Here is a 57671-nt window from a genome sequence, read left to right as displayed (position 1 = left end):
TACCCGGACGGGCTGGACGCCCGGGACGTGGCCTGGATGTGGCGGCGGCTGCTGGTGGCGCTCGGCCTGGCCCACCGGGCGGGCCTGGTGCACGGCGCGGTGCTGCCGCCGCACGTGCTGATCGAGCCGGACGCGCACGGCGTCGTCCTGGTCGACTGGTGCTTCTCCACGGACACCGGCGGCGTCGTGCCGGCGCTGGTGCCCGACTACCAGGACTGGTACCCGCCCGAGGTCACCGATCGGCGCCCGGTCGGACCGGGCACCGACATCGCCATGGCCGTGCGCTGCATGGGCTGGCTGATGGGGCGGCACGCGCCGGCCGAGCTGCGCGCCTTCGTCAATGGCTGCCAGCAGCCCCACCTGCCCGCCCGCCCCGACGACGCCTGGCGACTGCTCGGCGAACTCGACGAGGTGCTGGAACGCCTCTACGGCCCCCGCACCTTCCGACCCTTCACCCTCAACCCCTAAGGAGGCTGCCATGGGCAGCGGAATGTGGTCCACCGACGTGTACGACGCCGCCGACCGGTACCGCCGGGCCACCGGCACCAGCGCGTTCGCCTACAGCGACAGCGGGGCCCGGAAGGTGCACCCGGCGCTTGACCCGCGCGACGCGATGCGGGAGAGCCGTGACTCCGCCGAGCACCCGCAGTCGACCCCGGTCGCCGTGCTCTTCGACGTGACCGGCTCGATGGGGCATGTGCCCCGTACGCTCCAGGCCAAGCTGCCGCAACTGCTGGGTCTGCTGCTGCGCCAGGGGTACGCCCGCGACCCGCAGATCATGTTCGGTGCGATCGGTGACGCCACCTGCGACCGGGTGCCGTTGCAGGTGGGCCAGTTCGAGTCCGACAACCGGATGGACGACGACCTCGGCCGGATCGTGCTGGAGGGCGGCGGTGGCGGCCAGATGATGGAGTCGTACGAACTCGCGCTCTACTTCATGGCCCGGCACACCGTCACCGACAGCTGGGAGAAGCGTGGCCGACGCGGCTACCTGTTCATCATCGGCGACGAACTGGCGTACTCGAAGGTGAAGTCGGCCGAGGTGAACCGGTTGATCGGCGGCGACATGCGCAAGGACATGCCGGTGCAGCAGATCGTCGACGAGGTGACCCGGCGCTGGGACACGTACTACCTGCTCCCCGCCGGCAGCCACTACGCCGGCAACCGCAAGATCCTCGACTTCTGGCGCGGATTGCTCGGCCAGAACACCCTCGAACTCGACGACCTGGACGCGGTCTGCGAGACCATCGCGCTCACCGTCGGCCTCGGCGAGCAGGCCATCGACCTCGACACCGGCCTGCGCGACCTGCACCGGGCCGGCTCGACTGCCACCGGCACCGTGTCGAAGGCGCTGGCCCGCATCGGCAACGCCGGCCGACGCACCGAGACGTCCCGGCTGCCGGCCACCGGGACCGGCCGTGGCGGAGTCGTGCGGCTGTGAACGGGCTGATGACGGGCCGGGACGGGCTGGACGGCGAACACACAGTCGTGGTCGACCTCGGGTACGGCGACGCCGGGAAGGGCACTGTCGTGGACTGGCTCTGCGCGACCCGGCCGGTGCACACCGTGGTCCGCTTCAACGGGGGCGCGCAGGCAGCGCACAACGTCGTCCTGCGCGACGGGCGGCACCACACCTTCGCCCAGTTCGGCGCGGGCACGTTCCACCCCGGCGTGTGGACGCACCTGTCCCGGCACATCGTCGTCGACCCGCTGGCACTGGCCGCCGAGGCCGACCACCTCGCCGACGTCGGGGTGCCCGACGCGCTCGACCGGTTGACCGTGGACGGGGAGGCGCTGCTGGCCACCCCGTACCACCGGGCCGCCAACCGGGCGCGGGAGTTGTCCCGGGGAGCCGACCGGCACGGCTCCTGCGGGCTGGGGGTGGGTGAGGCCGTCGCGTACGGTCTCGCCCACCCCGACGAGGCGCCCCGGGTGGCCGACTGCCGCAGCCCGAAGCGGCTACGCCGCCGGTTGACCGCGCTGCGGGACCGGCTCACCGCCGAACTCGGCCCGCTGGACGCACCGCCGGTCGACGACTGCCTGCCGGCCTTCACCGCCTTCGCCGAGCGGGTCGCGGTCGTCGACCGCTCCTGGTTGGCCGGGGCGCTGCGGGCCGGGCCGTGCGTCTTCGAGGGCGCGCAGGGGGTGCTGCTGGACGAGTGGCACGGCTTCCACCCGTACACGACGTGGAGCACCACCACCTTCGCCAACGCCGAGTCACTGCTGGCCGAGGCCGGACAGGCCGGGGCGGCGAGCCGACTCGGGGTGCTGCGGACGGTCACCACCCGACACGGGCCGGGACCGCTGGTCACCGAGGATCCGACCCTGCCGCTGACCGATCCGCACAACCCGACGAACCCGTGGCAGGGGCGCTTCCGGTTCGGTCACTTCGACGCGGTCGCGCACGCGTACGCCCTGGCGGTCGCCGGTGGGGTCGACGGCCTGGCGCTGACCCACCTGGATCTCACCGAACGCGGCCTCGACCTGCGCATCTGCCGTCGTTACGAAGGGCTGGACCGGCTGCTGCCCGGCCCGCCCGGCGATCTCGACCGGCAGGCCGCACTGACCGCCCGGCTGCTGCACGCCCGCCCGGTGTACGACGACGACTCGCCGACCGACTGGCCGCAGGCGGTCGGCGAGGCGCTCGGCGCACCCGTCGTGCTCACCTCCCACGGCCCCACCGCCACCGACAAAAACCTGCTGGCGAGGGTGTAAGGAAGGGCACCTTATTAACGCCTGGTGTAGAGGAAGGGCCCCTTCTTAACGGTCGGTGCCCCGAGCATGGAGTCATGGAAGCCGCGATCGACCTGCTCCGGCAGACCCTCACCTCGCCCTGGGTGTATCTGCTGCTGTTCGGGCTCACCACGGTCGACGCGATCTTCCCGCTGGTGCCGGCCGAGGCGGCGGTCATCACGGCCACCGTGCTCGCCACCGGCGGTGAGCCGAACCTCGCGCTGCTGCTCGTGGTGGCCGCGCTCGGCGCCGCCGCCGGCGACCACCTCTCGTACGCCGTGGGGCGCGGCGGCGGATCGCGCAGGCTCGACCACTCGCCGGTCGACAGCCGCCGCCGGGCCGGATCGGAGTGGGCCCGGCGGGCCGTGGACCGGCGCGGCGGCATGATCCTGGTTGCCGCCCGCTACGTCCCCGGCGGACGTACGGCGGTCACCCTGACCATGGGAGCGGTCCGCTACCCGCTGCGGTCGTTCCTCCTGTTCGACCTGATCGGCTCGGTCACCTGGGCCTGCTACTGTGTGCTGCTCGGTGTCTTCGGCGGGCTCGCCTTCGAACGTCACCCGCTGCACGGGATCCTGGCCGGAATCGGTCTGTCGCTCGCGATCACCCTGGGACTGGAGTTGATCCGCTGGCTCCGGCACCGCGCCCACCGTCGTGCCGCGCGCGGTGCGGACCGCGAATGTTAAAAAGGGGCCCTTCCTCTACACCAGGCGTTAATAAGGTGCCCTTCCTTACCGCTCGGGCGGATGCCAGGTGACGCCGTGCAGGAGTTGTCCCGCGCCGAGCCAGGCGACGTTCATCATCCGGGTGGCGGTCTTCTCCGGGTCGGCCTCCGGGTGGTCGGCCAGCCAGTCACCGAGCGACTCGGTAGCGCCCACCAGGGCGTACGCGACCACTTCCAGTTCGGTTTCGGCCACCTCGCGCCCTTCGGCGCGCAGTGCGTGGTCGAGCATCCCGACGACCACCTCCACGATCCTCGCCCGCATCCCGGCCAGTTCGTCGGCGAACGCCCGTTCGGCACGGGCCTGCCGGTAGAGCACCGCCCAGCCGTCGCGGTGCGCGCCGACGAAGCCGAAGAACGCCCGCAGCCCGTGCCAGAGCCGTTCGTCGGCCGGCAGGTCGGGCACGGCGGCCCCGGCGATCGCCTCCATCATCCGGGTGGCCTCCCGGTGCAGGCAGGCGATGAAGAGCTCTTCCTTGGTGCCGAGATAGGCGTAGACCATGGGTTTGGAGATCCCGGCACGCTCCGCGACCTCGTCCATGCTGGCACCGTGGTAGCCATGGCGGGAGAAGACCCGGACGGCCGCGTCGAGCATCTGTTGCTCACGGACGGCCCTGGGTAAGCGCTTGAAGGTGGGCCTGGTGGACACCTTGCCAGCATACCTACTCACACGTAAGGTTACGCCTGAGTAACCACTGCCCGAGAGGTGCTTCAATGACTGACTTCGACCCGGCCAACTTCGCAAACGTCGGCCCGAAGGAGTTCGCTCAGCTCGTCAAGTCCACGCCGGACAGCAAGCTCAACGAGGTGATGACGGGCGAACTGCGCGGAAAGATCCTCGGCGAGGTCTTCGGGCGGATGCCGCAGCTGTTCCGGGCCGACCGGGCCGGCTCGACCAACGCGGTCATCCACTGGAACATCACCGGTGCCCCCGACGGCGGCACCGACACCTACGAGGTGGTCGTCGCCGACGGTGCCTGCACGGTCAACGAAACCCCGCAGCACGACCCGCGGCTGAGCCTGACCCTGGGCCCGGTCGACTTCCTCAAGGTCGTCTCCGGCGGCGCCAACCCGGTCATGATGTTCATGACCGGCAAGCTCAAGGCAAAGGGCGACCTGGGCCTCGCTGCCAACATCGCGAACCTCTTCGACATCCCCAAGGCCTGAGATGGTCGAGTTCTCGCTCGACCTGAACGAGGAACAGCGGGATCTGCGGGACTGGGTGCACGGCTTCGCTGCCGAGGTCGTGCGCCCGGCCGCGGCCGAGTGGGACGCCCGCGAGGAGACTCCCTGGCCGCTGATCCAGGAGGCGGCGAAGGTCGGGCTGTACGGTTTCGAGTTCCTCGCCACCTGCTGGGCCGACCCGACCGGCTTGTCCCTGCCGATCGCCAGCGAAGAGCTCTTCTGGGGTGACGCCGGCATCGGCCTGAGCATCTTCGGCACCGGGCTCGCGGTCGCCGCGATCTACGGCACCGGCACCCCCGACCAGTTGGTCGAATGGGTGCCGCAGTGCTTCGGCGACGTCGACTCCCCGGCCGTCGCCGCCTTCTGTTCCAGCGAGCCGGAGGCCGGTTCGGACGTCGGCGCGATGCGCACCCGGGCCAGCTACGACGAAGCCACCGACGAGTGGGTGCTGCGCGGGCAGAAGGCGTACGCCACAAACGGCGGGATCGCCGGGGTGCACGTGGTGGTCGCCTCGGTCGACCCGGAACTGGGCTCGCGCGGCCAGGCGGCGTTCGTCGTACCGCCGGGCACCCCCGGGCTCAGCGCCACCCGCAAGCTGCGCAAGCTGGGCCTGCGGGCCTCGCACACCGCCGACGTCTTCCTCGACGACGTCCGCGTCCCGGGTCGCTGCCTGCTCGGCGGCAAGGAGGCGCTGGACGAGCGGCTGGCTCGCGCCCGCGCCGGCAAACGCGCCTCCGGCCAGGCCGCGATGCGGACCTTCGAGCTGTCCCGGCCCACCGTCGGCGCACAGGCGCTCGGCGTCGCCCGGGCCGCCTACGAGTACGCCCTCGACTACGCCAAGGACCGGGTCCAGTTCGGTCGGCCGATCATCACCAACCAGGCGGTCGCGTTCACCCTCGCGGACATGAAGATGGAGATCGACGCGGCTCGGCTGCTGGTCTGGCGCGCCTCCTGGATGGGGCGGAACAACCGGCCGTTCACCGCCGGCGAGGGCTCGATGTCGAAGCTCAAGGCCGGCGAGGTCGCCGTCTCGGTCACCGAGAAGGCCGTCCAACTGCTCGGCGGGGCCGGCTTTCTGCGTGACCACCCGGTGGAGCGGTGGTACCGGGACGCCAAGATCTACACCATCTTCGAGGGCACCTCGGAGATCCAGCGCCTGGTCATCTCCCGGGCGATCTCCGGCATGCAGATCCGCTGACAAGCCCGGTACGGCCACCGCCGCTGACCTCACGGTCGCGGCGGTGCCGCCGGTCGGCACCCCTTCGCCTGGTGCCGGCCCGCGCTGCATGCCAGCCGATGCCGCGTGCGGCGACGGGCACCGCGTGTCCGCCGATGCGACGTGGGGCGGCGGGTGCCGCGTGGCGGCCGACTGGCTTCCGATGCATGATCGAAAGGGCTTCGAGCCTTCCGGGCGAGCAACCGAAGGAGGTACGCGGTCGTGGAGCTGCCATTCGTCGTCGCCACGCTGACCCGGCGTGGCCTGCTCGCCCCGGGTCGACCGATCCGGGTCGCCTCCCAACTCAACGCGCTACGCACCTGGGGCTGGAGCCTGGCCGGTGAACTTCGCCAGGCTGCCGCCCGCGACCCCGACCGGATCGCGATCATCGACGACCAGGGCACCGAGCTGACCTACGCCGACCTGCTGGAACGCAGCCTGCGACTGGCCCGCGCGCTCCGCGCCGGCCTGGGCGTGGCGCCCGGCGACCGGATCGGCGTGTTCGGCCGCAACCATCCGGGCCTGGTCGAGACCATCGTCGCCGCCACCCTGCTCGGCGCGGACGCGGTGCTGATCAACACCGGCCTCTCCCCGGCACAGCTGACCACGGTGGCCGAGGAACAGCAGCTGCGCGTCCTGGTGCACGACGACGAGTTCGCCGAACGGCTCCTCGGGCTACCGGCCGACCTGCACCGCGTCGACGAACGGGCGCGGGAGGACCTGATCCGCACCGCCCTGCCCGGTGAACTGGACCCACCCGAACGGGACGGGCGGATCATCGTGCTGACCTCCGGCACCACCGGGACGCCGAAGGGTGCCCGTCGCCCCACCCCCACCGGGTTCGGGCCGCTTGTCGCCATCATCGACCGGATCCCACTGCACGTCCGCGACCGGGTGATGATCGCCGCGCCGGTCTTCCACACCTGGGGGTACGCGGCCCTGCAGGTCTGCCTCGCGCTGCGGGCCACCATCGTGCTGCACCGCCGCTTCGATCCGGCTGCCACGCTGGACGCCCTGGTACGACACCGCTGCCAGGCACTGTTCGCGGTGCCGGTGATGCTGCAACGCCTGATGGAGGTGCCACCGCCGGACCCCCAGCCGCCCCTGAAGATCGTGGCGGTCAGCGGATCGGCGCTGCCCGGCGGCCTGCCCCCGGCCTTCATGGACCGGTACGGCGACGTGCTCTACAACCTGTACGGCTCCACCGAGGCGTCCTGGGCCTCCATCGCCGTCCCCGCCGACCTGCGCCAGGCACCCACCACCGCCGGCCGTCCGCCGCACGGCACCCGACTGGCGATCCTCGACGAGGACGGTCGACCCGTCCCCGCCGGCCAGGTCGGCCGGGTCTTCGTCGGCAACGAGATGCTCTTCGAGGGGTACACCTCCGGGGCCGACCGGGAACGCCACGACGGCCTGCTGGACACCGGCGACCTGGGCCGACTCGACGCCGACGGTCGCCTCTTCGTCGACGGCCGAGCCGACGACATGATCGTCTCCGGCGGGGAGAACGTCTTCCCCGCCGAGGTGGAACACCTGCTCGCCCAACTCCCGCAGGTACGCGAGGCCGCCGTCGTCGGCGTACCCGACCCCGAGTACGGTCAGCGACTCGCCGCCTTCCTCGCCCTGTACCCCGGCGAGACCCTCGACGCCGACGCGGTCCGCGAATACGTCCGGCACTACCTGGCCCGGTTCTCCGTGCCCCGCGACGTCGTCTTCGTCAAGTACCTGCCCCGCAACGCCACCGGCAAGGTCCTCACCGGCGAACTACGCGACTACATCACCGGCTGACCAACCGTCATCTCTGAGAGCCGGATCCGACCGAAATTGTCGTCGATCTCACCACGGTCATCCCCTGTGCATCGCGCTAGGCGTCGTCGTCGCCCGCCAGATGCTGCTCTCCCCATTGCGACAGCGGCACAAGTGCGGCGATCAACTCTTCGCCCGCGGTAGTCAGGGTGTACGTGATCTGCACGGGCGTGCTGGGGATCACGGTACGCGCGATGAGGCCACGAGCCTGAAGCTCTTTGAGCCGGACGGTGAGTTGAGAGTCGGAGATGCCGCCGATCAGGGCACGGTATTCCTTGAATCGGCGTGCGCCGCGGACCGCCGCCATCAAGATCGATCCGGTCCAGCGGGCCCCGATGACGTCGATCGCGTTCAAAACCCGGTGGCACGCTTGCTCGCCACTCGCGAAGGGCAGAGGCTCGGTCACTTGTCGAAGCATAAGTAACCCCCAGCAGGCAAGTTGCTCGGGTACGGCAGATAGGCGCGCCACCGGACCCGCCGACTCGGCGTCGGTCACCGCGCTGCCGCCGGGCAGCATGCTCCCCCGCGACGCGCGGTGCCGATCAGGCCGAAACGCCGTCCGGCGTCAGTCCTCCGACGGGCGGAGAAACTCCAGCGTCTTCATCTCGAGGTTCCCGAACATCTGAGCATGGTAGGTCTGCAATGCGGGATTTTTCATGTGCGCGAGAAGATCTGCACCGGTTGACCAGCATTCGTAGAACGCATAGATGCCCGGCTCCTGGATGCTTGTGTGCACCGAGTACTGCCGGCACCCCTGCTCCTCCCGGGTCGCAGCAGTCATCGATTTGAGAGTCTGCCGCATATCGCTCTCGCTGCTGCCCGGCTTGAGCGCAGCCAGCGAAAAGATCGCTACAGGACTGGTCGAGGTACGTACCTCTGCCGGCACCAAGTCATCGGGATGGGTCTGATCGTTGCTGGCCATTCGGAGATCCTTTCACGGGGTTGGCGATTTTGAGGCGAGACCGAGGAATTCACGGTCCGGAGCTTCGTGATATGCATCAAAAATCGCGCAAGAGCAAGCGGAAAAGGGCGAGATTCCGAGCGGAACTCGACCGAAGGCAATTCTCCGCCGCCGCTTCAGCCCTGGCAAAGTGCTCACGAGCTACTTCGATCCTGCTAGTAACTAGTGCACCCGCCGCCGTTCGGAGGTCATGCACGAGCTGCGCGAAGGTAGCCGGTTTCGCGGTCCAGCAACCGCTTGTCGGCGGGGTTGCGAACGGTGACATCGGAGTGTCGATCGCCGCAACCCCGCCCGACACGAAGGCCGACGGGCAGTCGGTGCTCGCGTCAAGAAGGTTCGCGTCCCTTCCCGATGGCGGTGGCGATGCTGTTGACGCGGTCGGCGAGCAGGCCGAGTGCGCCGACCGCCCGGTCGACCGGGTCGTCGCCGGCACCGCCGAGAGCCCGAGTGCGTTGGAAGGCGTCCTTCACCTCGGCCCAGCGGGCCGCCTGCTCGTCGGTGAGCCGGCCACGCAACTCGGCGAGTTTGAGCAGGTTCGCCTCCGCGCCTGCGGCCAGGGTCTGCGCCTCGCCCAGGTAGTGGTCGTCGATCACCGCTTCCAACTCGTCGTCGGTGAGCACCGGTACGACCCGCTCGGCCAGCTTGTTCATGTTCCGGTACGAGCCCTGGAGCTGGAACGGCGGCTCGGTGCGGGCGTCGTCGGACTGCGCCGCCGAGGCGATGTACGCCTGGTTGTTCGCCAGCACCACCTGCTGCACCCGCAGCAGCTTGCGCAGCACCGAGACGATCTGCTCCAACTCCACCGGCGGGTACGGATGCGACAGCTGATCGGGTCGTACGCTGTCGTCGCCGCGCGCCATCCGGACCAGCAGCTCCAGGTCGGCGCGGTCCCGCCCGGCCAGCGGTGCCACCACCGAGTTGGCGGTCAGCGAGTTCTCGATGTAGCTGAGCGCGAAGACCTCCTCCCGGCCGGAGAGCACATCGCCGAGGTTCCACACGTCGGCCCGGTTGGCGAGCATGTCCGGGATCCGGAACCGCTTACCCGACTCGGTGTACGGGTTACCGGCCATGCACACCGCGAACCGCTTGCCGCGCAGGTCGTAGGTGCGGGTACGGCCGTCCCAGACGCCCTCCATCCGGCGTTGCCCGTCGCAGAGCGAGATGAACTTCTGCAACAGCTCCGGGTTGGTGTGCTGGATGTCGTCCAGGTAGAGCAGCACGTTGTTGCCCAACTCCAGGGCGAAGGAGATCTTCTCCACCTCCTGGCGGGCGGTGGCGTCGGGCGCCTCCGCCGGATCCAGCGAGGTGACCTTCGTGCCCAGGGCCGGCCCGTTGACCTTGACGAATACCAGGCCGAGTCGGCTGGCCACGTACTCCATCAGGGTGGTCTTGCCGTAACCGGGCGGGGAGATGAGCAGCAGCAGGCCGGACTGGTCGACCCGCTTGCCGTCGCCGGTCGCGCCGAGCTGCCGGGCCAGGTTGTCGCCGATCAGCGGCAGGTACACCTCGTCGAGCAGCCGGTTGCGGACGAAGGCGTTCATCACCTTCGGCCGGTACTCGTCCAGCCGCAGCCGGTCCCGCTCGGCATCCACAAGCGCGTTACGTTGCCGCTGGTAATCGCGGTATGCCGGGATCAGCTCGGTACGGAAGGCACGGGTACGCGCCAGCATCTCGTCGAGCCGGACGTCCAACGTGGAGCCCTCGATGCGCGGGTGCGCGCCGAGCAGCCCGCCGACGGTCTCCGTCATGGCGGCGGCGCTGTCGGAGCGGGGCAGCTCGGTGCCGCACAGCTCGACGGCGATCGCCTCCGGCAGGTCGTAGGAGGACAGCGTGCCGTCGTCGGTGGCGAGGAACGCGGTAAGCCACGCGTCGACCAGTTGGTACCGGCCGGACAGGTCGCCGCCGAGCGCCCGCAGGTCGTCGTCGAACTCCCGGGACGAGCGGGACTGTGCTCCGCCGAGCGCCCGCCGGAACCGCTCCAGCATGGTCTGCGCCCCGCTGCCGGTGACGAACCGCACCGGCGGCGCGGACAGCTCCTCGAACAGGTACTCCCCGGCCAGCCCGGTCCCGCCGGTCGGCACGGGCAGCCCGGTCTCCCGCAGGAACCCGTCGATCGCAGTGGCCAGTTCGACACAGAGCCGGTCGGCCGCGTCCTCGCCGTCGGGTCGACCGAACCGCTCGCGGGCCCGGGCCAGCGAGGCGGCTCGCGCCGTCCAGGCCGTCCGGGTCGCCTCGTCGGTGCCATACCGCCAGAACAGGCAGGCCGCGGCCCGGTCGGCCGGCGGGTAGCGCAGCAGCCCCGCGCCGGCGTGCAGGCGCAGCAGCACCCGCAGGATCTCGGCGGCGTCGTGGTCGTGCACGCCGCGCTCGTACCCCTCGTCATAGCGGGTCTCGGCGATCCGCCGGACCAGCTCGCGCAGATCGTCACCGTCGACCGCCGCGGTGTGCAGCGCGTCCAGGGTGAGCCCGTCGCGGCCCGCCTCGGCGGCGGACAGGATGGTGGCGGCCAGGTGCTCCGCCCGGTACACCTGCGGCGACTCGGAGACCAGCAGCTGGTCCCAGAACCGGCGGGTCTGCTGGAACTGCTCGTCGCGCACCGGCGCGCGGTAGTCGGTGCCGGTCACCGCGACGGCCATCCGGCCGTCGTGCGGCACCACCGCCACGTCGATCGGCTGGGTGTTCACCGCGAAGCGGTGCCGGCCCAGCCGGATCGTCTCGCCGCCGTCGGCGTACAGGTCGAGCCGGTCGCGCAGGCCGCGTCCGGCTTCCTGGCGGGCGGCCCGGACCCGGCCGTCCAGCTCCTCGGCCCGCACCGCGTCGCCGAGAGTACGCAGTTCCTCGACGACCGTACGCAGCTTGCCGACCATCGGATCGGCCGCGAAATAGGTGTTGATCTCGTCCAGTGAGCCGAGGGTGCCGGCCCTCCGGTGCACACTCACCATGATCCGCTCGGCCGAGGCGACAAGCCGGTCGGCCCGGCGGGCCCGGTCGTCGAGCAACGCCTGCTTGCGACTGGAGAACGCCTCGTAGATGTCGGTACGCCGGGTGGCCAACTCGGCGAGGAAGTCGTCGAACTCGCCGAACCGCGACTCCAGTTCCTCCACCCGCAGCAGCAGCCGACCGAGTTGCTCGTCGCAACGCTCGGCGGTGTCGGACGCCGCCAGCGCACCGGCCACCGCCTGCCCGAGCAGCGCGAACTCGGCGGCGAACCCGGCCCGCCCCTCCACCGCGGCCAGGTCACGGCGACGCTTGTCGAGCACCGCGCGGGCCCGGTTGACCGCGCCCAGCACCTCGCCGACCCGGCCCAGAATGGCGGTACGGACGGTCGCGTCGGCGATGTCCAGCCCACCCACCACGTCGGTGATGGTCTGCAGGCCCTCGGTACGGGCGGCAAGCTCGTCGCCGACCGTGCCGGCCTCGGCCACCGTCCCGATCTCGGCGGCTCGGGCGGCGAGCCGCTCCACCTCCTGCTGGTAGCCGGTGAACGCCTCGTCGCGGCGCAGGAACTCCACCGCCCGGCGGCCGGCCACCGCCAGTTCCTCGTCCAGCCGTCCGGCCAGCTCGTCGATCCGGGCGTGGTCGACGTAGCGCAGCTCGCGCAGCGTCTCCAGGTGCCCCCGGGCCCGACGCAGGCCACCCAGTTGGGCCACCCAGTCGTCGGCGGTCAGTGGTGCCTCACCCCGGGCCCGGCGGGCCATCGAGGCGATCTGCTCGGCGCTGGCCTCCACCTCGGCGCGGGCCCGCTCGGTGAGCGTACGAACCTTCTCGTGCTCCTCCAGCACGGCGGTGGCGGTACGCCGCAGCCCGGTCAACGGGGTGGCCAGGTCGCCGAGTTCGGACTCGCCGAGCCAGTGGTAGTGGTCGCTGATCCGGCCACAGGCGGCGATCAACGCCTCGTACACCTCGGCGGTGGCGGTGCCCTCGACCATCCGTGCCGCCGACAGCGAGTCGGAGATGCCGCGTACCAGATCGGCGTTGCCGACCCGCTCCAACGGGCCGGTGCCGGCCGGCTGCGCGGCGGCGTACGCGTCGGAGACGTACGGCGTCTGCCAGATCTGCATCGGGTGGACCCGGGTCGGCTCCTCGGAGACGGCCCGGAACACCACGAGCGTGCCGTCGTCGAACAGCGAGTACCCGTGGCACGGGATCGGTGCGGCGACCTCCTTGCGGATCGCGTTGTACGGCAGCAGCAGCGAACGCCCGTCGGCGCGGGCATGGAAGACGTAGAGCACGTCCTCGCCGTTGGGCGAGCGCACCACCCGCTCGAATTCGAGGCCGGCCACCTCGGCGTCGAAGGTCCGGGTGACACCGGTGGCGAGGTGGTAGCCGCCGGGGAAGATGATGCCGTGGTCCTCGGGCAGCCGTTGGCAGGCCACCCCGATGCCGTCGAGCCGGACCACCTCACGGGTGATCGTGTTGAAGACCAGGTGCCGCCACTGCGTCTCCTTGTACGGCCGCAGCCGCATCAGGATCAGCGTGCCGACCCGGGCCCAGTGCACGTCGGCGTCGGCGAGGCTCTGCAACGGCTCGTCCACCGGCTCGCTGTAGATGCCCTCGCCGACCTCGGTGTTGTTCTCCACCTTGACGGTCAGCGTGCCGCCCACTGTCTCGACGAAGACCTCGCCGCCGATGGAGATGTGCGGGTGCCGGCCGAGGACGTGGTCCTCGCGGGTGGTCTCGATCCACTCGAAGTCGTGGCTGGGTGGGAAGACGTGATCCCGCTCGCCCCGGCTGTCCAGGTACTCGGGCACCCCGTCGACACCGACCTGCCAGCGCAGCACCCGGATGTCCTCGGTGCGCGGCCCGGTCTGGAACACCGCCAGCAGTCGGCCGTCCACCCGGCGCAGTTGCAGCAGCCGGGCCTGCCGGTAGTAGCGGTACAGCTCGGAGAAGTCGCGGACGAACTGTGGGTGGCGCAGCAGGCCGGGCAGTTCGTCGTGGCCGGCCTCGTCGAACCGGAAGGCGTCCGTCTCACCGGCCGACTCGCGGACGAACCGGTGCAGGGAGAAGACGTCGTCGACGCTCGTCTCCGGCTTCAAGCCGATGAAGACGTTGTAGCCGAACAGCATCAGCCCGCCGACGGAGACGATGTCCCGGGGTACGCAGTTGTGCTCGGTACGGATCCGCTCGGTGCTCAGCAGCCGCAACTCGGTGCTGCCGAAGACCTCCAGCCGTCGGGCGTTGAGCGCCTCCGCCCGCCGGGCCACCTCGGCGGCCTGCGTGGCGAGCCGCCTACGCAGCACCTCGTAGCTGCCGTCGTCCAGCCCCGGGGCAGCGCCCGGCGAGCCGGTCGTCCCGTCTGCTCCGGCCGTCGGGACCGCCGCCTCCGCTTCGTCGATCAGGGGCGCCGGGCCCGGCCGGCCGCTGGACGTACGCCCAGCGGCCGAACCGGCGGTCGGCTCACTCACCGGCGCGCTGCCGGGAGCCGGTCAGGGCGGCGACCGGAGTCTCCGCCACGCCCAGGCGCTGTGCGGCCTTCAGCAGCTCCTGGAGCTTGCCCTGATCGGCGCCACCGGCGCGCATCTGCTGAGCCAGGAAGGCCGACAGGGTGAGGTTCTGCACGTCGGCGCTGTTCAGCGAGCCGATCATCCGGGTCAGGTCGTCGGTGAAGCTGGCGCTGCCGTCCAACCACGGCTTGGTCAGGCTCTGTGCCACGTCCGAGTGGGCCACGAAACCGTCCACACTCTTGCCGAACGAGATCGAGCTGAGCAGCCGGTCGAAGAAGACGCTGTCCCCGCCGACGATGTCGATGTTCGCCTTCTCCAGGCCGGTGGAGACCAGTTTGGCCTGCGCCTCGGCGACCTGCCGCTGGGTGTCCAGCCCGGCGAGGCGGACCTCCTTCTCCAGCTCCAGGCGCAGGCGGTACTCCTCGTGCTCCCGGGTGGCGTCGTCCAGCGCGGCCATCGCGGCGGCCTTCTCGGTGAGACCTTCGGCCTCGCCCTTCAGCTTCTCGCGCACCGCGTCGGCGGCGGCCAGCAGCTTCTCCCGCTCCACCGCGACCTCCGCGCGGCCGACCTTCTCGATCGCCTCGGCGCTGCGCTCCTGGACCTGCACCTCGGCCAGGCCGGCCGCGGCGGTCTCGGCCTGGATGCCCTCGGCCAGCCGGATCTTCGCCCGGGTGTCCAGCTCGGCGGCCTGCTGCCGGGCCTCGGCCAGCACCAGTTCCTCGCGGGCCTTGTGCTTGGCGGCCGCCTCGGCTGCCTCCGCCGCCTTGATGTCCTTGACCAGGTTCTCCTGCGCCTCGGCCTCGGCCTGGATGATCACTGCCTGGCGGGTCCGCTCGGCCTCCTCGACCACCCGCAGCCGCTTGATGTTCTCCTCCTGCTCGGCCACGGTCTTCTCCACCGCGATCCGCTCCCGGATCACCTCGGCGATGGCCCGCTTCTCGGCCTCGACCTCCTTGTTCTTGGCGATCGTGCTCAGCTCGGTCTCGCGGTCCCGGCCGATGACCTCCAGCATGCGGTCCTTCTCGATCCGCTCGGTCTCGATGGCGATGACCCGCTCGCGGTTCTTCTCGGCCACCGCGATCTCGCGGGCCCGGTTCTCGTGCTGGATGCCCAACTGCTCGTCGGTACGGATGTTCGCGGTCTCCGCGCGCAGCCGCTCCTCGGCGCGTACCCGGGTGATCTCGGCCTGCTCGCGAGCCCGTACGGTCTCGATCTCGCGCTGCTGCTTGGCCTCGGCGTCCGCCTGCCGTCGCTCCAGCTCAAGGATCGCTTCCTTGGCGTCGACGTTCTGGCGGGTGATCTCCTTCTCTTCGCTGCGCCGGAACTCGTTGGTCCGGACGTTCTCCTGGGTGGTCAGCTCGGTGATCTTCCGGATGCCCTGGGCGTCGAGGATGTTCGCCGGGTCGAGCTGCGACATCGGCGTCTGCTCCAGGAAGTCGATCGCCGCGTCCTCCAGGCTGTAGCCGTTGAGGTCGGTGCCGATCACCCGGATGATCTGGTCGCGGAATTCGTCACGCTTGGTGTAGAGGTCGACGAAGTCGAGCTGCTTGCCGACCGTCTTGAGCGCCTCGGAGAACTTCGCGTTGAACAGCTCCTGCAACGTCTCCCGGTCGCTGGCCCGTGCGGTGCCGATCGCCTGCGCCACCTTGATGACGTCCTCGACGGTCTTGTTGACCCGGACGAAGAAGGTGATCCGGATGTCGGCCCGGATGTTGTCGCGGCAGATCAGGCCCTCGTTGCCGGTCCGTTCGATGTCGATCGTCTTGACCGAGATGTCCATGATCTCGGCCTTGTGCAGCACGGGCATCACGACCGCACCGGTGAAGGTCACGTCGACCCGCCGGACCTTGGAGACGATCAGCGCCTTGCCCTGCTCGACCTTGCGGAACAACCGACTGACCATGAACACCACGCCGAGCGCGACGAGCAGGACGACGGCGAGGAGTACACCGATTCCAGTGGTGATGACTTCCATGGTTGGGCGCGCGGACGGTCGACGCCGACGGCAGAAGCCGCCGGGGACGCCCGCGCATCCTCCTTTCGAGACGTCTCAGGGGCAGCGTGGGACGAGCCGGCGATGGGGGCGGCTGCCCCAGAGGGCAAGTCGGGGTGATCCGCGGGCGGCGCGGCTTCACCGGGCGGGCTACGTGGCGGAATGTCTCAGCGGATCGAAGGCGGGCCCGGCGGGCATCACCCAGAAGAACTCGCCTTCGGTGTCGTAGTCGTAGATCAGTGCGGAACTGCCGGCGGTCATCTTCTCCTCGCCCGGCTGCCGGACCTGCACCACCGCCGACGAACCGTCGGGCGCGGTCACCTCGGCCTGACCGAAGTCGGCGGTGACCGTGCCGGTCCGCACGACACACAGGCGCCCGACGAAGGCATGCCTCGTGGCGTCCGACTCGGCCGGGAAGAGCCGCCCCAGCGGTATGGCCACCAACCGGGTCACCAGCCACGCGCAGAACGCGGCAGCCAGCAGGACGCCGATCGAGACGAGCACCCGGATGCCGGAACCGAAGCCCAGCCCGTCGAGGAGCGCGGTGCCGGCCAGGCTGACGAACCAGGCGACGGCGACGAGCAGGGAGAAGATGATGGCGCTGGGCACGCCGCCGAGGCCGAGGCCGGCGAGGAACGTGCCGGCCCCACCGTCGACGTCCAGGTCGTCACCCAGATCCAGCACACCGGTCAACACCAGCAGCCAGTAACCGACGACCACCACCAGCAGGAAGCTGAACAGCACGGTGGGAAAACTGAGTGCCGCGCCGAGAAAACCGGTCACCGCGTCCTCCTCCCCGTGGTCGGCAGGGGCCCGACCACGATGATCGTGACACGGTATGTCAATGCTCACTGCGGCCGATCGACCCATTGCCACCGGCCGGATCGGGCAGATCAGCCGAGATTGGCCTCAATCAGTGAGTCGATCGTCGCAGACCGTACCTCGACCTGGTCCGCGGTCACGGCCAGGAACAGGGAGCTGCCGTCTGTCCGCCATGCGGTCAGGTACGCCGTCGACGTCACCGGGTCGTCCGTCGTCAGCACCTGGGCGCCGCTCGGCACGGTGACCTCGCGTGGCGTTCCGGGCAGACCGGTGGGTGCGGTGAAGTCGAACACCGCGATCACCCGGGTCACCGGGCCGCTGCCCTCGTACGCCGCCCGGGTTCCGGTCGGCACCAGCTGCGGTTGTTGCGACTTGAGTACCGCCTCGGTGGCATCGACCGCCCCCAGGTAGGGCGGCAGTCCCCGCAGATCGGGGGCGACCGGGCCGGCGGAATCGGCCGGGCTGGCGGAGGTCGGGCCGGTCGGCGGCACCGCGCTGCGCTCGGCGACCATGACACCGACCGCCCCGATGCCGACCACGGCGGACAGGGCCAGCCCGACACCGGCGGTCTGCGCACGGCGACGCCGACGCAGACGGGCACGCACACCCGGCAGCGGGTCGGGGCCGGCCGGATAGTGGTCGGGGTCGGAGTTCCAGACCTCAAGAAGGGCCTGCTGCACGTCGCTCATCCCGCTACCTTCCGATCGGCACCGGCGTGGGTGGGCAGCCCGGCGCGGATCGCACCGAGGGCCCGATGACGCAGCGAACGGACCGTGGCCGGGCGCCGTCCGATGGCTTCGGCGATCGCCTCGTCGGTCATGTCGTCCAGATAGGACAGGACGAGCACCACCCGCTGCAGGGGAGGGAGGTCGGCAAGCATCCGGCGGAGTTGGTCGTGGTCGTCGACGCGGCCGAGCCCACCGTCGGCGACCAACGGGCGTACGGGTACGGCGATCCGGGCCCGGCGCACGAGCGTACGCATCCAGCTGATGTGCAGTCGGACCATCACGGTCTTCGCGTACCCGATCGGGTTGCCCTCGACCAGCAGGCGGTGCCACGCACCGGCCATCCGCACGTAGGTCTCCTGGAGAAGATCCTCCGCTTGATCCAGATCAGCGGCGACCGCACGCGCGTATCGCCGCAACGCCGGTGTGGACTGGCGCACGAACATCTCGAACTCGTCGGCTTCCATCCCACCTCCCCTCGCCACTAGTACGCCGCGGGCACGGCGATCTGTTGCAGGCGATCCGGTCGGCCGACCGGAAATGCTCACGCCGGCAGCAGTGACGAGACCAGCACCGCCAGCGCGGCCAGGTAGGCGACCAGGAGGACCCTCGTGATCGCCGTCGACAGGTGGTCCCACTCCAGGTTCCAGCCGCCGGAGTCGTCGAAGTGCAGGGCCGACGTGGTCATCAGCGACCGCCCCAGACCGAATCCGACACCGGCGGCGACGGCCGTCAGCGGCGTGGCGAAGAGCAGCAGCACCACCGCGGTCAGGTACGCCAGCCCGCTGGGCAGGTACGTCCGTACCCCGGTGCCCATCTCCAGGCCGAACTGGAACGGCCCCGCGAACCGTCCCAGCCGGAAGACGCTCTCCGGCACCAGACGCTTGTTCTCCGGCAGCGCGAAGCGCAGCACGCCGAATTCACGCAGGGTCACCACCAGGGCGGCGACCAGCACGATCCCGATCCGCACCGGCGGCGGAAGCGGGGCTCGCAGCAGGGAGCCGACAAGCAGCAGGGCCGCCGCGATGACGACGCCGCCGGTGACGAGCCCGAGGCAGAAGTAGAGAGCGGGGAGACCTCGCCAGACCGGCGAGCTCAGCACGGCGGCTGAGTTCCTGCTTCAAGTGGAGCCGCTGGTCGCGAAGCCGGCCGTCAGAGCCAGACCCGCCACGAGCAAGGCCGTGGGCCACCACCCGTCGTACCGAAGGCCGGCTGCCGCCACGATCACACCCAGGCCGACCACCAACCCCGTACCGGTGTACGGATGCCAGAACCGCCGCCGCAGCACGGCACTTCGGGATCCGGGCACGGTCAGTACCGGCAGATGGTGAAGTAGGTGTTCGTCGTGCCGCCGGCCGAGACCGTGGTGTTGCCGTCCGAGCAGCGCCACCAGACACCGTCGGGAGTGGTCCACCGCCACGCGTTCTTCTTCGTCGTCGCGCCGCAGGAGTTCGAGACCGGCTTGTAGGTGTAGGTGACCGGCTCGTCCCGCACCGTGCCGGAGCGATGCCACCCCGAGGCGCAGTAGGTGCTGCCCCGGTACGCGCCGCCGAAGCAGGCAGCCGCCCTGGCGGTGTGCGAGCCCACGTTGTCCTTCTGTGGCGAGTAGCCGTTCGGGAACGCGTCCTTGCAGTCGTTGCGATCCCAGCCGGTCAGGCCACCCGGCCCGGTCTCGGCGTGGGCCGGTGACGAGAAGCGGGAGGTGGCGGACGCCACGAAACCACCCACCGCGAGCGCGCTGAACGCGATCCCGCGCAGGACCGTTCGGCGCTGCGGCTTCACCCGCAGCCGGGTCAGCGCCCTGCTCCGCGGCGCGTCGGGCGCAGCGACGGACAGGTCGGGAATCTGCTCGAACGTCAACGTCATGACGCACTCCCCTCGCGGTGCGCGATCTTCTTCCGCACCATGTCGAACTGCCGCTCGGCCGACCCGACGTCGACCGGCAACGAGAGATCGACCACCTGGCCGTCGGCGCGGACGGCCATCAGCACCGGCGGACTCAGATGGGCGATCTTCTGCCACTCGTCCCGGTCCGACACCACGTCGAACTCCTGCCGGACGGCCTCCGGCCACTGCTCGACGTCCTCGTAGGTGAGCAGGACCGGGCGGACCCCCGCCGTGCCGGCCAGTTCGGCCAGTCGCGCCGTCACGGCACCGCACAACGGGCATCCGGTGTCCGAGGCGAGCACGACGCGATCCGCGCCGTCCGTCACCGCGGCCCCCAGCACCAGGTCGGGCCCGGCGGACGAGTAGCTGACCTCGCGGACCACCAGCGCGCGGAGCATCCGGACCTCCCGCAGGAGCGCCCCGACCGCCAGGAACAGGATGAGGATGGCGATCCAGTTCAGGATGGTCAACGCCACCGACGGCGACATCAGCCGACCGTCCAGGAGATGTTGATCTGCTCCAGCCAGGCGAGCTTGTCGGCATCCGTCACCGCGTCGTCGGCGTCGGCGAAGACCACCTCCGCCATCGCGGACGGAAAACCGAGGGTGTACGTGTAGTCGGTCAACCGGGCGGCCGACGTGACGCCGGGCAGCGGCGAGCGCCACACCTCACCGAACATCGTCCGAGCGCCCTGATGGCGCGGCTGAAGGCTGGCGGCGTGGGCGGGCCCGGGGATCGACACCGACCCGAGCCCTTCGGCGAACAGCGCGATGTGCTCGCTCATCGTGCCCAGCAGCGTCTCTCGTCTGGGCCGTACCACCATCCCACGCACCTGGTCGGCAATCTCCAGCGTGGCGAAGAGTTCGACAAGCCGCTCGCGGCGCGGCGCCGGCCCGCCGAACACCGTCATCAGCTCGTGGTAGTCACCGATCAGCGTGGCGACCGAGGTGTGCTTGTCCAGCGACTCCGACACGACGACCTCGCGGCCGTGGACGAGGAAACGGTCGACCGGATTCGCGGCAACCATGTAGGTGCAGGCGAATTCGTGATATCCGCGAGGCCCGATCTGAAATCCGCGCCCGTAGGCACCACTGGCGAAACGAACGTGGGCCGCGACGCTGGTGACCCGAGGAAGTTCGGCGAGCTCGACATTCACCACCGCGGCACTGGGCGCCACCAACTCAAGACTCTGACCGGGCACTTGATCTCCCTCCCTGGTGGCCAGACCGTAGCAACAGCGCCAGCCGACAAGTGTCCTGTGTGGCATCTGGGGCATGGCCCGTACGCACCGTGAACTCGGGTGCCGCTTCGGGCTATCCGCCCCCGAGCATCCATATCGCCAGCGCGAGCCGCCGAGATTCGGTGGATAACCGCCGACGAGGTCGACTCGACCTGAGTCTTTATGTTCCTGACGCTTCGCCCTTTTTCGCGGGTGAGAGCGAAACCACAGTGCGGTGATCGAACGATCACCCGCCCGCAGACGTCGACCGTTGCAGGGGCATGCCTGGTCGCCGGCCGGATGCCGACGAGCACTCCCACCGAAGGGACTCCAAGCGTTGCGTCCAGGTCAGGCATTGCGCTTCGTACGATCTCGTCGTCCGCTCGCCCGGACCGCGCTCGTGTTCGCGGTCATCGTCGCCCTGATCGTCGTCGCCACCGCAACGGTCTACGGATGGCCGCTGCGCAGCGCCGAACTACAGCGCGCCGAGGCCGAAGTACTCGACTTCGAGTCGGCGAGGCAGCGGGCGACGCAGATCATCGCGGCGGAGACAGCCGACACCGAAGTGGACCCGGGCTGCCGGAGTCAACTCCTGACCCACGACACCAGAAGCGCGAAGGCCGTGCTGCTGCTGCACGGCTACACCGGCTGCCCCGGACCGTTCAGCGATCTGGCGAAGCTCTACTTCGACCAGGGCTACAACGTGTGGGTTCCGCGCGCCCCACGACACGGCCTCAACGACCGCACGGCGCACGCGGCGCTGCGGGCCGACGAGCTGACCGCGTATGCGAACGCCGCCTTGAACCTGACCGCCGGACTGGGCGACGAGGTCGGGGTCGTGGGCCTCTCCGGTGGTGGGATGCTCGCCACCTGGTTGACCGGGCACCGTCCCGACGTGGTGAGCCGGACGCTCGTGCTGTCACCCTTCTACAAGCCCAACGCCGTACAGGCGCCCGGTTTCGCGATCAAGCCCCTCATCGTGCTGTACGGGTTCGGCATCCTGCCCGACCGGACCAACTCCAACGGCTTCTCGTACGCGGCGTTGTCGCAGTACCTCCGGCTCGTCCGGAACTTCAACGCCGACCCGAAGAACCCGAACCTGCGCGAGATAGCCGTGGTCACCTCCGCCAACGACGACCTCATCGACCATCAGGAGGCGCTGGGCATCCCCCGGGCGATCGCCGATCGCAACGGCATCACGCTGTCGACGTACGAGTTGCCGCGCGACTTCGGCATCGGCCACGACATCGTCAGCCCGAAGGCCCTGCTGGGCAGGACCGACGAGCTCAACCGGCTCTACCTGGATCTCTACGAGGGCACCGCCCGCCCCTGACCGGCTCGCGGGCGCGACGGGTAGTCCCTTTGTACTGGCCCGCCCGCCTCGGACCGCCGTCAGTCGATCCCGGTCCCCACCGTCGAGCCAGGGACCGTCTCGATCAGGAAGGTGGCGATGGCCGCCCAACTGGGCCCGTTCCCGAGCTGTCGGCGACAGCTCCACCGCTGACCAGTTCCGGCACCAACCACCCGGCTGCCGCCGTGACGGCGGCAGCCAGCCACAGTTCGAGTCCGGGTCGGATCACCACACCGGCCACTGCCGCCGTGCCGACCGACCCGGCGACCGCTGTGGCTGCGGCTGCGGCTGCGGCTGCGGCGAAGATCAGCGCGCGGATCACCACCGGGAGCCCGGTGGATCGGCCACCCGCCAGGCAGCCGCAGGGTGTACCGGGTCGACGCCGTCGAAGCACCTCGGCGTAGCCCGCCAGGACGGCGTAGGCGACCGCGAGCAGGGCGTATCCGACCGTCGACAATTGCGGTACGAGCAGCACGACGCCAAGGACCACGACGGCGACACCGACCTCGGTGGCACCCAGCAGCCGACCGGTCCAGACCCGGACGACGGACGGCAGCAGCGCCTGCCGGGCCAGCAGTGACCGAACCCGCTGCGGGCGGGCGACATGGCCGACACCGGCGACGAGCAGCAGCAACGCACCGCCCAGGGCCACCACGGTCACCAGCGTCGAGAACCCGCTCACCGTGCCTCCTAGGTCCGGCCGGCACCAGGTGGGCCGCGTGAACCGGCGGTGCGCAGCGACGGCGCGGCCGCCCGCACCAACCCGGCGAAGCGGTGTCTGCGGCGGTCAGCCGGGAACGACGACTCCCCCGTCGATCGCGACAGCGGCGATGTCGGAGCGGTGGTGCGAGCCCTCCAGCGTCACCTCGCGTACCAACTGGTAGGCCGCATCGCGCGCGGCGGCCAGGTCCGCGCCGGCGGCCGTACCGCAGAGGACCCGCCCGCCGGCGGAGAGCAACGCGCCGTCGGAGGCCCGGCGGGTGCCGGCGTGGATGATCCCCGGACGGTCCGCCCCGGTGATCACGTCACCGGTACGCGGCGTGGCCGGGTAGCCCTCGGCCGCGACCACGACGGTCACGGCGGCACCGGCGCGCCAGCGCAGCGGCGGGTGGTCGGCCAGCGTGCCGGTGGCGGCGGCGTGCAGCAGCCCGGCCAGCGGAGTCTCCAGCAGAGCCAGCACCACCTGGGTCTCCGGGTCACCGAAGCGGGCGTTGAACTCGATCACCCGAGGGCCCTTGGCGGTGATCGCCAACCCGACGTAGAGCAGACCGGAGAACGGGGTGCCCCGGCGACGCATCTCGGTGAGCGTCGGGTACACCACGTCGCGCATGACCTCGTCGACCAGACCGGTCGGGGCCCAGGGCAGCGGAGCGTACGCCCCCATGCCGCCGGTGTTCGGGCCGCTGTCGCCGTCGCCGACCCGCTTGAAGTCCTGCGCCGGCAGCAGCGGCACCGCCGCCTCGCCGTCGGTCACCACGAACAACGACACCTCGGGGCCGTCGAGGTACTCCTCGATCACCACCCGGCCGCACTCCTGTGCGTGCTCCAGCGCCACCGCCCGGTCGTCGGTGACGACGACGCCCTTGCCGGCCGCGAGCCCGTCGTTCTTCACCACGTACGGCGGGCCGAACTCGTCGAGCGCCCTGCCGACGCCCTCGGCCTCGGTGCAGGTGTACGCCCGAGCGGTGGGCACACCGGCGGCGGTCATCACGTCCTTGGCGAACGTCTTCGACCCCTCCAGCCGGGCCGCCTCGGCGCTCGGCCCGAAGACCGGGATGCCCTTGGCGCGTACCGCGTCGGCAACCCCGGCGACCAGCGGCGCTTCCGGCCCGATCACCACCAGGTCCGCCGCCACCTCGACGGCGAGCGCCGCGACGGCACCCGGATCGACGATGTCCACCGACCGCTGCTGGGCGACCTCCGCGATCCCCGGATTACCCGGCGCGCAGATCAACTCCGAAACGGACGCATCCTCGGCAAGCCGCAGCGCGAGCGCATGCTCCCGCCCCCCGCCACCCAACAACAAAACCCGCACGACCCGGCATCCTACCCACCCCCACCCCCACCCCTGTTGATCAAGAAGTTTGCGTCTCAAATCCGGCGGTTGCCCGAGACGCCATCCTCTTGATCGACACGGAGATGGGGAGTCAGGGGAGGAGGGGGTGGCGGGTTACGTTTTCTTCGCGGCCGGGGCCTACGCCTACCACCGAGACCTTGGTGTTGCAGAGTTCTTCGATGCGGGCGATGTAGCGCCTCGCATTGTCGGGGAGGTCTTCCTCGGTTCGCGCCTTGGTGATGTCTTCCCACCAGCCGTCGTGCTCTTCGTAGATCGGGGTGGCGTGGTGGAAGTCGGTCTGGGTCATCGGCATGTCGTCGACGCGCTTGCCGTTGATCTCGTACCCGACGCAGATGGGGACCGTGGCCAGGCCGGTCAGCACGTCCAGCTTGGTGATCACCAGGTCGGTGACGCCGTTGAGGCGGCAGGCGTAGCGGGCGACCACGGCGTCGAACCAGCCGCAGCGACGCTCCCGGCCGGTGGTGGTGCCGTACTCGTGACCGACCTTGCGCAGGTGGTCGCCGTTGTCGTCGAACAGCTCGGTCGGGAACGGACCGGAGCCGACCCGGGTGGTGTACGCCTTGCTCACCGCGATCACCTTCGTGATCGCGGTCGGCGGGATGCCTGCGCCCACGCACGCCCCGCCTGCCGTCGGGTTCGACGAGGTGACGAAGGGGTAGGTGCCGTGGTCCATGTCGAGCATGGTGGCCTGGGCACCCTCCAGCAGGACGGTGTCGCCCCGGTCCAGGGCGTCCCAGAGCATCGAGCGGGTCTCCGCGATGTACGGCCGCAGCCGCTCCGCGTACTCCAGGTACTCCTCGATGGTGGCGTCGAGGTCGATGGCCTTGCGGTTGTAGACCTTGAACATCACCTGGTTCTTCTCGCGCAGCGCGAGTTCCAGCTTCTTGCGCAGGATGCCCGGGTCGAGCAGGTCCTGCACCCGGATGCCCATCCGGGCGACCTTGTCGCCGTACGCGGGACCGATGCCCCGGCCGGTGGTGCCGATGCGGGAGCTGCCCAGGTAGCGCTCCACCACCCGGTCCAACGCCCGGTGGTGCGGCATGATCAGGTGCGCGTCGCCGGAGATCCGCAGCCGGGAGACGTCGACGCCCCGTTCGGCGAGGCCGTCGATCTCGCTGAGCAGCACCTTCGGGTCGACCACCACGCCGTTGCCGATGACGATCACGGCGTTCGGGGACAGCGCCCCGGAGGGCATGAGGTGCAGGGCGTACTTCTGGCCGTCCGGCGTGATCACCGTGTGGCCGGCGTTGTTGCCGCCCGAGTAGCGGACGACGTAGTCGACCCGCTCACCCAGCTGGTCGGTAACCTTGCCCTTGCCCTCGTCGCCCCACTGAGCGCCGATGAGCACGATCGCTGGCATCTTCTCGCCTCCAGAAGGCTCGGGTGCCAGATGGCGACCGGTCAGCGAGCCCGGGGTGTCAGGTTAACAAGTAGTGACGGCTCGACCGGCAGGGGTCGCGCAGACAAAGCAGGAGGAGCTACCCGTGTACGACGTGGTGCTGCTCACTCTGGGCTCGGAGCGGGACGCTTCCGGGGCCGGGTGCGGCAGCGGCGAAGCCTGCTGTGGCGGCGACGTGGCAGCGACGAAGGACCGCGACGACCGCTGCGAGACGCCCCGCGTACCCGTGTTGGCCTGTGCGGACGCGTTGACCGCCCGGGGCGCCCGGGTGGAGACGGTGACCGCCCGCTCGGACGCGGAGATCGACGACGTGCTGGCCCGGCTGGACGCCCCGGCCAGGTCCGACGGCCTCACCTGGCCGGACCCGGACTCCAAGACCCGCCTGGTGGTCGCCGTCGCCGGTGACGCACAGTTGCGCGCCGTGCTGCGCCGGCTGGTCCGGCGGTACGCCCCACCGCCCAGCCGCCGCCCGGCTGACCTGGCCGGCAACCGGACCGTGCCGGACCTGCCGCCGATCGGCGTACTGCCGCTGGACCCGGCCCGCAGCACCACGCACCGCGACCTGGCCGCGCAACTCGGCCTGCCCCGCGACCCGGCGGCGGTGGCCGCCGCGGTGCTCGACGGTACGCCCCGACGGCTCGACCTGCTGCGCAACGACGGCGGTTCGGTCACGCTGGACGGCGCGCTGCTCGGTGCTGCCGGCGAGGACGGCCGACCGCTGCACTGGCGCGGCCGGGTCGAGGTGGACGACGCCGTGCTGTCCGACGGCGACGATCCCCTGCTGGCCTGCGTGATCGGCAACGCGGGCGGTTACGCCCGGCTCGACGACGTCACGCTGCTCGCCGACCCGGACCCGAGCGACGGGCTGGTCGAGGTGGCGGTGGCCGTACCTGTGGTCACCCGGTCGCGGCTGGGCCGTCGGCGGGTACGCCTGGAGGTCCGGCGGGCCCGGGGTCGGGCCGCCTCGGTGCTGCCTCGCGACGAGGCCGCGCTGCCCTACCTGGACGACGGTGTGCAGGGCGAGTTGACCCGTAAGCGGTCCTGGTGGACCGAGCCGGGTGCCTGGGCGGTCTGGACGCCCTGACCGCGTCCCGCACCGGCGGCCGAGATCGGCCGGTGGGCCTATCCTCGGCTGGAGGACTGGGGAGGAACCGTGGTGGACGAGAACGCCGACCGGGTGCACGTGCCCGGCCAGCATGGGGTGCCGGAACGGGACATCGAACCACTCTGGCCACCCGACCAGATCGACGGCTTCGGCACGTCGGGGTGGGACGCCCCACCGCCCGCACCGCCTGCCGCTCCACCGCCCGGCGGTCGACCGGCGACGTCACCTGGTGACCACCCGCCGGCCACCCACTCCGCGACGCCGGGCGGATATCCGACGGCCGTTCCGCCGTCGCCCGCCGACTACCCGTCGCTGACCGGCGGTGGGCCGCCCGCCACCGGCTGGGCACCGGCACCGCCCACCCCGCCGGAACCAACTGTTTCCGCTGGTCCGGATCCGGTTCCGGGTGCCAACGCGTGGGGACCGGGCAACGGCGGCTCGTTCTCGGCCCCGCCTGCCGCATCCGGACGAGCGACCCCGGTCGGGCCGCCGCCGGAGTCCGGTCAGGTCAACCTGGACCTGCCGTTCACCCTCGACCCGCCGACCGCCCTCGCGCCGAACCGGGACAGCGGGCCGCGTGCGGTGAGCGACAACGCGCAGGCGGAGCGGGGTGACGCGCTCGACACCGGGGCAGACTCAGCGGCAGCGGACAGCGGCGACGTGACCTCGACGACCCGGCCGGTGGCGGAGTCGCCGTGGGCGCAGCCGCCACAGCGGTCCGGGGTCGCCACCCCGCCGGAGAACGGCGGCAGGGCCGAGGCTGCGGTCGGTGTGCCCCGCCCCACCTGGGCCGGACCGGCTCAGCCACTTCCGCCGGTGCCGTCCGCGCCGCCGGACACCCCGCTGTCCGGCGCTGCGGCACCCCAGCAGCCCGGACCGCATCAGGCGGCCGTCCCGCCGCCCCAGCGCGGCAGCTTCCCCGTGCCACAGCACGGTGTCGCCGCACCGCAGCACGGCGATCCGGTGCCGCACTCTCCCGCACCGCAGCACGGCGATCCGGTGCCGCACCCTTCCGCACCGCACGGCGAGCCGGTGCCGCACGTTCCCGCACCTCAGCAGGGCGTCGTGGCCGGTCCCGAGACGCCCGTACTCCCGCCGGGGCCCTTCACGGCCGCGGTGCCGCCGCCGGTCGACGTCAGGGTGCCTGCCGCACCTCACCCCGGGCCGGGCGCACCCCAGGTCACGCCGCCGTACGCGGCACCACCCGGGCCCTTCCCGCCGCAGCCGGCCTGGCAACCGGCCCCCTGGCAGCAGCAGGGCCCGCCGGCGGTGTCGCCGCAGGTGCCGTACCAGCCGACGGAGACCGCGTCCCGGACCGGGTTCACGGATCAGGGCTGGACGCAGGAGACCGGCGGTGCACCCACCGCCGAGGACTTCGCGCGACGGCGGCAGGTACGCCCCACCGACCCGGTCGCAACGATGGGCGTACGCGCCGTGGTCAACAAGACGGGCCTGGTGAAGCTGCCGCCGGGGCGGCACGAACTGGAACTCAAGCGCGACATCGAGATGGTGCGCCGCAACTTCGGCGGGCTGCGCCAGGTCACCGTTGTCAACCCCAAGGGTGGTGCCGGCAAGACGGTGGCCATCCTGCTGCTCGCCATGACCTTCGGGCAGAAGCGTGGCGGTTACGTGCTGGCCTGGGACAACAACGAGACCCAGGGCACCCTCGGCATGCGCGCCCAACAGGACTTCCACTCCCGTACGGTGCGGGACCTGCTGCGCGATCTGGGTCAGTTCCACGGTGCGCACGGCCGGGTGGGCGACCTGTCGCAGTACGTCCGCTCGCAGGGCGAGGGGATGTTCGACGTACTCGCCTCGGACGAGTCGGCGACCGGGGGCGAGATGCTCACCGCGGCGGCCTTCGGCGAGATCCGCGAGGTGGTCAGCCGGTTCTACAAGCTGATCTTCGTGGACACCGGCAACAACGTCCGGGCACAGAACTGGCAGGCGGCGATGGACGCCACCGACCAACTGGTGGTCACCATGTCGGCCCGTAACGACTCGGCCGAGACCGCCGCCCGGATGCTCGACCACCTGGAGCAGAGCGGACGGCAACGGCTGGTCCGGCAGGCGGTCACGGTCGTCTCGATGCCGCCCTCGCGCAAGGAGATCGACCTGCCGGCGATCCAGGAACACTTCGCCGCGCGTACCCGGGCGGTGCTGCTGGCGCCGTACGAGCGGCTCATCGACACCGGCGAGCCCATCCGTTACGCCGGCCTGTCAGCGGCCACCCGCGACGCCTGGCTCAAGATCGCCGCAGCCGTCGCCGAGGGCCTGTAACCCGAGCGGGACCCGCGCGGGCGAAGACCCGCGCGGGGACCCAGCGCGCTCGATCTGGGATCGAGTGGCTTCCAACGCGAGGGAGACCACTCGATCCCGGATCGAGCGCGATCATGCTGGTGGGCGGCGTCACCGCGGCCCTCAGGGCCGGCGGCGTCACTGCGGCCCTCGGGGCAGGCGGGTCGCTGCGGTGAGGGCCGGCCCGGGGTTGAGGGTCAGTTGCTGGCGAGGGCGTCGGCGGCAGCCGGGTCGCAGTCGCGGAGGAACTGGGCGCAGCGGGCCGCCTCGTCGGCCTCGCCGATCTCGTCGGCGGCCCGGGAGAGCACGTACAGGCAGCGCAGGAAGCCCCGGTTCGGCTCGTGCGACCAGGGCACCGGACCGTGCCCCTTCCAACCGTTGCGGCGCAGCTGGTCCAGGCCACGGTGGTAGCCGGTGCGGGCGTACGCGTACGCCGCGACGGCCTGATCCTGCGCGAAGGCCCGGGTGGCCAGCGCGGCCCAGGCGGCGCTGTGGCTCGGGAACCGGGCCGCCGCCTCGGCGTACGCCTCGTCGCTGCCGGCCTGCTCCGCCGTGGCCAGGGCGGCGTCGGCCTCCTCGTCGGCGGGCAGGAGCGTGGCGGGTGGCTCAGGTAGGAGGTTCTGCATCGCCCCATTCAACCCGCATCGACCGGCGGTACGCGAGCGGGTCCGGCAAGCCGGCTGGCTGAACGGCCGAGAGGTCTGTCACGCCTGCGGCCCATGCCGCCAATCGGAACAATCCACTACAACTGAATTTCCGGAGCCTCCCCAGGAACCGGATTGCGGGAGCCCGGCCAGGCCGCCGGGCTCCCGCCCACCGCCTCCAGGCTCCCGTCCACCGCCGCTGACGCCCTCGCCCCAGCACCGCTGACGCCCTCGCCCCAGCACCGCCGACGCTCCCGTCCAGCGATGAGCAGGCCGACGCAGGCCCGGGGCCAGTCGGCGCGGGTTGAGCCGGCCGGGCAGGATGATCAGGTGCCGACTCCACCCCCCGCGGACGTCATCGAGCCGCACACCTGGACAAACGAGATTCAGACCCGGGCCGAGTTCGACCGGCGGCTGGCCAGCGGAAGCCTGGTCGGCCTCACCATCCAGGGCCTTCGGCTGGATCTCGACCCGATCCCCGACTTCACCGCCGTCGAGGTGGCCGGAACGCTCTTCGTCGGTTGCCGCTTCGCCTCCCGGCAGGTCGGCGCCGACCTGGTCCGGCGCGGCGCGAACGTGGTGCCGCCGTTCTCCGGGCTGCCCTACCCGACCCAGCCGCCGCACCTCTACACCCCTGAGGAGTTGGCCGCCGGCTTCGCCGAGGGCGGCTTCGAGGCGATGTACGACGCCCGGGTGTACGCGCACTTCCGGGCCCACGGCGGGGCGCTGCCCGACGTCCGGGAGGCGCTCGGCCAACGGCTGCACGACCACGGTGTGGACAACGCGCTCGCCGATGCCACCCGTGCCTGGTTGACCGCGCACGGGCCGCAGTCGGTGGTCGGCGTGATGGGCGGGCACGCGGTACGCCGGGGCAGCCGGTCGTACCGGATGGCCGCGGTGCTCGGCCGGGAACTGGCGCGGGCGAACCGGCTGGTGGTCACCGGCGGCGGGCCGGGGGTGATGGAGGCCGCCAACCTCGGCGCGTACCTGTCGACCCGCCCGGCCGAGGATCTGACCGCCGCCATCGACCTGCTCGCCACCGCGCCCGACTTCAGTGACCACGACCGCTACACGGCGGTGGCACTTCGCGTCCGGGAACTGTTCGGCCGTTCGGTCACCCCACCTCCGGACGACACCGAGCCGGCGACGGCGTACCAGGCCGACTCGACCGAGCTGGCCACCGGTGACCTGGACTGGGCCCACTGCGGCGGGCTGGCGGTGCCGACCTGGCTCTACGGCCACGAACCGGCGAACCTGTTCGCCGGCCGGATCGCCAAGTACTTCTCGAACGCCATCCGGGAGGACACCATCCTGCGGCTGGCCCGGGGCGGGATCGTCTTCGCTCCCGGCCGGGCCGGCACGGTGCAGGAGGTGTTCCAGGCGGCCACCAAGACCTACTACGGCACCGACGGCGCGAGCGGGGCCTACGTGTTCCTGGACCGTGCCTACTGGACCGAGGAACTGCCGGTGGAGTCGCTGCTGCGTCCGCTGCTGGCGACCTCACCCTTCGGCGACCTCTCCGACACCGTGCACCTCACCGACGACGCCCACGAGGCCGTCCGCCTACTGCTGCGGTAAGGAAGGGCACCTTGTTAACGCCTCCGGTAGAGGAAGGGCCCCTTGTTAACAAAGCGACGGCGGCCAGGCTCCGGGAAGGAGCCTGACCGCCGTCGTTCGGGACGTCTAGTGCGTCACTTGGTCATGGTGGTGCCGGTGGAGCGCAGGTGCTCGCAGGCCTCCACCACGCGGGCGGCCATGCCGGCCTCGGCGGCCTTGCCCCACACCCGCGGGTCGTACAGCTTCTTGTTGCCGACCTCGCCGTCGACCTTGAGTACGCCGTCGTAGTTGCGGAACATGTGGTCCGCCACCGGGCGCGAGAAGGTGTACTGGGTGTCGGTGTCGATGTTCATCTTCACCACGCCGTAGTCGAGCGCCTCGCGGATCTCCGACAGCAGCGAGCCGGAGCCACCGTGGAAGACCAGGCTGAGCGGCTTCTCCTTGCCGTACTTGGCGCCGACCGCCTCCTGGATGTGCTTGAGCACCTCGGGGCGGAGCTTGACGTTGCCCGGCTTGTAGACCCCATGCACGTTGCCGAAGGTCAGCGCCGCCATGTAGCGGCCCTTCTCGCCCAGGCCGAGCGCCTCGACCATGGCCAGGCCATCCTCGACGGTGGTGTAGAGCTTGTCGTTGATGGCGTTCTCGACACCGTCCTCTTCGCCGCCGACGACGCCGACCTCGATCTCCAGGACGATCTTGCCCTTGGCGGCCTCGGCGAGCAACTGCTCGGCGATCTCCAGGTTCTCCGCGACCGGCACGGCGGAACCGTCCCACATGTGCGACTGGAACAGCGGCTCCTGGCCGGCCTTCACCCGCTCCTGCGAGATGGCCATCAGCGGCCGGACGAACTTGTCCAGCTTGTCCTTCGGGCAGTGGTCGGTGTGCAGCGCGATGTTGACCGGGTACTTCTTGGCCACCTCGTGCGCGTACGCGGCGAACGCCACCGCGCCGGTGACCATGTCCTTGATCGAGGGGCCGGAGAGGTACTCGGCGCCGCCGGTGGAGACCTGGATGATGCCGTCGCTCTCCGCGTCGGCGAAGCCCTTGAGCGCCGCGTTGAGCGTCTGCGACGACGTCACGTTGATCGCCGGGTACGCGTACCGGCCCGCCTTGGCGCGGTCCAGCATCTCGGCGTAAGCCTCGGGGGAAGCGATGGGCATGTCGAACGCTCCTTACTTGCCGCTGTCGGCCGTACGGCCGCTGTTCTCCTTGCGTGCCGGTTTACGGCGCCTGATACCACTGGGCACGCCGGACCGCGCTGTCCTCCGCGGGAAGTATCCCGTAGCTCGTACAGCCGGGCACAACCGGCCCAGCGCGCCGAGCGCTCACCGCCGGTCCGTCGAGTCGGGCACGATGACGCTGATCAGCCAGGTGACCACCGCCATCACGATGGCTCCCCAGAAGGCCGCCCAGAAACCGTTCACATGGAACGGTAGCTTCAGCACCCCGGCGACCCAGTCGGTCAGCAGGAACAACAGCGCGTTGACCACCAACGCGAACAGGCCGAGAGTCACCAGGTAGAAGACGCAGCCCACCACCTTGATCAGCGGCTTGAGCACCGCGTTGATCACCCCGAAGATCAACGCCACGATGAGCAGGGTGAAGGTGGTGTCGTAGCCGCTGCGTCCGGTCACCTCGACTCCGGGCACGATGAGCGTGGTGACCCACAGTGCTACGGCGGTGGTCGCCAGTCGGATGAGGAAGCCCACGACCACATCCTGGCATCGGGGCAGCCACCGGCGGGTCGGTTCGGCCGACTGACCTGCGGTCACGGCGTACCCTCACGCGCCCGGCACGTCGGTTGCCAGCGAGGTGCGGGTGCAGCCCGTACCGTGGGTGGGTACCGTCCACCGACTACCCGGAGGCATCGAATGGGTCAGCCTGACGAGGACTTCGCCCCCGGCGACCACCTCAGCCCGGAGGAGCGCGATCTGGAGGCTGAGCCGGCCGACGCGATCGAGCAGGCCGCCGTGGTCGATCCGACCCGGGCCGACGACGAGCCACACCGCGGCTTCGAGGTCGACGACTGGGACGCGATGGAGCAGGCCCGGGTGGTCGCCGCCGACGAGGACGACTACCGCTGACCCGTGCTGGTGCCGCGCAGCGTTGAAGGACCGGCCGAAAACGGGACGACGCAAGATCGACGGAGCTGACACCATTGGCCCGTGCTGCTGACCCTGACCACGACGCACCGACCGGCGACCGATCTCGGTCACCTGCTGGTCAAGCATCCCGACCGGACGCACGCCTTCGACGTGCCGGTCGGTACGGCGCACGTGTTCTATCCGCAGGCCGACGAAGCGCGGTGCACCGCCGCTCTCCTGCTTGACGTCGACCCGACAAGGCTGGCCGCCGCGCGGGGCCGGGGCCGTGGCCGGCAGCCGACCGCGACCCCGGAGAGCTTCGCCCTCGGGCGGTACGTCAACGACCGGCCGTACGCCGCGTCCAGCCTGCTCGCCTCGGCGCTGTCCCGGGTGTACCGGTCGGCGCTGCGCGGCGAGTCCCGGGACCGGCCGGAGTTGGCCGCCACCAGCATCCCGCTGGAGATCCGGGTGCCCGTCCTGCGCTGCCGGGGCGGTGCCGAGGTGGCCACCCGACTGTTCGGCCCACTCGGCTGGACGGTGACCGCCATTCCCATCGCGCTCGACGAGCAGCACCCGCAGTGGGGCGGGAGCCGCTACGTCGACCTCACTCTCACCGGCACGCTCCGGGTCGCCGACGCCCTCAATCACCTGTACGTCTTGCTGCCCGTGCTGGACGACGCCAAGCACTACTGGGTGGCCCCGGACGAGGTGGACAAGCTGCTGCGGGTCGGCGCCGGTTGGCTCGCCGGTCACCCGGAGCGCGGGCTGATCGTGCGTCGCTACCTGGCCCACCGGCGGGCACTTGCCGGTCAGGCGTTGGAGCGGCTGGCCGCACAGTGCCCCACCGACGAGCCGGGTGTCGACGACGGCGTGGCGGACCGGCCGGACCAGGCACCTCGGGCGTCACTGGCCGCCCGACGTCGGGAGGCGGTGCACGCCGCGCTGGTCGAGGCCGGTGCGCAGCGCGGCGGCCGCCCGTGGGCTGGATGTCGGTGTTCTCCGCGATCGGGTCGCCGGTCAGCGTGCCGACCTGCTCGCCTACACGGCGGCCTATCGCGCGTACGTTCACCCGACGGACGGTCTGCGCGGCGTGACCCTGGCACCGTTCGCGGTGCTGGCGGGGCGGAAGGCGAGCTACGCCAACCGGGATCACGGCTGGCACCTCGCCCTGGCCGACCGGCTCTGCGCGGCGGATCCGGAGTTCTTCACCGTGACCCGTCGTCAGGTGGTCGACCTGTCCGACACCGAGGCGGTACGCGAAGCCACCGACTGGTGGTTGGCGTTGACCGCTGACGGCGGCGAAGGCATGGTCGTCAAGCCGTACGCCGGGCCGGCGGCACGCAGCGATCGAGGTTCCCTGCTCCAGCCGGGCATCAAGTGTCGGGGGCGGGAGTATCTGCGGATCATCTACGGCCCGAGCTACACCGAGCCGGCCCGACTGGCCGCACTGCGCGGCCGGTCGCTGGGTCGCAAGCGGGGGCTGGCCCTGCGCGAGCAGGGTCTCGGCCTGGCGGCGCTGGACGCCCTGGCCGATGGTGCACCGCTGTGGCGCCGACACGAGTTGGTCTTCGCCATTCTGGCCTGCGAGTCCGAGCCGGTCGACCCTCGACTGTGACCCGGTCGGCCGACCCTCGACGGTGACCGGCCCAGGCCGGCGAATCACGTACCGGTAGCCTGGGTGGCCGCGCCGGAGGCCATCCGGGTCAGGCTGATTGACGGAACGGATACTTCATGGCATTGGGCGAACGGCTGGGACACGTTCTCCGCGGAACTGCCATCGGCGTGGCCGAGGCGGTACCAGGGGTCAGCGGCGGGACTATCGCTCTGGTCACCGGCGTGTACGAACGAGTCATCGCGTCCGCTGGCCATCTGGTGAACGTCGTGCGTTACGCGGTGTCGGACCTGCCGCGCGGGCGCGGCGGGACCCGCGCCAAGCAGCAGCTACGCCAGGTGCACTGGGACGTGGTCGTCCCGTTGCTGATCGGCATGCTGCCGGGCCTGCTGATCGCCGCGAAGACCCTCGAACCGCTGCTCACCGACTATCCGGAGCAGACCCGAGGGCTTTTCCTCGGGCTGGTGCTCGCTTCGGTGCTGGTGCCGGTCTCGATGGTCGGCGCACAGTGGCGGCCGAAGGAGATCGCAGCCCTCGTCCTCGCCGCGGTGGGCGCGTTCACGCTGACCGGCCTGCCGCAGGGCACTCTCGACCCGCATCCGCTGATCGTGCTGGTGGCAGCGGCCATCGCGGTGTGTGCCCTGGTGATGCCCGGGGTGTCCGGGTCGTTCCTGCTGCTGACCGTCGGCCTGTACGAGCCGACGATCACCGCGTTGAACGACCGCGACTTCGGCTACCTGGCGGTTTTCGCGACCGGCATGGTGATCGGCCTGGCGCTCTTCGTCAAGCTGCTTCAGTGGCTGTTGGAGCAGCACCGCCGGATGACCCTCGCGGTCATGTCCGGTGCCCTGCTGGGCAGCCTTCGGGCACTCTGGCCGTGGCAGTCCGACGAGCGGACCCTCCACGCGCCGGGCGACAACATCCTGCCCATCACCGCGCTGTTCCTGGTCGGCATCGCTGTGGTCACGGCGATGGTCGTCGCCGAACGTCGACGGTTGCGCCGCGCCGCCCAGGATCTGACCGAGGAGGCGTACGAGACACCTCAACGGCACTGACCACCCGCCGTCTGGTGGCTACCCGTGGGCAGCCACCAGACGGCTGCGAGTCAGCGAGCCTTCTTGGTGGCCCGCTTACGCGGCGGGGTCAGCAGGTCGGCGATCGTGGCGATCGCGCTCGGGACCAGTCGGTAGTAGGCCCACACACCGCGCTTCTCCCGCTCCAGCAAGCCGGCCTCGGTGAGGATGCGGAGGTGGTGACTGACCGTCGGCTGGGAGAGGCCGAGCGGTGCGGTCAGATCGCACACGCACGCCTCGCCCTCTGGCGCCGACTGGATCAGGCTGAGCAGCCGCAGCCGAGCAGGGTCGGCAAGGGCCTTGAGGACCCCCGCCAGCCGCTCGGCGTCGGCGCGTTCGATCGGCTCACCGGCAAGCGGCGAGATCTGAGGCATAGTCATTTCGGCCAACGCAGTTCCCACGTATTCCATCCTTCCACCAGCAGCATCGATCCGCCTGCATATCAGCAGATCCGAATCGGCAAACTTTTACGCCACAAGGCCGAGGTCAGCCAACGTATAGGCCGCCCGATAGGGCAATCCGGCGGCTCGCACCGCATCGCCGGCACCACGATCAACGATAACGGCCACCCCCACGACATCGGCCCCGGCCTCGCGAAGAGCCTCGACGGCGGTCAAAACACTTCCACCGGTGGTGGAGGTGTCCTCCACCGCCAGCACCCGACGACCGGCGACATCCGGGCCTTCGATCCGTCGCTGAAGTCCGTGCGCCTTGCCGGTTTTGCGCACCACGAAAGCGTCCAACGGACGCCCGGTGGCGTGCAGCATCGACAGGGCGATCGGGTCAGCTCCCAATGTCAGGCCACCCACCGCGTCGTACGACCAGTCGGCGGTCAGGTCCCGCATCACTCGGCCGACCAACGGGGCCGCCCGGTGATGGAGCGTGACGCGCCTGAGGTCGACATACCAGTCGGCCTCCTGCCCTGAGGAGAGCACCACCCGGCCGTGGACCACAGCCAGGTCAGAGATGAATTTACGCAGGTCGTCGTGGTCCCCCATGGGGGTAGAGGGTACTGCGCACACCTGTGTGCCGCGTGCGCGGGCTACCTGCGGCAACCCGTCCGGGCGACCGATGAGTGACGATGCCCGTTACACTCGGTTAGCCATCACCGTGATTCGAGTGATCCGGCCTCGGAGCGGTCGTTCCCGGCCCACCGAGCTGCGTCAGTCAGCCGCGGTCCCGGCCGATGCGGCCACGGGTGTCCCGGGCGACCCGGTCGAGCAGCCCACGGGGCGCGTGCCGCAGGCCCGCCACGGCCAGCTTGTACTTCCACGACGGAACACTGACGAACTTGCCTTTTCCCAGGTCACGTAAGGCTTCGTCGACCACGTCGGTGGCGTTGAGCCACATCCATTCCGGGGTTTTCGACATGTCGATGCCGGCTCGCTGATGAAATTCGGTACGCGTGTAGCCGGGGCAGAGCGCCATCACCCGTACGCCGAACGGACGCGCGGACTGGCCCACCGACTCACTGAAGTTGGTGACCCACGCCTTGCTCGCCGAGTACGTCGATCCGGGCATGAGCGCGCCGAACCCGGCGACGGAGGAGACATTAATCACTGACCCGTTCCGCCGTTCGGTCATCGTGACCAGCGCGGCCAGGGTCAGTCGCATGACGGCGTGCACGTTGAGTCGGAGCAACCGGATCTCGTCCGCCACCGACGATCGCAGGAACGGCGTGTTCAGACTGATGCCCGCGTTGTTGACCAGCAACTCGACGGGCGGGGTCGCGGCGAGTCGTTGCTCCACCTGCGCACAACCGTCGTCAGTGGACAGATCGGCAGCGATGGTCTCGGTCTCCACGCCGTACCGGCCGGTCAGCTCGGCGGCCTGAGCAGCGAGCCGGGTCCCGTCCCGGGCCACCAGTACCAGGTGCCACCCGTCGGCGGCCAGTCGACCGGCGAAGGCCGCTCCGATGCCTGCGGTCGCCCCGGTGATCAGCGCCCAGCGGCCGGCGGTCGGCTGGTCGGACGGCATGGTCACGGAACTGCTCACCTCGGCGGGTAGGAGGGCGGCGGCGCTGCCCCGGGCGGCGGATAGAGCTGGTGCGGGGGTGTGCCGCCCGGCTGAGGCGGCGTCGCCGCAGGCGCCGAGCGGCGACGGAACCAGGAACCGACCGACGGCAGGGCCAGCAGTACGGCTACCACAAGGTAACCGAGCACCTGGGCGACCGAAAGGGTCACAGTGAGCGGAATCCACCAGGACGGGTAGCCGTCCGTGGCCAGACCGAGAAGCTCGGTGAGGGACGGATCGTTGCGGAGATCCAAGGGTGTGACGTACTGGATGAGCTGAACCAGCAGGCCACAGCAGCCGAATGACACGCCGAAGCCGGCGATCACCCAGGTGCCCACCCGGGCACCGGATCGACCTGCCACCACACCGAGCGCGAGGCCGGCGAGGAGGAACCCGGCGAGCACACTCACCACCGCCGACAGCAGGACCGAGGTTCGCAGGAGGGTGGCCATCGCGTCGATCTCGCCACCGCTCAGCGAACTGCCGGCGGCCGCGGCACGCAGCCGGCCACCGATTTCGCCGAACGCGATCAGGCCCGCCAGCGCGTAACCGAGGGCACCGAGCGCCATCACCGCCAGCACCGCCACAGCGAGCCGGACCGCGCCAGGCCGACCGACCGGCACCTGTTCGGGGTACGACACGACGAGTCCCTCCGGTAGGCGTTCGGGAAGCAACCTACTCGGAGGGACCGTCACAGTCGCGGCGGTTCGGGCGTGTCGAGGCCCCGGCGCAGGCCGTCCGGGCCGGGCCGGGGCTCGACCAGCCGATCAACCTCGATCAGTTGGAGTTGCCGCTGGGCGGCTGATCGCCCGGTTGCCCCGGCGGATTCTGGCCGCCCTGCTCGCCCGACGGGCCCGAGGACGTCTGTCCCGGGATCGACGGGTAGCCGGGCTCACCGGACTGCTGTGGCGGCTGGCCCGGCGTCGCCGGATAGCCGGGTTCAGCGGACTGGCCGGGGTAGCCCGGCCCGCCCGGGTAACCCGGCTGGCCTGGCTGGCCTGGATAGCCCGGCTGGGCCGGGTAACCCGGCTGGGCCGGGTAGCCGGGGTAGGTGGCACCGGGAGTCGGCGGCTCCCACTGCGCCGCCGGCTTGCGGAAGAACTCGTTGGCCTTCGGCAGCGCCAGCAGGATCAGCGCCACCAGCAGCGAGATCAGGCTGATCACGCCGAGCAGGATGCTGACCGGAGTCGCCCAGGAGGGCAGCGCCTCCTCGACCCGACGCTGGATCTCCTCCGCGCTGGGCATGTCCCCGCTGGTGTCGCTCGGTGTGGCCAGGCCACCGCCCAGGCTGCCGAGCATGTTGAACCCGTTGCAGCAGAACAGGATGCCGCCGACGACCCAGGTGGCGATCCGCGAACCGTTCTTGCCCCGCAGGTTCACCAGGCCCAGACCGGCCAGTGCCAGCGCCGCCGCCAGCATGAAGATGGAGGTGCCGACGCCGACGGCGACCGTCAGGTCGGCGATCCCCTCCAGCCCTTCGCCACTGCTGCCCTCCAGGGCTTCCTCCATCGCGTCGCGTACGGCGCCGATGGTGGCCAGGGTGATGATCGCGCTGATCAGCTGGCAGATCGCAAACAACCACAGTAAATAGGTGGATACGGTTACCACACCCGGCCGAGACCGGGTCGGAGTGTTCTGAGGATCAGCCATCTCTCTCCTTCTCGGGAACGCGCTTCACCGTATCGGCACCCGACCAGTTCGGCACGCCTGAGGTGCCGGTCGTACAGCGCGTCACCTGCGGCAATGGCGGTAGATCAGTCGAGACCGATCCATGGTGCGACGCGCCCCGACCACCGACGGGCTCAGGATTCGGCGAGCCGGTTCGCGGCGTACTCACCGACGGTGATGCTGTCCAGCACGCAGCCGGTGGCGGTCTGCACTTGCGCGGAATCGGCGCGCAGCCCGGCCCAGGCCGCCTGTCCGGCTGCCGGATCGAGCCGTTCCAGGAGAGTGGCCGCGTACACCCGGGCGGCCGGTGTGCCTTCCGACAGCAGGCGTTCGAGGTGCCCGCGTACCTCGTCGGGGCGGCCGGCCGCCAGTTCCTCGATCCGTTGGTAGGCCTCGGTCTCCGGCAACATGGTTCCGGCCAGCCCCACCCCGCCGAAGGTGACCGTCTCGGCGTTGGCGAGGGCCGCAGCCGCATCCGCCAACTCGTCGTGCTGTCGTCCCATCGCGAACATGCCTCCATCCTGACCCGGACCCAGGTGCGGCGCACGCCCTGTTCCGCGGCGACCCACGCCGCTGGTGACAGCGGGCTCGCGCCGTTGACGAGAGCGGGTTCCACGCCGCTGACGAGAGCGGGTTCCACGCCGCTGACGGCAACGGGCCCGCGTCGCGAGGACGCGGGCCCGTCGTGGGTGGTTCGGCGGTCAGGCGGCGGTCACCGATAGGCCGTCCCTGGTGTCGGCGAGGTCGACCCGTACGGTGTCGCCGTCTCGGATCTTGCCGGCGAGCAGCGCCTTGGCGAGCTGGTCTCCGATCGCGGACTGGACCAACCGGCGCAGCGGCCGGGCACCGTAGATCGGGTCGTACCCGTGCTCGGCCAGCCAGGTGCGCGCGGCGTCGGTGACGTCCAGCGTCAACCGGCGGTCGGCGAGCCGGCGGCGCAGCCGGGCGATCTGGATGTCCACGATGGCCCGCAGGTCGTCGCCCTGGAGGGCGGCGAAGACCACGATGTCGTCGAGCCGGTTGAGGAACTCCGGCTTGAAGTGCGACCGGACCACCGCGAGCACACCCTCACGCCGCTGCTCCTCGGCGAGGGTCAGGTCGCTGATCACCGACGAGCCCAGGTTCGAGGTGAGGATCAGGATGGCGTTGCGGAAGTCGACAGTACGCCCCTGACCGTCGGTGAGCCGGCCGTCGTCGAGCACCTGGAGCAGGACGTCGAAGACGTCCGGGTGGGCCTTCTCCACCTCGTCGAGCAGGATCACCGAGTAGGGGCGGCGGCGTACCGCCTCGGTGAGCTGACCACCCTCCTCGTACCCGACGTAGCCGGGTGGGGCACCGACCAGGCGGGCCACGGAGTGCTTCTCGCCGTACTCGCTCATGTCGATGCGGACCATCGCCCGCTCGTCGTCGAAGAGGAACTCGGCGAGTGCCTTGGCCAGCTCGGTCTTGCCGACACCGGTCGGGCCGAGGAACAGGAAGCTGCCGGTCGGACGGTCCGGGTCGGCGACGCCGGCCCGGGCGCGACGTACCGTGTCGGAGACCGCGCCGACGGCCTCGGCCTGGCCGACGACCCGCTCGCGCAGCGACTCCTCCATCCGCAGCAGCTTGGCGGTCTCGCCCTCCAGCAGCCGGCCGGCGGGGATGCCGGTCCAGGAGGCGACCACGGCGGCGATGTCGTCGGCGCCGACCTCCTCCTTGAGCATCGCGCCGTCGACCTGGAGCCGGGCCAGCTCCTCCGCCGCCTGCTTCAGCTCGTTGTGCAGCGCGGGGATGCGGCCGTAGCGCAGCTCGGCGGCGCGTTCCAGCTCGCCGTCACGCTCGGCCCGCTCGGCCTCACCACCGAGGCGCTCCAGCTCCTCCTTGGCGGTGGAGAGCTTGGTGATGTGGTTCTTCTCCAGCTGCCACCGCTCGGACAGGGCGGTGAGCTGCTCGCGCTTGTCGGCCAACTCCTTGCGCAGCCGTTCGAGGCGCTCGGCGGAGGCGGCGTCCGGCTCCTTGGCCAACGCCATCTCCTCGATTTCGAGCCGGCGAACCGCCCGCTCGATCTCGTCCACCTCCACCGGCCGGGAGTCGATCTCCATCCGGAGCCGGGACGCCGACTCGTCGACCAGGTCGATCGCCTTGTCCGGCAGGAAGCGGTCGGTGATGTACCGGTCGGAGAGGGCGGCGGCGGCGACCAGGGCGGCGTCGGTGATGCGTACGCCGTGGTGCACCTCGTAGCGTTCCTTGAGCCCGCGCAGGATGCCGATGGTGTCCTCGACGGTCGGCTCGCCGACCAGCACCGGCTGGAAGCGGCGCTCCAGAGCCGGGTCCTTCTCGATGTGCTCGCGGTACTCGTCGAGCGTGGTCGCACCGACCATCCGCAGCTCACCGCGGGCCAGCATCGGCTTGAGCATGTTGCCGGCGTCCATCGAGCCCTCGCCCTTGCCGGCACCGACGACGGTGTGCAGCTCGTCGAGGAAGGTGATGACCTGCCCGTCGGAGTTCTTGATCTCCTCCAGGACGGACTTGAGCCGCTCCTCGAACTGCCCCCGGTACGAGGCACCGGCGACCATCGCGCCGAGGTCGAGCGAGACGAGCTTCTTGTCGCGCAGCGACTCGGGCACGTCTCCGGCGACGATGCGCTGGGCCAGGCCCTCCACGATGGCGGTCTTGCCGACGCCCGGCTCGCCGATCAGCACCGGGTTGTTCTTGGTACGCCGGGACAGCACCTGGATCACCCGACGGATCTCGGAGTCCCGGCCGATCACCGGGTCGATCTTGCCGTCACGGGCGCTCGCGGTCAGGTCGACGCCGTACTTGGCCAGGGCCTGGTAGGTCTGCTCCGGGTCGGCGCTGGTGACCCGGCGGTCCCCACCCCGCACCTTCGGGAAGGCGGCGACAAGCGTCTCCTCGGTGGCACCGGCGGCCTTCAGCGCCCCGGAGACGGCACCGCCGACCCGGGCGAGCCCGGCCAGCAGGTGCTCGGTGGAGGTGTACTCGTCGCCGAGCGGGCGGGCGATCTGCTCGGCCGCACCGATGGCGTTGACGAACTCACGGGCCAGGGTCGGCTCGGCGATGCTGGAACCCCGGGCGGCGGGCAGCGCGTCAAGGGCCCGCTGGGTGACTCGGCGCAGCTCGGCGGGGTCGGCCCCGACGGCGCGCAGCAGGCCGGCAGCGGTCGAACCCTCGGTGTCGAGCAACGACAGCAGCAGGTGCCACGGCTCCACGGTGGCGTGCCCGCGCTGGTTGGCCAGGGCGACGGCGCCGGTGATGGTCTCGCGGCTGCGGGTGGTGAGGCGTTCGGTGTTCATGGGCTCCCCTGGATCGGCGTGTCCACTGGTACCGACAGAACCAGAGTTGAGTCTATTCCGCTCAACTCTAACGATGTGAGCTACCCCACAGCCACACCTGTCAGTCCCGCTCCAGCACCACCTGCACCCAGGTGCGGTCGCCGAACTGACCCAGGCCCAGCAGGATGCTCTCCGAGGTGCCGGCGAACAGGGTGCCGTCGGGCAGTCGCCGCAGATAGTGCCGGTCGGTCACCGGCCAGGACAGGTCGAGGTACCGGTCGCCGAGCAGGGCCCCCGCACCGCGAGAACTGACCACCGCCACGATTCCGGCGCCCAGCGGAACGGCCCGTCCGGCACCGGGCTGCCCCTCGGCGCGTACCGCTCGCCAGGTGTCGCCCTCCAGGTGCCACAGCGCCGGGAACTCGACCCGGTTCTCCGCCTCCCCGATCAGCCAGAGTTCCCCGGCCGCCGACTCCGCCCGGAGCATCCACACCGCGCCGTCGGGGGCGGGCAACGGGGTCTCCTGCCAGCGCCGCCCCTCGTCCCAGGAGATCGCAGCGTACGGCTTACCGTCCTCGCCCGCCCCGGCCGCCACCAGCGGCCCGCGGTACTCCGTACCGTCGCGGACCATCCACCCCTCGCCCAGCGCCAGCGAGTCCAGCCTGGGCAGCGACGGTTGGGTGGCCAGGGGGCGCAACCTCTTGCCGGTCCACCGGCCGACCTTGCCGGTCTTCTCGATGATCTGGAACCTGCCCTGGCTGGCCTGCCACTGCGGTGGCGCGGCCTCACCCGGGCTGTGCTGGAAGGTCCGGCCCTCGTCGGTGGAGGTCCACCAGCCGTACGGCTCGGCCCACAGGGCCAACATCCCCGGCACGGCGTACAACTGCTGGTTGTCGGCGACCGGCTTGGGGTGCCGGAGTTCCTGCCAGGACCGGCCGCCGTCTCCGGTGGAGAAGATCAGGGCGGGGCAGTCCGGTCCGGGTGGCAGGCCCTCGCAGGAAGCGAAGAGGGCGTAGCCCTGCGCGGCGCCGACGAACTCGACGTACGGCTCGTCGTAGCGCTCAGGTACGGCTAGTCGGCTTGCCCGGATCTCTGCGATCCGGGTCGGGGCCGGACTCGACGGCGTCGCACTCGACGGCACCGGGGCCGGCGTGGGCGGGGGCCGACGGATGTCCCCGACGGAGCAACCCACAAGCAACGGCACCACGGCCAGCAGCGCCATTCCACGTCTTTGTCGAGTGATCATCCAGTCTCCGTCACCTGAGCTGGTCTTCGTGGCGGTCAGGCTAGCGGCACCAGCCTGAGAGGTACGCCACGACCTGATGACGGACCTGCGGCCCCGCCCCGCCTGGAATCGGCCGTACGGAGGACCCGACCCGTCCAACGGACGGTGAATATGCTTCGGGCAGGGGCTACCCGTACCCGCCGGTATCGCGTTACCGTGTCGCCCCAGCAGCCAGGGTTCGCGGAGAGCGGACGACGCCCCCGCGGGCAGAGCGGAAGGTTGGCCGGTGAGCGTGCAGGAGTCAACGTTCCACGGCTTCGCCAACCCCGTCGACCCGTCCCCGGCGGAGTTGCGGACGTGGGCCTACAACCCCGATTCGGTCCCGTTGGCCTCCATGCCACCGGACTGGGATCTGCTGGTCTCCGGCGACCGGCTGGTGATGACGCTCTTCGACCTGGCCATGGACCCGACCTGTCCGGCGCGACGGTTCGCCCTGCACTGCCTCTACATCTACGCCGCGGACGGCATCCGGACGAACTTCCGGGCGCATCCTCGGCGACGCTTCCGCAAGCTGGTGGACCAGGCCGAGCGCAACGGCGACGAGATGATGCGCACCTGGGCGCACAACAGCCGGGTGCTGCTGAGCCGTCCGGAGCTGTTCGTCTACCGCGAATGGTGTGAGGGCGGCCTGGTCCGCGAGGGCCGCCGGCTCTGAGCCTGGTCCGGGAGGGCCGTCAGGCCTGTTGAGGGGCGGGTCGTCAGCTTCGTGCTCAGGGGCGCGGCCGCTGGGTGGCCGGCCGGGTCGGTGAGGTGAGTTCACGCGAACGGGCCGGGACCCCCCGTGGCTCCCGGCCCGCACGTCGGCGGATCGTCAGTGCGATCCGCCTCGCTCGCGTCGATGCTGGTCGGTCCGCGCCTGGCCGGCGCCGTGACCGCCTCGACCGCTCTGCACAGGCCGAACGCTCCGGCTGCCGTTTGCATTCCGGTCGCCGGGCCTGTTGGTGTCGCCACCGAAGCGGCCGGACCTGACCTGGTCGGCGAAGCGGCCCTTGGTGAGCCGGTTGAACCGCTCCCGTACGTTCTCGGCCAGGTTGTTGAGCCGGTGCTCCGCCGCTTCGGCCACCTTTTTCGCCGAATCCGCCATGGCTCCCCCCGCCGAGTCCGGATTGGGATAGTTAGACCATTAACGTGGAGGCTAACGAAGACAACCTGTCTCCCGCTCGGGTTTGCGGAAACAGGCCGGAAACGAATTCCGCCCGCCCACGAAAAGGGATCGCGCTCGATCCTGGATCGAGTGGCCCGGCGGTCGTGCACGGCCACTCGATCCGTGATCGAGCGCAATCTTCGAATTGTTGGTCAGCGGTCGGGGTTGCGGCGGGGACGCCAGACCACCAAGGCCGTGGAGGTCTGGTTGGTCGGCACGAGATCGCGACCGGGGAAGCGGGCCAGCGACTCCAGTTCGGCCATCCGCCGGTACGCGGCCTCCAGCTCGGCCTCCAACTGGGCGACCCGCTGCTGCGCCTGCTCCAACAGCCGCTCCAGGCCGATGATCCGCTTGATCCCGGCGAGGTTCACCCCGTCGTCCTGGCTGAGCCGCTGCACCTCACGCAGCAGCACCACGTCACGGACGCTGTACCGCCGCCCGCCACCTGCTGCCCGGCCGGGCTGAACCAGGCCCAGCCGGTCGTACTGACGCAGCGTCTGCGGGTGCATCCCCGCCATCCGCGCCGCAACCGAGATCATCAGCACCTTGGCCTCGTAGGCGGGGTCATCCGAACCGACGAACCCGTCCATGCCGCTCACCTCCGCACCGCTTCACCGAGTCAACTGAACCGACGCACCCGCGCGTCGAGATGTTCCCGAGCCGCCGGCGGGGTGTGCGCCGCGAACGTCTCCAGGGCCGTCCGCGCCTCGTCGGAGACCCCGGCGGGCACCACCACGTCCAGCGTGACGAGCAGATCGCCGGCCTGCCCGTCCCGGCGACTCACGCCCTTGCCCCGGGCCCGCAGGATCCGCCCGCTCGGCGTACCCGGCGGCACCCGCAGGGTCACCGCACCGTCGAGGGTCGGCACCCGCAGATCCGTGCCGAGTACCGCCTCGGTGAAGGTGATCGGGACGGTCAGGGTGAGGTCGTCGCCGGTGCGCCCGAACAGGTCGTCGGGCCGGACCTTGACATGCACGAACAGGTCACCGGCCGGGCCGCCGCGGCTGCCCGGCTCGCCCCGGCCGGCCAGCCGGATCCGCTGTCCGTCGGCCACCCCCGCCGGGAAGCGGACGTTGAGCGTACGGGTCTTGGTGACGCCGCCGGTGCCCTGGCACTCCGGGCACTTCTCGTCGACGACCGTGCCGACGCTCTGACAGTTGCGGCACGGCTCGGAGAAGCTGAAGGCACCCTGGTTGCGGGTGGTCACCCCGGCGCCGTGGCAGACCGGACAGGCCCTCGGCTGGGTGCCCGGCTTGGCACCGTTGCCGTGGCAGGTGTCGCAGACCCCGGGGGCCCGCAGCGTCAGCGGCAGGGTCACACCCCGCACCGCGTCGTCGAAGTCGAGCGCCACCTCGGTCTCGACGTCCCGCCCGCGCGCCGGACCGGGCGCACCGCCCCCGGCGCCGCCGCCCTGGCCGCCCGTGAAGATCGAACTGAACAGGTCGGAGATGTTGCCGCCGGCGAACCGACCACCCCCGCCGGGAGCTCCCCCGCCGAACAGGTCGGAGACGTCGAAGGGCATCCCGCCGGGCTGGCCCGGCTGGCGGGCGCCCCGGCGGAACGCGCCCGAGCCGAACAGCGACCGCATCTCGTCGTACTCGCGGCGCTTGGTGTCGTCGCCCAGCACCGCGTACGCCTCGGAGACCGCCTTGAAGCGCTCCTCGGCCTTGGGGTCACCGGGGTTGTGGTCCGGGTGCGACTCGCGGGCCAGCTTCCGGTACGCCTTTTTGATCTCGTCAGCGGAGGCGGTCTTCGCCACGCCCAGGACCGCGTAGTAGTCCTTCTCGATCCAGTCCTTGGAACTCAACGTCCACCTCCTCCCCACTGCCGGGCCGAGGCCGTCCCGCCCGCCGTCGATCGGCGGATGAGACGACCCCGGTCACCGTCGCGCACTATTCCGGATCGGCCACCGCGACCATCGCCGGCCGCAGCAGTCGCTCACCCATCTGGTAGCCCCGTCGCATCACCTGCACGCAGGTCGGCTCGGTGACGTCGGGCGAGGTCTGGTGGGCCACCGCCTCGTGCCGCGTCGGGTCGAACGGGTCGCCCTGCTCCCCGAAGGGAGTCAGGCCGAACTTGCCCAACGCGGCGATCAGCTGCTCGGCCACCGAACCGAACGGGCCGACCAGGTCGCCGTGTTCCCGAGCCCGGTCCAGGTCGTCCAGGATCGGCAGCAGCGCGGCCAGCACCGAGCCGGTCGCCTGCTCGGTGACCAGTGCACGGTCACGCTCGACCCGCTTGCGGTAGTTGGCGTACTCGGCCGTGACCCGCTGCAGGTCCCGGGTGCGCTCGTCGAGGTCGGAGCGCAGCGCCGCCAACTCGGCACCGAGCCCGCCGGCCCCGTCCGACCCCTTCTCGGCCGTGGACTCGCCGACCGGACTCGCCGGAGAGTCCACCACCGGTGGGCCTTCCGTGGCCGGCTCGCTCAACGCGGCGGCCTCGACCTGGATGGCGTCGACCACCACCTCGGCATCCTCGACCAGGCCCTCGGCCGGAACGTCCGACCCGGCGTCGGCAGCCGCGCCCTCCGGCTCGGAGGTCTGGCTGATCTTGCGGTTGTTGCGGATGACGACCCGCGGCGCATCGCCGGCGGCCGGCTCCGACGCCGAGCCACCCGGCGCCGACCCGGTGTCACCCGGGTCAGCGGCTCGTGGCTTCTCCGTCATACGACTACCTCATCCCTCTGCCCGTGAGCCTGCGTCCGGACCGTCACTTCTTGTCCTCGTCGACGATTTCCGCGTCGAGCACGTCGTCGGCACCCGGCCGCGCGCCGGCCTGACCAGCGCCAGCCGCGCCAGCCGCACCAGCGGCACCGGCACCGGCACCACCAGCAGCGCCGCCCGCCTCGGCCTGCTCGCCCTGCTGGGCGTAGAGCAGCGAGCCCGCCTCCTGGGAGACCTGCGCCAGCCGCTCGTGCGCCGACTTGATCTTATCGATGTCGCTGCCACCGAGGGCACCACGCAGCTCACCGAGAGCCTCGTTGAGCTTCTCGCGGTTCTCGGCGGGGAGCTTGTCGCCGTTCTCGGCGAGGAACTTCTCGGTCTGCCACTGGAGGGCCTCGGCCACGTTGCGGGCCTCCGCCTCGTCGCGGCGGCGCTTGTCCTCCTCCGCGTGCTCCTCGGCGTCGCGGCGCATCCGCTCGATGTCATCCTTCGGCAGCGAGGAGCCGCCGGTGATGGTCATCTTCTGCTCCTTGCCGGTGCCGAGGTCCTTCGCGTGGACGTTGACGATGCCGTTCGCGTCGATGTCGAAGGTGACCTCGATCTGCGGCACGCCACGCGGGGCCGGCGGAAGACCGGTCAGCTCGAAGGTGCCGAGCTTCTTGTTGTACGCGGCGATGTCGCGCTCACCCTGGAAGACCTGGATCAGCACCGACGGCTGGTTGTCGTCGGCGGTGGTGAACACCTCGGACCGCTTGGTCGGGATGGTGGTGTTGCGCTCGATCAGCTTGGTGAAGATGCCGCCCTTGGTCTCGATGCCCAGGCTCAGCGGGGTCACGTCGAGCAGCAGGACGTCCTTGACCTCACCCTTGAGCACACCGGCCTGCAGGGCCGCGCCGACGGCGACGACCTCGTCCGGGTTGACGCCCTTGTTCGGGTCCCGGCCGGTCATCTGCTTGACCAGGTCGGTCACGGCCGGCATCCGGGTCGAGCCGCCGACCAGGATCACGTGGTCGACGTCGGCGACCTTGATCCCGGCGTCCTTGACGGCCTGCTCGAACGGGCCCTTGCAGCGGTCCAGCAGGTCCTGCGTCATGCGCTGGAACTCGGCCCGGCTCAGCGTCACGTCCAGGTGCAGCGGGCCGGCCGCACCGGCGGTGATGTACGGCAGGTTGATGTTGGTGGTGGTGGCGGCGGACAGCTCGATCTTGGCCTTCTCGGCCGCCTCCTTGAGCCGCTGCATCGCCATCTTGTCCTGCGACAGGTCGATGCCGTGCTCGCCACGGAAGGTCTTGACCAGGTGATCCATGATCCGCTGGTCCCAGTCGTCACCGCCGAGCAGGTTGTCACCGCTCGTCGACTTGACCTCGATGACGCCCTCGGCCAACTCCAGCAGCGACACGTCGAAGGTGCCACCACCGAGGTCGAAGACCAGGACGGTCTGCTCCTTGGAGCCCTTGTCCAGCCCGTACGCCAGGGCCGCCGCGGTCGGCTCGTTGACGATCCGCAGCACGTTGAAGCCGGCGATCTCACCGGCCTCCTTGGTGGCCTGACGCTGGCCGTCGTTGAAGTACGCCGGGACGGTGATCACCGCGTCGGTGATCTGCTCGCCCAGGTATGCCTCGGCGTCCCGCTTGAGCTTCATCAGCGTCCGGGCCGAGATCTCCTGCGGGGTGTACTGCTTGCCGTCGATGTCGACGGACCAGTTGGTGCCGATCTCCCGCTTGACCGAACGGATCGTCCGGTCCGGGTTCGTCACCGCCTGACGCTTGGCGACCTCACCGACGAGCACCTCGCCGTTGCGGGCGAACGCGACGATCGACGGGGTCGTCCGCGAGCCCTCAGCGTTGGCGATGACGGTGGGCTCACCGCCCTCCAGGACGCTGACGCAGGAGTTCGTCGTGCCGAGGTCGATACCGACCGCACGTGCCATCTTCGCTTCCTCGCTTCGTAACGTTGGGCAGGTGACGAGCACCCCCGTCGCGCTGCCCGGCGGGCGCCGCCCGCAGCGACCCCACCTCAAGTTGAGTGAACTTGACTCAATAGTGCCACGCCCACCGCAATCGTCAAGTCAAGGTTGAGTCGACTCGGCGCAACTCACCCCTCGCTACTGACCGGTTGTCTTACCTTGTGTCGGTCGGGCACGCTTTAGCGGTGACGACGAACGGCGATCCCGCCTCACTCTCCGGCGCGCCCGCCGTCGCAGCCCGCACCGGCCGTACCGACGCCGGGGAGGACCGGCCGGACGCCGACGACCGCCTGCCCGACGCCCTGTCCGGCCTGCGTGCCGCGATCGGGGCCGCCAGGTTCCCGCTGGTGCTGCCCTCGGCCGAGCCCGCCGAGCGGATCGGCGCCGCGCTGGCCGACCAACTCGACGACTACCTGCTGCCCCGGCTCACCCGGCTCGACGCGCCGCTGCTCGTGGTGGTCGGCGGATCCACCGGCGCCGGCAAATCGACCCTGGTCAACAGCCTGGTACAGGCGCGGGTCAGCGCCGCCGGAGTGCTGCGCCCCACCACCCGCTCACCCGTACTGGTGTGCAACCCGGCCGACTCGTCCTGGTTCCGCCGGGGCGAGCTGCTGCCCGGCCTCACCCGTACCAACCAGCCCAGCGACGACCCGCGCACCCTGCACCTGGTCACCGCCCCCGCGCTCGCCCCCGGCCTGGCGTTCCTGGACGCCCCCGACATCGACTCGGTGGTCGACGCCAACCGGGCGTTGGCCGGTCAACTGCTCGCCGCCGCCGACCTGTGGCTCTTCGTGACCACCGCCGCCCGCTACGCCGACGCCGTCCCCTGGGAACTGCTGCGCGGCGCGCGGGCCCGAGGCGCGGTGATCGCCATGGTGCTCGACCGGGTGCCGGCCGAGGCCACCGACGAGGTCGCCGGCCACCTCGCCGAGATGCTCGCCGAACAGGACCTGGGCTCGGCGCCGCTGTTCGTGCTGCCGGAGACCTGGGTCGACGGGCAGGGCCTGCTGCCCGCCCGGGTCACCGCGCCGCTGGCCGACTGGTTCGCCCGACTCGCCGCCGACGCCGACGCCCGCTCGGCGGTGGTCCGGCAGACCCTGGGTGGCGCGCTCGTCGCGCTGCAACCGGCCGTCGAGAGCCTGGCCGCCGCCGCAGACGAGCAGGTGGCCGCCGCCGACGCGCTTGACGATCGGGTACGCGCCGCGTACCGGGCCGCGAACCGGACGGTCGAGCAGGGGCTGCGCGACGGTCGGCTGCTCCGCGGCGAGGTGCTTGCCCGCTGGCAGGAGTTCGTCGGCACCAGCGACTTCTTCCGCACTCTGGAGGCGCGGATCGGCAGGCTACGGGACCGGCTCGTGGCCGCGTTCAGCCGACGTCCGGCCGCCCCCGCCACCGAGCTGCGCGAGGCGATCGAGTCTCAGCTTGTCACTTTGCTGCGGGCGGTGGCCGCCGAGGCGGCCGAGCAGGCGTACACCGGCTGGAAGGCTCATCCGGCCGGGGCCGCGCTGCTCGTGCCGGACCTCGCCCACCACGGCGACGACCTGCCCGAGCGCGCCGAGCGGCTGGTCCGGGACTGGCAGCGGGGTGTGCTGGAGCTGGTCCGTACCGAGGGTGGTGACCGGCGGTTCGTGGCCCGTACGGCGGCGTACGCGGTGAACGCCACCGGGCTGGTTGTCATGATCGCCGTGTTCACCTCGACCGCGTTCATCCCGACCGGGCTGGAGGTCGCCACCGGCGCGGGCACCACCCTCGCCGGACAGGCGGTGCTGCAAGCGATCTTCGGTGACCAGGCCGTGCGGACGCTCGCCGACAAGGCCCGGGCGGACCTGCTGGAACGGGTGCGCGTCCTGCTGGACGCCGAGGCCGCCCGCTTCCTCACCCGGACCGAGCAGGCCCGGCCGGCGGACCAGGCCGCCACCGCGTTGCGCCAGGCCGCCGAGCGGGTGGAGGCGGCCCGACTGGCCAGCGGATTCGCCGACGCGACAAGCGCCCGGGAGCGGCTGTGATGGGGATGGGCGGACGCCTGCGTGAGGCGTTACGGGCCGACGGCCGGGTCGACGCCGACCAGTTGGTCGCCCGGCTGGAGGCGATCCGCCGGTTCCTCGGCATCGTCGACGGCAAACTGCCGGACACTCCGTTGGTGCCGGCACGCACGCTTGTCGAGCGGGCCGGCACCCGGCTGTCGCTCTCCCGCGACCACACCGTCGTGGCGCTCGCCGGCGCGACCGGCAGCGGCAAGTCGAGCCTGTTCAACGCGATGGCCCGGATGGATCTCTCTCCGGTCGGGGTGCGCCGACCCACCACCGGCGTGACGCACGCCTGCGTGTGGGGGCCGCTCGACGGCGGCACCCGACTGCTGGACTGGCTCGGCGTACTGCCCCGGCACCGGTTCGTCCGGGAGAGCCTGCTCGACGGCGACGACGAGTCCACACTGCACGGGCTGATCCTGCTCGACCTGCCGGACTTCGACTCGGTGCAGCACTCGCACCGGCTGGAGGTGGACCGGCTGCTCGGCCTGGTGGACCTGGTGGTCTGGGTGGTCGACCCGCAGAAGTACGCCGACCGGGTGGTGCACGGCAGCTACCTGCGCGAGTTCCACAGGCACCGCGACGTCACAGTGGTCGTGCTCAACCAGGTCGATCGACTGCCCCCGGCCGACGTCGACCGGGTGGTGGCCGATCTGCGCCGACTGCTCGACTCCGACGGGCTCGACGGGGTACCGCTGCTGCCCACCACGATCACCGACCCGGGCGGGACCGAGGGGCTGCGCGGAGCGCTGGAGCGCTGCGTCGCCGAACGGCAGGCCGCGCTGCGTCGACTCTCCGGTGACGTGGACGCGGTGGTCGCCGCGCTGGACGAGATGGTCGGCGCGCCAGGCCCGGCGTTGACCGCTGGCGACCCGGCGGTGGCCACGCTGGATCGGGCACTTGTCGCCGTGGCGGGCGTACCGACGGTGGCGGAGGCGGTCGAGCAGGCGTACCGACACCGGGCCGCCGCCACGACCGGTTGGCCGCTGGTACGCCTCTGGCGGCGGCTGCGTCCCGATCCGCTGCGCCGGTTGCACCTTCCCGACCGGTCGGGCGATCCGCGCGACCCGGCGGAGAGCCTGGTCGCCGCGACATCCGTGCCCGAGCCCAGCGTCGCCGACCGGTCCGCGCTCGGGCTCGCGGTCCGCACGGTGGCCGAGCGGGCCGGCGCCGGCTTGCCGAGCGCCTGGCCGAACGCGGTCACCGCGGCGGCCCGGTCCCGGCTCGGCGACCTGCCGGACGCGCTGGACCGCGCGATCGCCGACACCGACCTGGGGATGAACCGGCCCCGCCTCTGGTGGCGACTGGTCGGCGGGTTGCAGTGGCTGGTGACCCTGGCCGCCGTGGCCGGGCTCGGCTGGCTCGCCCTCGGCTACGCGCTGCGGGCCCTGGGGTTGCCGGAGCTGCGTCATCCGATGGTCGGTGAGGTGCCCGTGCCGACCCTGCTGCTGCTCGGTGGGCTCCTCGCCGGGCTGCTGATGGCGGCCCTGACCCGGCCGGTGGCACGGTGGACCGCCCGGCGGGCCCGACAGCGCGCCGAGGCCCGGTTGACCGGCGCGGTGACCAAGGTCGGTGAGGAGTACGTGCTCACGCCGGTTCGGGCGGTGATCGCCGCGCACGCCGACGCGCGGACCGTCCTCGAGGTCGCCCGGCATCGCTGAGCAACGCCGGACGTCTGCTCACCGGTCATCGGGCCCCGAGCGGCGTAGTGTCGGGTCATGGCCACGCCACAGACCCCGTACGAAGCGGTGCTGCACGCCGCCCGCGACGTGACCAAGCTCGACACCGCCCTCGATGCGGAGATGCTCGGCGCGGCCCTGCTGGGCAGCGTGTACGAGGTCGCGGAGACGGACCGGGAGACGGCCGTACGCGAGTTCGTGGCCGGTTTTCTCGCGGCGACCTCGCGACGTCGGGCTCTCGCCGCCACCACCGTACGCGCCGTCTTCGCCGCCCTCGTGCCGGACGCGAAGGGCGCGGACCGGGTCCGTCCCGGCGCTGCCGCACCAGCCTGGTCGGGTCACCTCGGCCGGGTGCACCTCACCGGCACCTGGGCGTACGGCGACGTCTACGGCGACCAGACCTCCTACCTGGCGACCTTCGCCTACGACGACACCGTCGGCGGGCCGGAACATGCGCTTATCGCGTTGGTGGACCACAACATCGGCATCGCCAAGGACGTCTTCGTCGGCGGACCGGCGAGCCGAATCCTGGCCCAGGTCCGGCAGTTGTGCGCCGAGGACGAGCTGACCTGGTTCCGGGAGGAGGATCCGAGCCGGATGCGTGGCGAGGTGAGCCGGCATCTGGCGGTCACCGACCACCTGGGGCAGTTGCCGGGGACGACGTCACTGGCCACGGATCGGGCGCTGGTCGGGGCCCGGTTGGCGATCCTGCCGGCCTGGCAGGGTGCGGTGCCGGTGCCGTCCGACGATCCGCTGCCGGCGACCGTACGGGCCGACGAGATCCGGCGTTTCCTCGCCTCGCCGGAGGCGAGTCGGGCGGGCTTCGACGACGTCGACGGTGCCGAGTTGGCCTCGCTGCACTTCTGCCTGGGCCTGCTGCTCGACCACGCGGCCACCTTCGCCGACGCCGACCCGCTGCGCTGGAGCCCGACGGTGGCCGGGTTCTTCCTGCTCGACTGGGTGCACCGTCGGGCCGTACTCGACATGGACGACGCGGCGATGCTGCCCCGGGTGCTGCGGGCCTGGGCCGCGTACGCCGCCCGCAGGCGTGGGTTGCCGGAAACGGCTGCCGCCGGTACGGACACCGCGATCGCCGAGATGGTGCCCGAGTTCGTCCGGCTCTACGCCACCGGCGAGCGGCGCAGCCCGGCGACCGCGGCGGTGGCGCAGTTGATGGCCGACGGGGTCGACCCGGACGATCCGGCCGCGCTCGACGCCTGGATCGACGCCAACCGGCACCGCCTCTCCGACGACGGCTGACCCGCAGTCGGATCGACCCGGGTCAGCGCAGCACGGTGAAGACCACGGCCGCGACCAGACCACCGAGCACGCCACCGGCGAGCACCTGGGCGGGGGTGTGATCGCCGAGTCGCACCCGTGACCAGCCGACCAGCCCGAGCAGCGGGGTGGCCACGAGCACCCAGACGCCGAAGGTGACGAGCAGTACCGCCAGCGTGCCGACCGCGACCGCGGAGTGGATCGACATCTTCCACCACTGGCTGACCGTCACCGCGACCACCAGGCCCACCAGTCCGGCGGCGACCAGGGCCAGCACGGGTCGCGGCGCGCCGAGCACCGCGAGCAGGGCCAGCCCGGCCGCCACCGAACCGAGCCCGAACAGCAGCGGATTGCGCCGCTGTTCGCGTACCCGGACGTGATGATCGGTGAGGCGGCCACGGCGCACCCCGCCGACGATGTACGCCATCGGGAGCAGGCTGGCGAAGAAGACCGCGACCAACCCCCAGCCCACACCGCTCAGCCTGCCCTGGGCGCTGTGCCAGCCGATCACGACGGTGAGCAGCGAGACCAGGACGGCGGGCGCGGTCAACTCGGTGACGATCCGGGCCACTCGCAGCCCTGGGCCGGGCCGGGCCGCAGCGACGTCGTCAGCGACCAGGTCACGGTCGATCAAGATCAGATCCCCCCGCCCCGCTCCGGTCCGTCGACGGCCTCCTCACCGTACCGTCGGTGACCCGGTGCTTCCCGAGTGATCCGGAGTGGGGCAGGCCGGCTCGCCCGACCTGCTCGGACCCGCCGAGGCGCTGGGCCCGTCCGGCGTGGCGGGGTCCCGGGGCAGGTGGGGGTTCGCCGACGTGGACGGCTCCGTCGCGGCGGGCGGATCGGTGGCAGGAGGGTCGGTGGCGGGTGGGTCGGTGCTCGCCGACGGGTCGGTCGGGTCCGGCGGTTCCGCCGATGTGCTCGGCCCGGCACCGTCCGGGTCCGGCGAGGCGGACGGGCTGGCGGGATCGCTCGGCACGGGCGGGTCACTCGGGACCGGTGGTGGCGAGGTCGGTGTGGCCGTCGGCGCGGAAGGAACTCCCGGCACCGGCCGGGTCGGCGTGGGGTGGGGCGTCGGGGTCGGGCGCGGGAGCGGCGCGGGCACCGGGCTGGGCGGCCGAGGTCGGGGTTCGTTGTCCGGTAGCTCCGGGCGCCGCTCGGGCCTCAGGTCCACAAGCGTCGGCCCCGGGTCAGGCCGGGCGGGGTCGACCGGCGGGGCGGCCGGAGCGGTCGACGGCACCGCCGTCGAGGTGGCTGCGGGGGCACCGGTGGGCGGCGGCGGGATGACCACCGGCCCAATGGACGGCGTCGGGATGAACGGCACACCGCTGTCCGGCAGGGCGGTGCTGCCCACCGTCGCCGAGCCGGTGCTGATCGCGGCGAGAACCGGCATCGAGGCCGTGCCGGCGAGCAGCGCCACGGTCAGCAGGTAACCGCGGGACGGACCAGCGGTGCGTACGGCGCGGTGGGCGCCCACCACCCGGCGGTAGCTGCCGGGTGCCCGGTGCCGGCCGAAACTCCCGGCGCCCTCATCTGGTTCCGACACCACGCACTCCTCGTCGTCGCCCGGGGCCTGGACCGTCATGAGCTGCCCCGGCGGACCGCCGAGTGGGATCGGGGTCCAGCCGGAAACAGCGTCGGTCAACGACTCCGGGCCAGCCAACCCCCCACCGCGTGTCGAAACACTCATATGGCCGAATGGCGACAAATCACCACCGGAACGTCCGGGCGTCATTGGAGCCGACACCTTGGCATTTCAGGTAACGAACCGGACCGGCCTGGGATGCGGGGCAGGCAGGGTGTGGGACGGCTCACCTGTGATGCGAATATGGAGCCACGACGGCAGCGCAGCCGTGACCTCCGTGCACCCACGCGGTAGGCGCGACTGGGCGCTGGCGCTCCCGAACCGGGTTCGGCCATGAATCCGGCTCAGGCCGCGCGGCAACCCCCACCGGGGCTAGGCGCGGTCGCCAGGAACCGCTCCCGGCACCAGCCGGGGCGGGCTCACGAGTCGCGCGGCCGGGTGACCCCCCGGTGCCGACGCAGACACGACAGGGAGAGACGGATGGCAAAGGGCGACCCCGGGGCCAGCACCCGCGGCCGGCGAGCCGCACCCCGATCCAGGAAGGCCGCGAGCGGCGACCCGGAACTGGTGCAACTGCTCACCCCGTCGGGTGAGCGCATCGACAGCGTCACCGGCCCGGACGGCGTCGAGTACCGTGTCGACTTCACCGACGAGGAGTACCGCGGCCTCTACCGTGACCTGGTACTCGTGCGGAAGTTGGACGCCGAGGCCACCGCCCTGCAACGGCAGGGCGAACTGGGTCTGTGGGCCAGCCTGCTGGGCCAGGAGGCCGCGCAGGTCGGTTCCGGGCGGGCGCTACGCGCTCAGGACATGGCCTTCCCGACCTACCGGGAGCACGGTGTCCTCTACTGCCGTGGCATCGATCCGATCATGCCCCTGGGCCTGTTCCGCGGCGTCGACCAGGGCGGCTGGGACCCGAACGAGTTCAAGTTCAACATGTACACGATCGTGATCGGGGCGCAGACCCTGCACGCGACCGGGTACGCCATGGGCGTCGCGATGGACGGCAAGACCGGCGGCGAGGACGGCGAGGCGGTCATCGCCTACTTCGGCGACGGCGCCACCAGCCAGGGCGACGTGAACGAGGCGTTCGTCTGGGCCAGCGTCTTCAACGCCCCGCTGGTGTTCTTCTGCCAGAACAACCAGTACGCCATCTCCGAGCCCTTGGAGCGGCAG

The 57671-nt window shown here is 71.1% G+C and carries 51 protein-coding genes and 2 pseudogenes (2 of these 53 only partly in view); 21 read left to right on the top strand and 32 right to left on the bottom strand.

The window, feature by feature from the left end; translation table 11 throughout:
• The 4 genes and pseudogenes from Vgi01_RS19060 to Vgi01_RS19045 all read left to right on the top strand — a co-directional run.
• Positions 1–468: the 3' portion of a protein kinase family protein gene (locus Vgi01_RS19060; RefSeq protein ID WP_204291899.1), read on the top strand. It extends 507 nt beyond the left edge of the window; 468 of the gene's 975 nt are visible here — the last part of the coding sequence; its start codon lies off the left edge, out of view; the stop codon is at positions 466–468.
• Between the two features lie 10 nt (positions 469–478).
• Positions 479–1441, top strand: a complete 963-nt coding sequence (locus Vgi01_RS19055; RefSeq protein WP_102659853.1) for a hypothetical protein — start codon at positions 479–481, stop codon at positions 1439–1441.
• 8 nt (positions 1442–1449) lie between these two features.
• Positions 1450–2764: pseudogene (locus tag Vgi01_RS19050) on the top strand (adenylosuccinate synthetase).
• Positions 2765–2789: 25 nt separating this feature from the next.
• Positions 2790–3419, top strand: a complete 630-nt coding sequence (locus Vgi01_RS19045; protein ID WP_204291898.1) for a DedA family protein — start codon at positions 2790–2792, stop codon at positions 3417–3419.
• A gap of 45 nt (positions 3420–3464) precedes the next feature.
• On the opposite strand, the gene Vgi01_RS19040 is transcribed toward Vgi01_RS19045, so the two are convergent.
• The gene (locus Vgi01_RS19040) at positions 3465–4103 is read right to left on the bottom strand and encodes a TetR/AcrR family transcriptional regulator (protein ID WP_102659856.1); all 639 of its coding nucleotides are present in this window, start codon (positions 4101–4103) and stop codon (positions 3465–3467) included.
• Between the two features lie 65 nt (positions 4104–4168).
• Here Vgi01_RS19040 and Vgi01_RS19035 point away from each other — a divergent pair, with 65 nt between their 5' ends.
• The 3 genes from Vgi01_RS19035 to Vgi01_RS19025 all read left to right on the top strand — a co-directional run bounded on the left by Vgi01_RS19035 (position 4169) and on the right by Vgi01_RS19025 (position 7643).
• Positions 4169–4621: an SCP2 sterol-binding domain-containing protein gene (locus Vgi01_RS19035; protein WP_102659857.1), complete on the top strand. Its 453-nt coding sequence runs from the start codon at positions 4169–4171 to the stop codon at positions 4619–4621.
• A gap of 1 nt (position 4622) precedes the next feature.
• The gene (locus Vgi01_RS19030) at positions 4623–5837 is read left to right on the top strand and encodes an acyl-CoA dehydrogenase family protein (protein WP_013730853.1); all 1215 of its coding nucleotides are present in this window, start codon (positions 4623–4625) and stop codon (positions 5835–5837) included.
• Positions 5838–6077: 240 nt separating this feature from the next.
• A complete protein-coding gene (locus Vgi01_RS19025; RefSeq protein WP_102659858.1) occupies positions 6078–7643 on the top strand; it encodes an AMP-binding protein in 1566 nt (521 codons plus the stop codon).
• 76 nt (positions 7644–7719) lie between these two features.
• Here Vgi01_RS19025 and Vgi01_RS19020 read toward each other — a convergent pair whose 3' ends face one another.
• The 11 genes from Vgi01_RS19020 to Vgi01_RS18970 all read right to left on the bottom strand — a co-directional run bounded on the left by Vgi01_RS19020 (position 7720) and on the right by Vgi01_RS18970 (position 20697).
• Complete coding sequence (locus tag Vgi01_RS19020) at positions 7720–8067, bottom strand: winged helix-turn-helix transcriptional regulator (RefSeq protein WP_204291897.1); 348 nt, start codon at positions 8065–8067, stop codon at positions 7720–7722.
• A 159-nt stretch (positions 8068–8226) separates the two neighbouring features.
• Entirely contained in the window at positions 8227–8583 is a 357-nt protein-coding gene (locus Vgi01_RS19015; protein ID WP_204291896.1) for a putative quinol monooxygenase, read from the bottom strand.
• A 365-nt stretch (positions 8584–8948) separates the two neighbouring features.
• The gene (locus tag Vgi01_RS19010; RefSeq protein WP_204291895.1) at positions 8949–14030 is read right to left on the bottom strand and encodes a DNA repair ATPase; all 5082 of its coding nucleotides are present in this window, start codon (positions 14028–14030) and stop codon (positions 8949–8951) included.
• Complete coding sequence (locus Vgi01_RS19005) at positions 14023–16044, bottom strand: flotillin family protein (protein WP_102659859.1); 2022 nt, start codon at positions 16042–16044, stop codon at positions 14023–14025. Before Vgi01_RS19005 ends, Vgi01_RS19010 begins: the two co-directional genes overlap by 8 nt.
• A gap of 168 nt (positions 16045–16212) precedes the next feature.
• Complete coding sequence (locus Vgi01_RS19000; protein WP_204291894.1) at positions 16213–16845, bottom strand: DUF1449 family protein; 633 nt, start codon at positions 16843–16845, stop codon at positions 16213–16215.
• Between the two features lie 110 nt (positions 16846–16955).
• Positions 16956–17573: a hypothetical protein gene (locus Vgi01_RS18995; RefSeq protein ID WP_102659861.1), complete on the bottom strand. Its 618-nt coding sequence runs from the start codon at positions 17571–17573 to the stop codon at positions 16956–16958.
• Positions 17570–18076 carry a SigE family RNA polymerase sigma factor gene (locus tag Vgi01_RS18990; protein WP_102659862.1) on the bottom strand — a complete coding sequence of 169 codons (507 nt, stop codon included), beginning with the start codon at positions 18074–18076 and terminating at the stop codon, positions 17570–17572. Before Vgi01_RS18990 ends, Vgi01_RS18995 begins: the two co-directional genes overlap by 4 nt.
• Before the next feature lie 77 nt (positions 18077–18153).
• The gene (locus tag Vgi01_RS18985; RefSeq protein ID WP_204291893.1) at positions 18154–18711 is read right to left on the bottom strand and encodes a hypothetical protein; all 558 of its coding nucleotides are present in this window, start codon (positions 18709–18711) and stop codon (positions 18154–18156) included.
• Positions 18712–18920: 209 nt separating this feature from the next.
• Entirely contained in the window at positions 18921–19475 is a 555-nt protein-coding gene (locus Vgi01_RS18980) for a hypothetical protein (protein WP_102659864.1), read from the bottom strand.
• On the bottom strand, positions 19472–19984 hold the full coding sequence (locus tag Vgi01_RS18975; protein ID WP_102659865.1) for a hypothetical protein: 513 nt from the start codon (positions 19982–19984) through the stop codon (positions 19472–19474). The genes Vgi01_RS18980 and Vgi01_RS18975 overlap by 4 nt, the downstream gene beginning before the upstream one ends.
• Positions 19984–20697: a hypothetical protein gene (locus Vgi01_RS18970; RefSeq protein WP_239089050.1), complete on the bottom strand. Its 714-nt coding sequence runs from the start codon at positions 20695–20697 to the stop codon at positions 19984–19986. Before Vgi01_RS18970 ends, Vgi01_RS18975 begins: the two co-directional genes overlap by 1 nt.
• 373 nt (positions 20698–21070) lie before the next feature.
• Between Vgi01_RS18970 and Vgi01_RS18965 the strand changes: the two genes are divergently transcribed.
• Positions 21071–22048: an alpha/beta fold hydrolase gene (locus Vgi01_RS18965; RefSeq protein WP_204291892.1), complete on the top strand. Its 978-nt coding sequence runs from the start codon at positions 21071–21073 to the stop codon at positions 22046–22048.
• Between the two features lie 103 nt (positions 22049–22151).
• Here Vgi01_RS18965 and Vgi01_RS18960 read toward each other — a convergent pair whose 3' ends face one another.
• The 3 genes from Vgi01_RS18960 to Vgi01_RS18950 all read right to left on the bottom strand — a co-directional run bounded on the left by Vgi01_RS18960 (position 22152) and on the right by Vgi01_RS18950 (position 25503).
• On the bottom strand, positions 22152–22748 hold the full coding sequence (locus Vgi01_RS18960) for a MauE/DoxX family redox-associated membrane protein (RefSeq protein ID WP_204291891.1): 597 nt from the start codon (positions 22746–22748) through the stop codon (positions 22152–22154).
• 105 nt (positions 22749–22853) lie between these two features.
• On the bottom strand, positions 22854–24101 hold the full coding sequence (gene purD, locus Vgi01_RS18955) for a phosphoribosylamine--glycine ligase (protein ID WP_204291890.1): 1248 nt from the start codon (positions 24099–24101) through the stop codon (positions 22854–22856).
• Between the two features lie 112 nt (positions 24102–24213).
• The gene (locus tag Vgi01_RS18950; protein WP_102657748.1) at positions 24214–25503 is read right to left on the bottom strand and encodes an adenylosuccinate synthase; all 1290 of its coding nucleotides are present in this window, start codon (positions 25501–25503) and stop codon (positions 24214–24216) included.
• 124 nt (positions 25504–25627) lie between these two features.
• Between Vgi01_RS18950 and Vgi01_RS18945 the strand changes: the two genes are divergently transcribed.
• Together Vgi01_RS18945 and Vgi01_RS18940 are read left to right on the top strand one after the other, a co-directional pair.
• A complete protein-coding gene (locus Vgi01_RS18945) occupies positions 25628–26626 on the top strand; it encodes a diacylglycerol kinase family protein (RefSeq protein WP_204291889.1) in 999 nt (332 codons plus the stop codon).
• A 69-nt stretch (positions 26627–26695) separates the two neighbouring features.
• On the top strand, positions 26696–28927 hold the full coding sequence (locus Vgi01_RS18940) for a MinD/ParA family ATP-binding protein (RefSeq protein WP_204291888.1): 2232 nt from the start codon (positions 26696–26698) through the stop codon (positions 28925–28927).
• A gap of 215 nt (positions 28928–29142) precedes the next feature.
• Here the strand turns inward: Vgi01_RS18940 and Vgi01_RS18935 are convergent, their stop codons facing one another.
• Entirely contained in the window at positions 29143–29571 is a 429-nt protein-coding gene (locus tag Vgi01_RS18935) for a DUF3151 domain-containing protein (protein ID WP_204291887.1), read from the bottom strand.
• Positions 29572–29919: 348 nt separating this feature from the next.
• Between Vgi01_RS18935 and Vgi01_RS18930 the strand changes: the two genes are divergently transcribed.
• Positions 29920–31167 carry an LOG family protein gene (locus tag Vgi01_RS18930; RefSeq protein ID WP_199180174.1) on the top strand — a complete coding sequence of 416 codons (1248 nt, stop codon included), beginning with the start codon at positions 29920–29922 and terminating at the stop codon, positions 31165–31167.
• 113 nt (positions 31168–31280) lie between these two features.
• Here Vgi01_RS18930 and fbaA read toward each other — a convergent pair whose 3' ends face one another.
• Entirely contained in the window at positions 31281–32306 is a 1026-nt protein-coding gene (fbaA, locus tag Vgi01_RS18925; RefSeq protein ID WP_102657743.1) for a class II fructose-bisphosphate aldolase, read from the bottom strand.
• 165 nt (positions 32307–32471) lie between these two features.
• Positions 32472–32855 carry a phage holin family protein gene (locus tag Vgi01_RS18920; protein ID WP_102657760.1) on the bottom strand — a complete coding sequence of 128 codons (384 nt, stop codon included), beginning with the start codon at positions 32853–32855 and terminating at the stop codon, positions 32472–32474.
• Between the two features lie 162 nt (positions 32856–33017).
• On the opposite strand from Vgi01_RS18920, the gene Vgi01_RS18915 reads away from it, so the two are divergent.
• The 4 genes and pseudogenes from Vgi01_RS18915 to Vgi01_RS18900 all read left to right on the top strand — a co-directional run bounded on the left by Vgi01_RS18915 (position 33018) and on the right by Vgi01_RS18900 (position 35897).
• Complete coding sequence (locus tag Vgi01_RS18915) at positions 33018–33230, top strand: hypothetical protein (RefSeq protein ID WP_013730832.1); 213 nt, start codon at positions 33018–33020, stop codon at positions 33228–33230.
• Between the two features lie 81 nt (positions 33231–33311).
• A pseudogene (locus Vgi01_RS18910) lies at positions 33312–34196 on the top strand (3' terminal RNA ribose 2'-O-methyltransferase Hen1); the annotation flags it as partial.
• Positions 34087–34845 carry a hypothetical protein gene (locus Vgi01_RS18905; RefSeq protein ID WP_308441793.1) on the top strand — a complete coding sequence of 253 codons (759 nt, stop codon included), beginning with the start codon at positions 34087–34089 and terminating at the stop codon, positions 34843–34845. The pseudogene Vgi01_RS18910 and the gene Vgi01_RS18905, both read left to right, overlap by 110 nt.
• Positions 34846–34961: 116 nt before the next feature.
• Positions 34962–35897: a DUF368 domain-containing protein gene (locus tag Vgi01_RS18900; RefSeq protein WP_102657741.1), complete on the top strand. Its 936-nt coding sequence runs from the start codon at positions 34962–34964 to the stop codon at positions 35895–35897.
• A gap of 50 nt (positions 35898–35947) precedes the next feature.
• Here Vgi01_RS18900 and Vgi01_RS18895 read toward each other — a convergent pair whose 3' ends face one another.
• The 8 genes from Vgi01_RS18895 to Vgi01_RS18860 all read right to left on the bottom strand — a co-directional run bounded on the left by Vgi01_RS18895 (position 35948) and on the right by Vgi01_RS18860 (position 44114).
• Complete coding sequence (locus Vgi01_RS18895; protein WP_007454255.1) at positions 35948–36325, bottom strand: ArsR/SmtB family transcription factor; 378 nt, start codon at positions 36323–36325, stop codon at positions 35948–35950.
• Positions 36326–36382: 57 nt separating this feature from the next.
• Positions 36383–36913: an orotate phosphoribosyltransferase gene (locus Vgi01_RS18890; RefSeq protein ID WP_102657740.1), complete on the bottom strand. Its 531-nt coding sequence runs from the start codon at positions 36911–36913 to the stop codon at positions 36383–36385.
• 169 nt (positions 36914–37082) lie between these two features.
• Positions 37083–37892 (bottom strand): SDR family NAD(P)-dependent oxidoreductase, encoded by an 810-nt coding sequence (locus Vgi01_RS18885; protein ID WP_204291931.1) that lies wholly within the window; start codon positions 37890–37892, stop codon positions 37083–37085.
• Positions 37893–37906: 14 nt separating this feature from the next.
• Entirely contained in the window at positions 37907–38569 is a 663-nt protein-coding gene (locus tag Vgi01_RS18880) for a hypothetical protein (protein ID WP_204291886.1), read from the bottom strand.
• Positions 38570–38705: 136 nt separating this feature from the next.
• Complete coding sequence (locus Vgi01_RS18875) at positions 38706–39506, bottom strand: hypothetical protein (protein ID WP_239089046.1); 801 nt, start codon at positions 39504–39506, stop codon at positions 38706–38708.
• Between the two features lie 224 nt (positions 39507–39730).
• Positions 39731–40108 carry a hypothetical protein gene (locus tag Vgi01_RS18870; RefSeq protein ID WP_204291884.1) on the bottom strand — a complete coding sequence of 126 codons (378 nt, stop codon included), beginning with the start codon at positions 40106–40108 and terminating at the stop codon, positions 39731–39733.
• A gap of 189 nt (positions 40109–40297) precedes the next feature.
• On the bottom strand, positions 40298–42889 hold the full coding sequence (gene clpB, locus Vgi01_RS18865) for an ATP-dependent chaperone ClpB (RefSeq protein ID WP_204291883.1): 2592 nt from the start codon (positions 42887–42889) through the stop codon (positions 40298–40300).
• Between the two features lie 100 nt (positions 42890–42989).
• The gene (locus Vgi01_RS18860) at positions 42990–44114 is read right to left on the bottom strand and encodes a hypothetical protein (protein ID WP_204291882.1); all 1125 of its coding nucleotides are present in this window, start codon (positions 44112–44114) and stop codon (positions 42990–42992) included.
• A 265-nt stretch (positions 44115–44379) separates the two neighbouring features.
• Between Vgi01_RS18860 and Vgi01_RS18855 the strand changes: the two genes are divergently transcribed.
• The gene (locus tag Vgi01_RS18855; RefSeq protein ID WP_102657734.1) at positions 44380–44808 is read left to right on the top strand and encodes a hypothetical protein; all 429 of its coding nucleotides are present in this window, start codon (positions 44380–44382) and stop codon (positions 44806–44808) included.
• A 156-nt stretch (positions 44809–44964) separates the two neighbouring features.
• Here Vgi01_RS18855 and Vgi01_RS18850 read toward each other — a convergent pair whose 3' ends face one another.
• From Vgi01_RS18850 to dnaK, 5 genes are all read right to left on the bottom strand, one after another.
• Positions 44965–45237, bottom strand: a complete 273-nt coding sequence (locus Vgi01_RS18850) for a hypothetical protein (RefSeq protein ID WP_204291881.1) — start codon at positions 45235–45237, stop codon at positions 44965–44967.
• A gap of 212 nt (positions 45238–45449) precedes the next feature.
• The gene (locus Vgi01_RS18845; RefSeq protein WP_102657732.1) at positions 45450–45887 is read right to left on the bottom strand and encodes a heat shock protein transcriptional repressor HspR; all 438 of its coding nucleotides are present in this window, start codon (positions 45885–45887) and stop codon (positions 45450–45452) included.
• Positions 45888–45916: 29 nt separating this feature from the next.
• Entirely contained in the window at positions 45917–47104 is a 1188-nt protein-coding gene (gene dnaJ, locus Vgi01_RS18840) for a molecular chaperone DnaJ (RefSeq protein ID WP_102657731.1), read from the bottom strand.
• An 85-nt stretch (positions 47105–47189) separates the two neighbouring features.
• On the bottom strand, positions 47190–47963 hold the full coding sequence (grpE, locus tag Vgi01_RS18835; protein WP_204291880.1) for a nucleotide exchange factor GrpE: 774 nt from the start codon (positions 47961–47963) through the stop codon (positions 47190–47192).
• Between the two features lie 43 nt (positions 47964–48006).
• Positions 48007–49890, bottom strand: coding sequence for a molecular chaperone DnaK (gene dnaK / locus Vgi01_RS18830; protein ID WP_102657729.1), 1884 nt, complete (start codon positions 49888–49890; stop codon positions 48007–48009).
• Positions 49891–50111: 221 nt separating this feature from the next.
• Between dnaK and Vgi01_RS18825 the strand changes: the two genes are divergently transcribed.
• The 3 genes from Vgi01_RS18825 to Vgi01_RS18815 are packed head-to-tail and all read left to right on the top strand — an operon-like array spanning position 50112 to position 54892.
• A complete protein-coding gene (locus Vgi01_RS18825; protein ID WP_204291879.1) occupies positions 50112–51932 on the top strand; it encodes a GTPase family protein in 1821 nt (606 codons plus the stop codon).
• 5 nt (positions 51933–51937) lie between these two features.
• On the top strand, positions 51938–53614 hold the full coding sequence (locus Vgi01_RS18820; RefSeq protein ID WP_204291930.1) for a GTPase: 1677 nt from the start codon (positions 51938–51940) through the stop codon (positions 53612–53614).
• Between the two features lie 57 nt (positions 53615–53671).
• Positions 53672–54892, top strand: a complete 1221-nt coding sequence (locus Vgi01_RS18815) for a hypothetical protein (protein ID WP_204291878.1) — start codon at positions 53672–53674, stop codon at positions 54890–54892.
• Between the two features lie 22 nt (positions 54893–54914).
• On the opposite strand, the gene Vgi01_RS18810 is transcribed toward Vgi01_RS18815, so the two are convergent.
• Positions 54915–55541 carry a phosphatase PAP2 family protein gene (locus tag Vgi01_RS18810; protein WP_239089060.1) on the bottom strand — a complete coding sequence of 209 codons (627 nt, stop codon included), beginning with the start codon at positions 55539–55541 and terminating at the stop codon, positions 54915–54917.
• Positions 55542–55629: 88 nt separating this feature from the next.
• On the opposite strand from Vgi01_RS18810, the gene Vgi01_RS18805 reads away from it, so the two are divergent.
• Together Vgi01_RS18805 and pdhA are read left to right on the top strand one after the other, a co-directional pair.
• On the top strand, positions 55630–56343 hold the full coding sequence (locus Vgi01_RS18805; protein WP_204291877.1) for a hypothetical protein: 714 nt from the start codon (positions 55630–55632) through the stop codon (positions 56341–56343).
• A 632-nt stretch (positions 56344–56975) separates the two neighbouring features.
• On the top strand, positions 56976–57671 hold the 5' portion of the coding sequence (pdhA, locus tag Vgi01_RS18800) for a pyruvate dehydrogenase (acetyl-transferring) E1 component subunit alpha (RefSeq protein WP_204291876.1). The gene runs 480 nt beyond the window's last position; only the first 696 of its 1176 coding nucleotides appear in the window; it begins with the start codon at positions 56976–56978; the stop codon falls past the right edge of the window.

The organism is Micromonospora gifhornensis, assembly GCF_016863515.1.
GTDB lineage: Bacteria > Actinomycetota > Actinomycetes > Mycobacteriales > Micromonosporaceae > Micromonospora > Micromonospora gifhornensis.
The sequence above is the reverse complement of the archived record's forward strand: the minus strand, read 5'-3'. Positions and strand labels throughout refer to the sequence as shown.

Coding starts and splice junctions, on each gene's coding strand:
- Vgi01_RS19055 (WP_102659853.1), top strand. CDS start 479: ATGGGCAGCGGAATGTGGTCCACCGACGTGTACGACGCCGCCGACCGG.
- Vgi01_RS19045 (WP_204291898.1), top strand. CDS start 2,790: ATGGAAGCCGCGATCGACCTGCTCCGGCAGACCCTCACCTCGCCCTGG.
- Vgi01_RS19035 (WP_102659857.1), top strand. CDS start 4,169: ATGACTGACTTCGACCCGGCCAACTTCGCAAACGTCGGCCCGAAGGAG.
- Vgi01_RS19030 (WP_013730853.1), top strand. CDS start 4,623: ATGGTCGAGTTCTCGCTCGACCTGAACGAGGAACAGCGGGATCTGCGG.
- Vgi01_RS19015 (WP_204291896.1), bottom strand. CDS start 8,583: ATGGCCAGCAACGATCAGACCCATCCCGATGACTTGGTGCCGGCAGAG.
- Vgi01_RS19005 (WP_102659859.1), bottom strand. CDS start 16,044: ATGGAAGTCATCACCACTGGAATCGGTGTACTCCTCGCCGTCGTCCTG.
- Vgi01_RS18995 (WP_102659861.1), bottom strand. CDS start 17,573: ATGAGCGACGTGCAGCAGGCCCTTCTTGAGGTCTGGAACTCCGACCCC.
- Vgi01_RS18990 (WP_102659862.1), bottom strand. CDS start 18,076: ATGGAAGCCGACGAGTTCGAGATGTTCGTGCGCCAGTCCACACCGGCG.
- Vgi01_RS18980 (WP_102659864.1), bottom strand. CDS start 19,475: ATGACGTTGACGTTCGAGCAGATTCCCGACCTGTCCGTCGCTGCGCCC.
- Vgi01_RS18975 (WP_102659865.1), bottom strand. CDS start 19,984: ATGTCGCCGTCGGTGGCGTTGACCATCCTGAACTGGATCGCCATCCTC.
- Vgi01_RS18950 (WP_102657748.1), bottom strand. CDS start 25,503: ATGCCAGCGATCGTGCTCATCGGCGCTCAGTGGGGCGACGAGGGCAAG.
- Vgi01_RS18935 (WP_204291887.1), bottom strand. CDS start 29,571: ATGCAGAACCTCCTACCTGAGCCACCCGCCACGCTCCTGCCCGCCGAC.
- fbaA (WP_102657743.1), bottom strand. CDS start 32,306: ATGCCCATCGCTTCCCCCGAGGCTTACGCCGAGATGCTGGACCGCGCC.
- Vgi01_RS18915 (WP_013730832.1), top strand. CDS start 33,018: ATGGGTCAGCCTGACGAGGACTTCGCCCCCGGCGACCACCTCAGCCCG.
- Vgi01_RS18900 (WP_102657741.1), top strand. CDS start 34,962: ATGGCATTGGGCGAACGGCTGGGACACGTTCTCCGCGGAACTGCCATC.
- Vgi01_RS18895 (WP_007454255.1), bottom strand. CDS start 36,325: ATGGAATACGTGGGAACTGCGTTGGCCGAAATGACTATGCCTCAGATC.
- Vgi01_RS18890 (WP_102657740.1), bottom strand. CDS start 36,913: ATGGGGGACCACGACGACCTGCGTAAATTCATCTCTGACCTGGCTGTG.
- Vgi01_RS18885 (WP_204291931.1), bottom strand. CDS start 37,892: ATGCCGTCCGACCAGCCGACCGCCGGCCGCTGGGCGCTGATCACCGGG.
- Vgi01_RS18870 (WP_204291884.1), bottom strand. CDS start 40,108: ATGTTCGCGATGGGACGACAGCACGACGAGTTGGCGGATGCGGCTGCG.
- clpB (WP_204291883.1), bottom strand. CDS start 42,889: ATGAACACCGAACGCCTCACCACCCGCAGCCGCGAGACCATCACCGGC.
- Vgi01_RS18860 (WP_204291882.1), bottom strand. CDS start 44,114: ATGATCACTCGACAAAGACGTGGAATGGCGCTGCTGGCCGTGGTGCCG.
- Vgi01_RS18850 (WP_204291881.1), bottom strand. CDS start 45,237: ATGGCGGATTCGGCGAAAAAGGTGGCCGAAGCGGCGGAGCACCGGCTC.
- Vgi01_RS18845 (WP_102657732.1), bottom strand. CDS start 45,887: ATGGACGGGTTCGTCGGTTCGGATGACCCCGCCTACGAGGCCAAGGTG.
- grpE (WP_204291880.1), bottom strand. CDS start 47,963: ATGACGGAGAAGCCACGAGCCGCTGACCCGGGTGACACCGGGTCGGCG.
- dnaK (WP_102657729.1), bottom strand. CDS start 49,890: ATGGCACGTGCGGTCGGTATCGACCTCGGCACGACGAACTCCTGCGTC.
- Vgi01_RS18820 (WP_204291930.1), top strand. CDS start 51,938: ATGGGCGGACGCCTGCGTGAGGCGTTACGGGCCGACGGCCGGGTCGAC.
- Vgi01_RS18815 (WP_204291878.1), top strand. CDS start 53,672: ATGGCCACGCCACAGACCCCGTACGAAGCGGTGCTGCACGCCGCCCGC.